Source organism: Streptomyces sp. NPDC001700 (assembly GCF_053596435.1).
This window is the reverse complement of sequence record NZ_JBSFGE010000018.1, coordinates 1-56983: the sequence shown is the minus strand read 5'-3', so window position 1 is coordinate 56983 and position 56983 is coordinate 1. Positions and strand designations below refer to the sequence as shown.

Sequence of the window (56983 nt, the reverse complement as noted above, 5' to 3'; positions counted from 1 at the left end):
CGCCCGCGGCGAGATCATCTACGACCAGACCTTCTCCCGGATGCGCGGCCACGACGGCACCCCCGGCGACGTGGCGGAGGCGAACGAAGCGGCGGCCGACGGCTGCACCTCCTTCGCCATCATGGGCGAGGCGAGCGGCGACGGCCATGTGTACTGCGGCCAGAACTGGGACTGGCGCGCGGGCACCGCGGACACCCTCCTGATGCTGCGGATCGTCCAGGACCCGCTGCCGACCGTGATCATGCAGGTCGAGGCCGGTCAGATCGGCCGCCAGGGCGCCAACTCCGCGGGTGTCGCCCTCAACGCCAACGGCCTCGGCGGCCGCTTCGACGACGCCATCGGCCTCCCCCAGACCGTGATCCGCCGCCGCGTCCTGGACAGCGAGTCGATCAGCGCGGCGGTCGACGTGCTGTGCCGCACCCGTGGCCACATCGCCAGCAACGCCCTGCTGACCTGCCGCGAAGGCTTCGCCGTCGACCTGGAGACCACACCGGGCGCACACGGCTGGCTGTATCCGGACGACGGGCTGCTCGTCCACGGCAACCACTACCAGGCCACCGTGCCCGTCCAGCTCGCCGCGGGCTACCGCCCCGGGTCCTCCGACTCGCTGATCCGGGTGCCCCGGGCCGAGGCCGGACTGCGCCAGCTGCGCGGGGCCACCGAGGCGAACGAGTCCCGTAAGCTCATCCGCCAGGCCATGTCCGACCATCTCGGACACCCCGAGGGGCTGTGCACCCACCCCGACCCCCGGCAGCCCGAGGTCAAACAGTGGACGACGCTGCTCTCCTCCTGCGTGGACCTGACCACCGGTGACTACTACGTGACTCCCGGCACGCCCTGCGACCGCGAGTACCAGCACCTGCCCTGGAACCTCTACGACGGCCCGCTCGCGCCGCGCTGACTCCCCTCATCTTCCGAACCACCGGAGGGCCTGCCATGAGAACCACGCACTACACCATCGCAGTCGGCGTCGCGGGGGCGCTGCTGTTCACCGCCGGGTGCTCCGGGGCGCCCTCCGGGGGCGGCGGGGCGACCACCGACGTCGCCAAGATCAAGCTCACCGACACCACCGCCAAGGCGTCCGGCGCGGCCGGCACCGTGAACTGGCTCGTGGAGAACGAGCCCGGCACCCTGGACATGGACAGCCAGGGCGGCAGCAGCACCCGCACCGTGCTGGCCAACGTCTGCGAGCGGCTGCTCCAGCTGCAGCCGGACCTCACCGTCGAGCCGCACCTCGCGAAGGAAGTCCAGTACGCGGGCGACAAGAAGATCGTCCTCACCCTCCGCGACGATGTCACCTTCCACGACGGCGCCAAGATGACCGCCGACGACGTGGTGTGGAGCCTCAAGCGGCACGCCCGGCCGGAGATGTCCGAGTCGGACGAGTACGAGGACGTCGACAAGATCACCAAGACCGGTCCGTCCCAGGTCACCATCACGTTCAAGAAGCCCAGCGCGCTGTTCATGAAGGCCCTGGCCGGTGACGCCGGGATCATCATGGAACGCAAGGTCGTGGAGCAGCAGGGCGACGACTTCGGCACCCCCGGCCACCCGGACGCGTGTACCGGGCCGTACAAGGTGAAGAAGTGGGACTCCGGTTCCTCGCTGGCCATCGAGCGCTCCGCGAACTACTGGAACAAGACGGTCCGTCCGCTGACCCAGCAGGTCGTCTTCCGCTGGGCCTCCGGCAGCGCGCTGGTCAACGCCCTGTCGACGGGTGCCGCGGACGGCGCCTATCTGACGGCCACCGGCCCGGCCGCCGTCCTCGCCAAGAAGAAGGGCGTGCGCGCCTACTACGGGCAGTCCACCACCGCCTGGTCGCTGGTCCCCACCGACAGCGGCGCGCTGAAGGACGCCAAGCTGCGCGAGGCGCTGTCGCTGGCCATGGACCGCGAGGGCATCGCGAAGTCCGGCTTCAGCGGTCTCGCCGAGCCCTGGGCGACCCCGGTGGGCCCGGGTGCGTGGGGCTACCAGAAGGCCGCGTTCGAGAAGGCGCAGAAGGAGCTGGAGAAGTCCACCGCGTACGCCGCGTCGCCGTCCTCGGACGACCTGGCGCGGGCGAAGAAGCTGGTCGAGCAGGCCGGGGCGCCCGGGAAGCCGGTCGTGGTGTCCAACGACGGCACCGACATCCAGACGGTCATCACCAACGCGGTGCGCGGCGCGGCCCAGAAGATCGGGCTGAAGGTGACGGTCAAGACCATTCCGCCGAGCCAGTACGGGGAGTTCTTCTCCGACCCGAAGGCGCGTAAGGGCTTCGACCTGATCCCGGTCGACTGGTACATCTCCAAGGCCGACCCGGCGGGCTTCTACGACAACGGCATGACCGGCAACGCCAACAACTGGCTCGGCTACTCGGACCGAGGCTACGACGCGCTCGTGGCCAAGGCCCAGCAGACCATCGACGACCACAAGCGGGCGGACCTGGTCATCGACGCGCAGAAGAAGTTCGCGGACAGCGCGGTGTGGATTCCGCTGGTGCAGGTGCCGTCGGTGGTGGTGCTCGGCGACACGTACACCGGTCCCCCCGCGTCGATGGTGTCGCTGTACTACCCGTGGGCCGCCGACCTCGGCAAGAAGAAGGGCTGATCCATGCTCCGCGGACTGCCGCGCCGGCTCGCCGGCCTGTTCGCCACGCTGTTCGCCGCGTCGTTCGTCATCTTCGCCGCCGCCTACGCCGCACCGGGGGACCCCGCCGTCCTCCTGTCCGGCAGCAGGCAGGAACTCACCCCGGAGAAGCTCGCGGCGGTCCGCGCGCAGTACCACCTGGATGAGCCGCTCGTCGTCCAGTACGGCAGGTGGCTGTGGGACAGCGCCCAGGGTGACCTGGGCCGCTCGTTCCAGTACCGCGACCATGTCGCGGACCTGATCGGCGCCCGGCTGCCCACCACCCTGGAACTCGTCGCCTACGCCACCGTGTTCTTCGTGATCCTCGGCGTCGGCTCCGGTGTCCTGGCGGCGCTGCGGCGCGGCTGGGTGGACTCGGCGGTCGTCGGGGGCACCACGCTCGCCGCGTCCGTCCCCTCGTTCGTCGCGGCCATCGCGCTGGTGTCGCTGTTCGGGGTGCGGCTGGGCTGGTTCCCGGTGACCGGGCAGGGCGAGGGATTCACCGGACGGCTGCACCACCTCACGCTCCCCGCGTTCGCCCTCGCCCTCGGGGCGCTGGCGGTGATCAGCCGGGTCACCCGGCAGGCGATGGCCGAGGCGTACGCGTCCGACCACGTCGAAGCCGCCCGTGCCTCCGGGATGCCGGAGCGGCAGATCGTCATCCGGCATGTGCTGCGCAACGCGCTCGGCCCGATCGTCACCATGTGCGGGCTCGTCATGGCGGGCATGCTCGCCGGAACGGTCGTGGTCGAGACCGCCTTCGGCCTCAGCGGGATCGGGTCGCTGCTGGTGAGCGCGATCAGTACGCATGACTTCCCGGTCACCCAGGCGGTGCTGCTGCTGATGGTCATCGGCTACGTCGTGGTGACGACGCTGGTCGACCTGATCCATCCGCTGATCGACCCCCGGGTCTCACGGGACACCAAGCGGCGCACCAAGCGAAGCACGACCAAGACGGCGAAGCAGGTGAAGACCGCATGACGACGTTGACGGCCGGGGCGCTGGTCCCGGTGAAGATACGGGCCCGCCGCCCGGTCCAGGTGGTCATCGCGGGCGGCTTCCTCGCCCTGGTCGTGGTGGCGGCGGTGTGCGCGCCCCTGCTCGCACCGCACGCGCCCGACGCGGTCGACCTGTCCGCCTCGCTCGCGGGCACGAACTCCGCGCACCCGCTGGGCACCGACGCCTCCGGACAGGACCTGCTCTCCCGGGTCCTGTACGGCGCCCGGTCGAGCCTGCTGGCGCCGCTGGCGCTGCTCGCGCTGGCCGCGCTGCTCGGCGTCACCATGGGCACGGTGGCGGCCTGGCGCGGCGGCTGGGTGGACACCCTGCTCTCGCGGGTGACCGACGTGATGTACGCCTTCCCGGGACTGCTGTTCGTCGTCCTGGTGATCGCGGTGTTCGGCGACGGGCTCACCACGTCGATCCTCGCCCTGGGGCTCGCGTACGCGCCCACCATCGCCCGCTACACCCGCAGCATCGCCCTCGCCGAACGCTCCCAGCCGTATATCGACGCCTACCGGGTCCAGGGCATGAGCGGGCTGCGGATCTGTGTGCGGCATCTCGTCCCCAACCTGTCCGGGGCGCTCATCGGCTATCTCGTCGTGCTGTTCGGCGAGGGGCTGATGAGCCTGGCCACGCTCAGCTATCTGGGCTTCGGCGCCGGATCGCCCTCCATCGACTGGGGGCTCATGGTGCAGGAAGGGCAGGACGCCGTGGTGCAGGGAGCGCTGCTGCCCGCGCTCGTACCGGGCACGGCCATCGCCGCCGTCGTGGTGGCCTTCAACATCGTCGGGGTCTGGGTCTCGGACCGCCTCGGCAACGGGAGGTAACCGGCCATGCTGCTGGACATCGAAGATCTCACCCTCGGGCTGCCTGATGGTGCCGCCGCCCGGCCGCTGCTCACCGGTGTGTCGCTGAGGATCGACCGGGGTGAAGTGGTCGGCCTGGTCGGCGAGTCGGGCTCCGGCAAGTCCACCACCGCGCGGGCCGTGCTGCGCATGCTCCCCGAGCACGCGCACACCTCCGGCTCCGTGCGGGTGGACGGCGAGGACGTCCTCACCATGAACCCGGCCCGGCTGCGTGAGCACCGCTCCCGCACCGTGTCCATGATCTTCCAGGACCCGCGTTCCGCGATGAACCCGGTGCGCCGGATCGGCGACTTTCTCACCGAACCGCTGACCCGGGTCCTGGGCCTGCCGAAGCGCGCGGCCGTGGCGAAGGCGACGGAGCTGCTGGCCGCCGTGGGCCTGCCCGATCCCGAGCGCCGGTTGCGGCAGCGCCCGCACGAGCTGTCCGGCGGCATGCTGCAGCGGGTCGTGATCGCCGCCGCGCTGTGCACCGAACCCGACCTGCTCCTCGCCGACGAGGCGACGAGCGCGCTGGACGCCACCACCCAGGCGGAGGTGCTGGCCCTGCTGCGCGGCATCCAGGCCGAGCGGCGGGCGTCCGGCAGCGGCCTCGGGACGCTGTTCATCACCCACGACCTGCCGCTCGCGGCCGCCTACTGCGACCGGGTGTACGTGATGTACGCGGGTCATGTGGTGGAACACCAGCCCGCCCGGGGGCTGTTCGCGGAACCGCGCCACCCCTACACCCGTGGCCTGCTGGAATGCTCGCCGACGCTCGGCAGGGACCACGCGCCGCGCCCCATCCCCGGCCGTCCGTCGTCCCTGTCGGACGCCCTCACCGGCTGTCCCTTCTCCGCGCGCTGCCCGAAGGCCGAGCCGGAGTGCGACACCTGGGCCCCGGTGGCGATCCCGTTCGGCGGCGGTGACTCGGCCGAGCAGGAGTTCGCGGCCTGCCGCCGACTGGAACTCGTATCGAGGAGCAGCACATGACCGACCTCGCACTCGTCGTCCAGGGCCTGTGCAAGACGTACACGCTCCCCGACGGCGGCCGGACCACGGCCGTGGACACGGTCTCGTTCACCGTCCCGGCGGGCGGCTCGCTGGGCATCGTCGGGGAGTCCGGCTCCGGCAAGACCACGGTCGCCCGCATGCTGGTGGACCTCGTACGCCCCGACGCGGGGACGATCACCGTGAACGGGCGTGAGCGCACCCCCGGCGGACGCGGTGGCGGAATGCTCCGTGGACCGGGCGCGCGCAAGGCGGAACGGCTGCGGCGGGCCCGCGAGATCCAGATCGTCTTCCAGGACCCGTATGTCTCCCTCGACCGGCGCCTGACGGCACGTCAGTGCCTGCACGCCGCGCTGCGGCTGCACGGCCGCCACCAGGGGCAGGCCGCCGAGTCGCGGGTCGGCGAACTCCTCGACCAGGTGGGCCTGGGCGAGCGGGAGGCCGACGCCCGGCCGCGTGCGCTGTCCGGCGGGCAGTGCCAGCGCCTCGCCATCGCCCGGGCGCTCGCCCTGGAACCCGAGGTGCTGGTGCTGGACGAGGCGGTGGCGGCACTGGACGTGTCCATCCAGGCGCAGATCCTGCTGCTCCTCGCCGAGATCCGCCGGGAGACGGGGGTGGCCCTGGTCTTCGTCAGCCATGACCTGGCCGTCGTCGGGCACGTCACCGACGACACCCTGGTGATGCGGCGCGGCCGGGCCGTCGAGACGGGCCCGACGGCCCGGGTGCTGGACGCCCCCACGGATCCGTACACCCGGCTGCTGCTGTCCTCGGTGCCGCGCGAGGGCTGGGACCCGGCGGAGACGGTACGGATGCGCGGACAGCTGACCGAGCTGTGAGCGGGGCCCCGTACCGCGTCGGTGCGGGGCCCGCGTATTGCGCCACCGGAAAAACGTGAGCATAGTTTCTGTGTCCCGTGTGCCCAGCACCCTCGTGGCCGGTGAGCGGAGTCCCAGATGAGGTTCGGTCTCGCGATCATGAACGACTTCCCGCCGGGCGTGGTCCCCGCCCAGCGGATCGACGCCCTGCGCGAGCAGGTCGCGGCGGCCCGGGAGGCCGGGTTCTCCTCGGTGTGGATGCTTCAGCACTACCTCGGCAACATGCCCACCCTCCAGCCGGTCCCGACGCTGGCGGCGCTGACGGCCGAGGCGGGTGGCATGGACATCGGCACGAACATGCTGATCCTGCCGCTGCACCACCCGGTGGAGGTGGCCGAGCTGTACGCCACCCTCGACCATCTGTCCGGCGGCCATGTCATCGCGGGCTTCGGCATGGGGTACCGGGAGAACGAGTTCCGGTCGTTCGGGATACCGATGGACGAACGCAAGTCCCGCTACGAGGAGGCCATCGAGGTCATCCGCGCCCTGTGGTCCGGCGAGACGGTCCGGCACACGGGCACCCACTTCACCGTGCAGGGCGAGCGGATCAGCCTGCCTCCGGTGCGGCCGGGCGGGCCGGAGGTGTGGATCGGCGCCGGGGCGCACCGGGCGGGGGCGCGGCGGGCCGCGCGGCTCGGCGACGGGTGGATCATCCCGCCGCACGTCTCGCCGGACCGGCTGAAGACCGTGATCGAGTGGCGCCGCGAGGAGGCGGCGCGGCTCGGCCGCGCGGAGCGGCCGTTCTCACACGTCGTGCGCAGGGAGTTGGTCCTCGACCACGACGGCGACCGCGCGCGGGAGACCGGGCTGCGGGCGCGGGGTGCGCTGACCCGCGCGTACGGGGCCTTCGACGCGCCGGACACCACGGCCTCGTACCGGCACTTGACGAGCGACGCGGCGGCCGCGCAGGTGGCGGACGAGTCGTATCTCTTCTGCACCCCGGATGTGGCGGCCGCCAAGCTCGGCGAGCTGGCGGCGCTCGGGGTGGACTACGTGATCCTCCGGATGCAGTGGTACGACCTGGCGCAGGAACAGGTGCTGGCCACGATGCGGCTGTTCCGGGACGAGGTGCTGCCACGGTTCCGGGCGTGACAGCGGATCAAGCGAAGCGGAAGCCGGGGTAGCCGCGTTCGGCGATGGACTCGCAGTGGCGGCGGTAGGTGCCGACACCGCCGACGTACGGCATGAAGATCCGCGGCTTGCCCGGGATGTTGGCGCCCGTGTACCAGGACGCGCCACGCGGGAAGAGCGTGCGGTCGGCCACCTCGTTGACGTGCGCGACCCAGGTGTCCTCGGCGTCCTCGTCCGCCTCGGCGCACACCACGCCGCCGCGCTCCGCGTGGTGGAGGAGGTCCGCGATCCAGTCCACGTGCTGCTCGATGGACACCACCATGTTGCTGATCACCGAGGGGCTTCCGGGGCCGGTGATCAGGAAGAGGTTGGGAAAGCCCGCCGTGGCGAGCCCCAGGTAGGTGCGGGGGCCCGCCGCCCACTTCTCGCGCAGGCTCCGCCCGCCCCGGCCCCGGATGTCGACCGCGAGGACGGCTCCGGTGATGGCGTCGAACCCGGTCGCGAAGACGATGCTGTCCAGCTCATAGGTGGCGTCGGCGGTCCGTACGCCCGTGGGGACAATCTTCTCAATGGGGGACGAACCGACATCGACCAGGGTGACGTTGTCGCGGTTGTAGGTGGCGTAGTAGCCGGTGTCGACGGTGACCCGCTTCGAACCGACCGGGAAGCCGCGCGGGATCAGCCGTTCGGCCACCGCCGGGTCGTGGACGATCTCCCGGATCTTCGACCGGATGAAGTCGGCGGCGGTGTCGTTGGCCCGCTCGTCGGCGAGGAGGTCGTTGAAGGCGCCGATGAAGCCACCCCCGCCCTCCCGCCAGCGCGCCTCGTACTCGGCCCGGCGCGCCTCCGGTGAGACCTCCAGCGCCGACTGGTCGTTGTTGCGGCGGCCCGTGCCGTTGGGCGAGTAGCGGACCATGGCGCGGTGCTCGCGGTAGCGGGCCTTCATCGCCCGCTCCTCGGCGGGGTCGAGCGGCCTGTTGCGTGCCGGGAGGCTGAAGTTGGCCGTGCGCTGGAAGACCGTGGTGTGGGCGGCCTGCGCGGCGATCAGCGGGATGGCCTGGGTGCCGGAGGAGCCCGTACCGATGACGCCGACCCGCCTGCCGCCGAAGTCCACGCCCTCGTGCGGCCAGTTCCCGGTGTGGTACGTCGCACCCTGGAAGGAGTCGAGGCCGGGGAGGTCGGGGACGCGGGCCGTGGAGAGACAGCCGGTGGCCATGACGAGGAACCGGGTACGGAGCGGCTCGCCACGGTCGGTGGTGAGGTCCCATCCGGGGTCCCGCTCGTCGAAGACGGCGCGGGTCAGCCGGGTCCCCAGCCGGATGTCGCGCCGCAGGTCGAAGCGGTCGGCGACATGCTCCAGGTAGCGGAGGATCTCGGGCTGGGCGGGGTAGCGCTCGGTCCAGACCCACTCCTGTTCCAGCTCGGGGGAGAACGAGTAGGAGTAGTCCATGCTCTCCACGTCGCACCGCGCGCCCGGGTAGCGGTTCCAGAACCACGTACCGCCCACGCCGCTCGCCGCGTCGAGGCAGCGGACCGACAGGCCGAGACCGCGCAGCCGGTGCAGCGCGTACAGCCCGGCGAAGCCGGCGCCCACCACGACCGCGTCGAGGTGGGCAGGGGACGGGGACGCCGGGGAGTCGGCCATCGGAAATTCCTCCCGACCGTGAGCGGGTGAGGTGACGCGACGAAAACGAGTGAAGCACAAAACATGCGACTGGTTTAAGGGGCCGGACCCGAAGCGGCGGGCCCTCAGAGCAGCGAGCGCCCGACCTCGGACCAGGGACCCATGTGGACATAGGTCATCTCGCGCCGGGCGAAGACCCAGCGGTCCCCGCGCCGCAGGTAGCGGTCGGCGTAGCGGAGGGCGCCGACGTGGGTGGTGTCGGTCAGGCCCAGCTCGACGTGGCCCAGCACCGTGCCCGACGCGCGCTCCTCGTCCAGTTCGTCGAGGACGCAGGAGTGCGGCGCGTGGACGGACCGGGCGACCGGGGCGAGCCGTTCGCGCAGGGCCGCGACCACCTCGGTCCGGCCGCGCACCTCCGCGCCGCGTATGGGCATGGTGGCGTCAGCGTCGAAGAGCGCGGCGAGCGCCTCCCAGTCGCGGTCGTCGATCGCGAGACAGTAGCGGGCGGCCAACTCCTGGATGGCGAGCCGGGCCTCCACGTCCCGCAGTCGTCGCTCAAGGTCCATGGCTACGTCCTTCCCCGGGTGTGCCGCGTCTTGACCCTACCTCAAAACCAGGCGCATGATATGCACACTACTTCCGCTGGGGGGTGTACGAGTGCCGGGCAAGCGCTATCTCGTGACGGGGGCCGCCCAGGGCATGGGCCGCGCCATCGCCCTCGAAGCCGCGGCCCGTGGCGCCGAACACGTGGCGCTGGCCGACATCGCCCCGGAGGCCGCCGAGTCGGCCGCCACCGAGGTGCGCGCACTGGGCGCGAAGGCGGTCGCGATCACCGTCGACCTGCGCCGCCCGCCACAGGTCGAGGAGATGGTGGCCACCGCGGCGGACGCCATGGGCGGGATCGACGTCCTGGTGAACAACGCGGGCGTCCTGGACTCGGCCTTCGCGCCCGGCGCGACGTTCGAGACGCTGCCCGAGGACGCCTGGGACGCGGTGCTGGGGATCAACCTCAAGGCGATGTGGCTGGCCACGAAGTACGCCGCGCCACATCTGCGCGCCTCGGACCGGGGCCCCTCCGTGGTGAACGCCTCGTCGGTGGCGGGGCTGACGGGATACCCGGCGGCCGCGTACGCCGCCAGCAAGGGCGGGGTGATCCAGCTGACCCGCGCCTGCGCCATCGACCTGGCGCCCGAGGTGCGGTGCAACTGCTACTGCCCCGGCTCCGTGGACACCCCCATGAGCCGCGCCCGGCTGGGCGTCGCCGAGGACCGCGCCGCGCAGGAGCGCCGGATGTCGGGCACCCATCTGATCCCGCGCATGGGGCGGCCGGAGGAAGTGGCCAAGCTGGTCTGCTTCCTGGCCTCCGACGACGCGTCGTTCATCACCGGCGCCGTCTACACCGTGGACGGCGGTACGACGGCGTGGCGCGGCATGCGCGACTGACCTGCCGCCGAGCACACCCCGGAACTATGCGCATGGTTATTGACTTGGGCTGAACCCTCAGGTCATGTTGGGGCGACAAACGGGCCGCACGAGCGAACGAGGAGCCGTGGCGATGTCTGAGCAGATCCAGCAGTGCCCCGTGAGTCACACCGACTACCGGAGTACGACCGCTCCCGCCGGACACTACGACCTTCTCGACCACGAGCGTGAGGCGAGCCGCTACCACTTCAGCGACACCACGGAGCGCGGCTTCTGGATGCTGACCCGGTACGACGACGTGCTCAAGGGCTTCCAGAACCCCGACACGTTCACCAACGAGGTCACCAGCGCGCTCAACCCCGAACGCGGCATCGACCTGCTTCCCCAGCAGCTCGGCGGGGAGGAGCACGCCCGGCTCCGCCGCGTGGTCAATCCGTATTTCTCCCCGGCCGCGGTCCGCCGGATGGAGCCCTTCGCCACCGCCCGCTGCGTCGAGCTGATCGAGGAGCTGCGCCCCCACAGGAGGTGCGACTTCGTGGCCGAGTTCGCCATCCGCTACCCCACCGATGTCTTCCTCGACCTGCTCGGCCTGCCCACCTCGGACGGCGCGTTCTTCGTGCCCTGGGTCGAGGACGTCTTCGGCGGCATCTTCACCGGCGACGCGGAGCGCGCCCGTTCCGCGTCGGCCAACATCACCGACTACTTCGACGCCCGGGTGCGGGAGCGCCGCCGTAACCCGCTCGACCCGGCCGTGGACCTGGTGTCCCGCCTGGTCCAGGCCCGTCGCGGGGCCGACGAGGAGCCGCTCACCCACGACGAGATCCTCACCGTGTGCCTGACGCTCACGATGGCGGGGCTCGACACCACCCGCAGCGCGCTCGGCTACATGTTCTGGCACCTCGCGCGGCACGACGACGACCGCGCGACCCTCATCGGGGACCCGGGCACCGTGCCCGCCGCCGTCGAGGAGTTCATACGGCTGTATCCACTCGTCATCCAGGCCGGGCGCGAGGTGTCCCGCCCCGTCGAACTCGACGGGCTGCGGCTGGACGCGGGCGAGGTGGTGTGGCTCGGCATCGGGTCGGCCAACCGCGACCCGCGCAAGTTCCCCGAGCCCGACACGTTCCGGCTCGGCCGCAAGGGCGTCAACCAGCACCTCGGATTCGGCGCGGGTCCGCACCGCTGCCTCGGTATGCACCTGGCCCGGGTCGAGCTGGCCATCGTGCTGCGCGAATGGCACAAACGCATCCCCCACTACCGCATCGCGTCCGACGCGCCGCTGGTGGAGCGGGGCAGCCAGCTGACGCTGATGAGCCTGCCGCTGGAGTGGGACGCATGACCGCCCGGCTCCGCCTCGACGCGGCCCGCTGCACCGGCCACGGGCGCTGCTACACCGTGGCACCCGATCTGCTGAGCGACGACGAAGAGGGGTTCGTCGAGCAGCGCGGCACCGAACTCCCCGTACCCGCCCCGCTGCTGGGCCAGGCGGCCGACGCCGAGAGCGCCTGCCCCGAGATGGCGATCACCCTGCTCGGCGGGGCACCGGCGCCCGCCACGACCGGCGGCGAGCCGTGACCGGCCGCCTCGAAGGCCGCGTCGCCGTCGTCACCGGAGGCCTGTCCGGGATCGGCGCCGCGACCGTGCGTCGATTCCTGTCCGAGGGCGCCGCCGTCGTCGCGGGCGATCTGCTCGGCCCCGGCCCGGACGGCCCCGACACCCCGTCCGGCCACGGCGACCGCCTCACCGTGCTCACCGCGGACGTCGCCGCCGAGGACGACGTCGCGGCGCTGGTCGACGAGGCGGTACGGCGCTACGGGCAGCTCGACATCATGTTCAACAACGCCGCGGTCCTCGGGGCCATCGGGCCGATCGGCACGGCCGACATGGGGGAGGTCGACCGTACCTTCGCGGTGAATCTGCGCGGGGTATTCCTCGGCATGAAGCACGCCGCCCGGGTCATGCGTCCCCGGCGGTCCGGGTGCGTCATCTCGACGTCCAGCCCCGCCGGGCTCTCCGGCGGCCAGGGGCCGCACGCCTACAGCGCGGCCAAGGCGGCGGTCATCGGCCTCACCCGGTCCGTGGCCGCCGAGCTGCGCGCCGACCTGATCCGCGTCAACGCCGTCGTCCCCGGCGCGACCGTCACCGCGATGATGGCCGACGTCACCACCGGGGACGCGGCCGACCTGGCGGGCGCGGAGCGGAAGATGGCGGAGACCGCGTGGATGGGACGGCCGATCCACGCCGACGACATCGCCGAGGCCGTCACCTTCCTGGCCACGGACGCCGCGCGCTTCATCACCGGGGAGACCCTGTGCGTCGACGGGGGCATGACCAGCGCGCCCGGGTCCTCACCCTTTCTCGCCGAGCGCTTCGCGGACACCTCGGCGATCTTCGAAGCCGGACGCAGGAGCCCGCGCCGATGATGCTGGAACACGTACGGGTCCTCGATCTCACCGACGCGCGTGGGCTGCTGTGCGGCCGCCTCCTCGCCGACCTCGGGGCCGACACCGTCCAGGTCGAGCCCACCCGGGGCTCCCCCGCCCGCCGCCACCCCCCACTCACCGGCGGCACACCGCGCGGCTCGCTCTACTGGCACACGTACGCCGCGAACAAGCGCGGCATCGCACTCGACCTGGACGCGCCGAAGGGCATCGCCGCCCTGGAAGCCCTGATCGGCGCCGCCGACATCCTGGTGACCTCGCTCTCCCCCGCCTGGCTCGCCGAACGCGGCCTCGGCCACCGGCGGCTGCTGCGCGCCCACCCGCACCTGATCTACACGTCCATCACGCCGTTCGGGCTCACCGGCCCCAAGGCCCACTACGCCGACAGCGACCTGGTGCTCTGGGCGGCCGGAGGGCCGCTCGACCCGCACCGGGAGGGCGACCGGCCGCCGGTGCGCATCAGCGTTCCGCAGGCGTATCTGCACGCGTCGGCCGACGCCGCGTCCGGCGCGCTGCTCGCCTGCCTCGCCCGCCGCGCCACCGGGCGCGGCCAGCTCGTCGACGTCTCCGTCCAGGCGTGTCTGCCGCTCGCCACCCTCGGCCGGGCGCTCGCCGACGCCGTCGGCGACGACAACCCCGAGTGGCAGCGCGCTCCGGTCGCCCGCGCCGCCGCCCGTACGGACCAGAGCGGAAGCGGCGCCGCCACGTCGAGCGCGATGAAGAAGTGGGCGTGCCGGGACGGCGTGGTCGAGTTCCACCTCGCGATGGGCCCCGCCTCGGGGAGCTTCACCAACACCTTCTTCCGGCTGCTGCACGGCGAGGGCGCCTGCGAGCCGCGCTTCGCCGCATGGGACTGGCGGCTGCTGCCGGAGCGGGTGGAGAGCGGCGAGGTCACCCAGGACGACCTTCAGGCGGCGCGCCGCGACATCCGCGCCTGGTTCGCCGGGAAGACCAAGGCGGAGATCATGGACGCCGCCGTCGAGCACCGGCTGCTGTGCATCGGCATCGCCGACATGGCCGATGTGGCCGCGAGCCCCCAACTGGCCCACCGGGGCTACTTCACGGCGGTCGGCGACGGGCCGCGCAAGGTCACGCTGCCGGGACGGTTCGCCCAGGTCAGCGACTCTCCGTACCCATGCGTACGGCGTCCCGCGCCGCGCTTGGGCGAGCACAGCGACGAGGTGCGCGCCGAGTGGACCGCGACCCCGCGACGGGCCGAGGTGCGCGCGGAGGTGGCCGACCGGGCACCGGCCCCCGCGCTGGACGGCCTGCGGGTGCTGGACCTGTCGTGGGTCGTCGCCGGTCCCCTCGTCGGACGGACGCTCGCCGACCACGGCGCCGAGGTGGTACGCGTCGAGTCCAGCCGGCGGATCGAGACCTCGCGGCTGATGCCACCGTTCCACGGGGGCGTGCCGGGGGTGGAGAACTCGGCCCTCTTCGGCAACGCCAACGCGGGCAAGTACGGCCTCGCCCTGGATCTCGGCAGAGGGGCCGGGCGCGCGGTCGCCGCCGACCTCGCCGCCTGGGCCGATGTGGTGGTGGAGTCCTTCTCACCCGGCAGGATGGCCCGCTGGGGACTGGGCCAGGAGACCTTGCGGGAGCACAACCCCCGCCTGATCGTGGTGAGTTCGTCCCTGATGGGGCAGACAGGTCCCCACGCGGCGCTCGCCGGGTACGGCAGCACCGGCGCTTCGCTCAGCGGCTTCCAGAACCTCGTCGGCTGGCCGGACGACCTGCCGATCGGCACCTTCGGCCCGTACACCGACTACGTCGGGCCCCGGCTGGCCCTCGTCGCCCTGCTCGCCGCGCTCGAACAGCGCGAGCGGACCGGACGCGGGTGCTACATCGACGTCTCCCAGGTCGAGTCGGGCATCTTCTTCCTGTCGCCCTACTGTGCGCACTACGCCGCCGACGGCACCGTGGTCCAGCGGCGCGGCAACGCCGACGAAGCGCTCGTACCGCACGGTGTCTACCCCTGCCGCCCGGAGCGCGGCACACTCCGCTACGTCGCCCTGACCGCCCGCGACAACACGGAGTGGCGGCGGCTCGCGCACGTCACCGGGCGCCCCGACCTCGCCGCCGACCCCACCCTCGCGACCGCGGCCGGGCGCCGTGCCCGGGAGGCCGAACTCGACGCCCACCTGTCCGCGTGGACCGCCGCCCGCACCGCGCGGGAGGCCGAGACCCAGCTGCAGGCGGCGGGCGTCCCGGCCCATCTCTCCGCGTCCAGCGCCGACCTGTGCGCCGACCCGGCGCTGCTCCACCGAGGCCATCTCGTCCGGCTGCCGCACCCGGTGCACGGCGAGACCGTCGTCGAAGGCCCCCGCGCGGCGCTCTCCCTGACCCCGGGCTCGGTCCGCCGCGCCGCGCCGACCCTCGGCCAGCACACGGCCTACGTCCTGCGCGAACTCCTCGGCTACTCCGAGGAGCGGCTGCGCACCCTCGAAGAAGAGAAGGTGCTGGTGTGAACGGTGCTGGTGAGAACGGGGACTGGCAGGCGGCCTGGAAGCCGGTCGTGGACGCGGTCGGGCGGGACTTCTCCGACGGCGCCACCGTCTTCGGCGCGGATCCCGTCGAGCGCGGCGCGATCCGGCGCTTCCTGGAGCCGCTGGAGCTGGACTGCGCCCTGCACACCGACCCGGCGGTGGCCCGCGCGCACGGCTTCGCCGATGTGACCATGCCGTACACGGGCGTCATCACCTGGACGATCCCGCCGATGTGGGAACCGGGGCAGACGCTGTTCGACTCCGCCGAGCGGGACGCGCAGCCCGTGCACAGCCCGATCAACAACCAGGACATGCCGCTCGGCCCGCCCACCACGGGCTTCTTCGCCACCGGCATCGAACTCGACTTCCTGCGCCCGGTGGTGGCCGGTGAGCGCGTGGGGCGCGGCGGCAGACGGCTGGTGGGCTGCGTGCCGAAGGAGACCTCGGTGGGCCGTGGCGCGTTCCTGACCTGGGAGAGCGACATCGTCACCGAGGCGGACGGCGAGGTCGTCGCCAGGATCCGCACCAGCACCTACGCCTACGAGCCGACCCCGAGAGGATCCGGACGATGAAGGGAGCCGGACGATGACCGCGAGCCCCACTGCGGGACAGCGCCGCTTCGAGGACGTACGCGAGGGAGAGGAGCTGCCGAGCGTCGCGTATCCGCTGCCCGTCTACCGCCTCGTCCTGGCCGCCGGTGCCAACCGCGACTTCAACTCCATCCACCACAACACCGACTACGCGCGGGCCACCGGCGCGCCCGAGATGTACGCCAACACCTCCCTGCTGCTCGGGATGTGGGAGCGGATCGTCCGCGACTGGATCGGTCCGGCCGGGACCATCCGCGGCATCAGGGGCTTCCGGATGCGGGCGTTCAACGTCGTCGGCGACACCACCTGGGTGCACGCCCGGGTGGTGTCGGTGACCACCGAGGACGGGCCGGGGACCGTCGACATCGAGGTCCGCTGCGAGAACGCCTCGGGCGTCACCGTCGGCCCGGGAACGGTCCGGGCGACGCTGCCGCTGCGCGCCGACGGCACGGGCTGAGGAGGCCGGATGTCCCACGAGCTGTCCGGCAGGACCGCCATCGCCGGTCTCGGCATCACCGAGATGGGCAAGGTGTACGGGCGTACGGCGACGGATTTCGCGGTGCGCGCCGTCGCCCTGGCCGCCGAGGACGCCGGGCTCGGGCTCGCCGAACTCGACGGGCTGCTCATCAACCCGGGCGTCGGCGGCGACATCGGGCTGCCGCTCCAGGCGGCGCTGGGCATCGGGGAGCTGCGGCTGCTCTCCACGGTGCAGGGGTTCGGCTCCTCCGCGTGCGCCATGGTGCAGTACGCCTCCCTCGCGATCAGTGCGGGGCAGGCGGAGGCGGTCGCCTGCGTGTACGCGGACGCGCCGCTTCGGCAGGGCGCGGGCAGCGGTGCGGCGTACACCGGCGCCGCCCGGCAGGCGTCCGCCCTGGACGGGCTGGTGCGTGCCGCCGGTCTGGACAGCGCCGCCGCGAAGTACGCGCTCGCCGCCCGCCGTCACATGGAGCGCTACGGGACGACGAGCGAGCAGCTGGGCGCGGTGGCCGTCGCCGCCCGGCAGTGGGCGGCGCTCAACGAGCGGGCGCAGATGAGGGACCGGAAGCTGACGCTGGAGGACCACCAGGCGTCCCGTGTGGTGGCCGATCCGCTGCGGCTGTTCGACTGCTGTCTGGTGAGCAACGGCGGGATCGCCGTCATCGTCACGAGCGCCGAGCGGGCCCGGAGCCTGGCCCGGCCGCCGGTGTACGTCCTCGGCTGGGGCCAGGGCCACCCCGGACACCCGATGGCGCGCGGCAGCGGCTTCGGTCTGGTCACGGGGGCCGCCACGTCCGGTCCGGCCGCGCTCGCCATGGCCGGTCTTTCGCTGTCCGACATCGGCGTCCGCGAGATCTACGACTGTTTCACCTTCACGACGCTGGTGTCCCTGGAGGACTACGGATTCTGCGCCAAGGGCGAGGGCGGCGCGTTCGTGGCCTCGGGGGCCCTCGCGCCGGGCGGCAGCCATCCCACGAACACCGGGGGCGGCCAGCTCTCCTCGTACTACATGTGGGGCATGACGCCGCTGTCGGAAGGCGTCATCCAGGCGCGGGGCGACGGCGGCCCACGGCAGGTCGCGGGCGCCGACGCGATCCTGGTCAGCGGCAACGGCGGGGTACTCGACCACCACGCGACGCTGATCCTCAGCCCGCATCCGCACCCCTGATCACCCGCGAGGAATCCGGAAGGACTGGGCCAGTGAGCGTTTCCCCTCTCACCCGTGACGAACACTCCGCGGAGTTCTTCGACGCCGCGGCCCGGGGTGTCCTGCTGCTGCGCTGGTCGAAGGAGTGCGGCGGCTACCTCCCGCCAGCCGCGACGGTCTGCCCATGTGCTCCTCTCGCGCCGCTGGAGTGGCGGGAGTCGTCGGGCCTCGGCGAGGTCGTCACCTGGACGGTCATCCCCGCGCGCGGCCCGGACGCGGCGGCGGTGCCGCCCACGGTGGTGGCGTACGTCGAGCTGGCGGAGGGGCCGTGGATCACCGTGCGGGTACGGAACATCGACCCGGCGGCGCTCCGGGCGGGCCACCCGGTGCGCATCGGCTTCGAGACCCCCGAGGGCGGCGAAGCGGTCCCGATCGCCGTTCAGCCCGGCTGAACCGCGATCGACTTGGTCTCCTGGTAGGCCCGCAGTCCCTCGGGGCCCATCTCGCGCCCGATGCCGGACTCCTTGAACCCGCCGAACGGGCTCCCGTACGCCTGCGGATGGCCGTTCACGCTGACCATGCCAGTGCGCAGCCGCCGCGCCACCGCGAGCCCCGCCTCCGGGTCGGCGGTCCACACCGAGCCGGAGAGGCCGTACGGGGAGTCGTCGGCGATCGCCACGGCCTCGTCGGTGTCCCGGTACGGGATGACCGCGACGACCGGGCCGAAGATCTCCTCGCGGGCGATCCGCATGCCGTTGTGCACCCCGTCGAAGAGCGTCGGCTCGACGTACCAGCCCGCGTCGAGGCCCTTGGGGCGCCCTCCCCCGGCCACGACCCGGGCGCCCTCGGTGCGGCCGGTGGCCAGATAACCCTCCACGCGGTCCCGTTGGCGCTCGCTGATCAGCGGGCCGACGACGGTCCCGGCCGCGAACGGGTCGCCCACGGGGACCTCGCGGAAGGCGGCGGCCAGCGCCTCGACGAGGGCGTCGTGCCGGGTGGCGGGGGCCAGGATCCGGGTCTGGGCGATGCACGCCTGGCCGTTGACCATCAGCGCCATGGGCAGGATCTTCTTGGCGAACGCTTCCAGGTCGGCGTCGGGGAGCACGATCGCCGCCGACTTGCCGCCCAGCTCCAGCGTGACGCGGGCGACGCGCTCGGCGCAGACGGCCATGATCCGCTTCCCGGCGGCGCTCGATCCGGTGAACGCCACCTTGTCGACGCCCTCGTGGGCCACGAGGTGGGCCCCGGCGTCCCGGTCGCCGGGGACGAGGTTGAAGACACCCGGCGGCAGGCCCGCCTCGGCCAGCGCCTCGGCCAGCTCGAAGAGGGTGAGCGGGGCCTCCGGGGCGGGTTTGGCGATCACCGAGCAGCCCGCCGCCAGCGCCGGGGCAATCTTGAGCATGGGCGAGCTGAGCGGCCCGTTCCACGGGGTGATCGCGGCGACGACACCGACCGGCTCCTGGGTGACGAGGCTGATGTTGCCCGCGTCGTCGGTGCGCTGCTCGTCCGGGTCGGTGGAGCGCACCAGACCGGCGTAGTAGCGCAGGTGCCGGATGGGGTTGGGCACATGGGCCGCGGCGCTGAACCAGCGGGGGCAGCCCAGTTCGCTGGTGAGCAGGTCGACCAGGTAACCGGACCGCTCCTGGAGGAGATCGGCCGCCCGCTCCAGCACCTCGGCACGGTCCCCTCGCGGCGTCTGCCGCCAGACACCGGAGTCGAACGAGGCGCGCGCGGCGGCGACGGCCCGCTCCACGTCCTCCGGGGCGGCGAGGACGGTACGGCCGACGAGATCCTGGTTGGCGGGGTTGCGGATGTCGAGCGGGGTGCCTCCCCGGGACGCGGTCCAGGCCCCGCCCAGATACATCCGCTGCCGGTCCACGGGGGCGGTGGCGACCATGGGCGTCTCCTTCAACCGGGCGTCTCCATAAACCATGACTATGGATTGCACTGTAGTCGAGATCGCACACCTTGGGAGGAGTCCCCGCGCACACCCTTCTGAACAGGCGGTGCACGGATCTGGCCATCCGGGCGGCGACGGGCTTACCGTGAGCCATGTCCCCGAATCTATGCGCAGGAATCGCATAGAAAGCCTTGACGGGTCAGAACACCTGGGGCAATCGTGTGGACAGCCCAGCGGGCCCAAGGAGGCGTTATGCGGGTACAACTCACGGCGGTCGGGCTGGTGACGGTGATGGCCGCGGGCGGCCTCACCGCGTGCGGCTCTTCCTCCTCCGGCGACTCATCGGGGGGCGGAAACCGCACCCTCACCCTCGGCACGACCACCGTCGTCTCGCAGTGGGACCCCTTCAAGAACGACTGGGGCCCGTTCCTCCAGCCTCAGCAGGCCGCGTACGACAGCCTGGTCCACCGCAACCCGGACGGGTCGTTCGCGCCGGGGCTCGCGACGAAGTGGAGTTACGCCGACCCCTCGACCTTCGACATGACGATCCGCCACGGCGTGACCTTCTCCGACGGCACCAAACTGGACGCCGCCGCGGTGAAGGCCAACCTCGACCACGGCAAGACCGTCCAAGGTCCCAGGACCGACGAGATCGCCGCCATCAGCAAGGTGACGGTCACCGCGCCGGACCAGGTGCGGATCAAGCTGTCCCGGCCGGACCCCTCGCTGCCGCTCGTCTTCTCCGCCGTGCTCGGCCAGATGGCGAGCCCGAAGGCGCTCAAAGATCCGGCGCTGCTGAAGAAGAAGCCGGTCGGCGCCGGGCCGTACACCCTGGACACGGCCGCCACCACACCCGGCGACAAGTACACCTTCGTCAAGAACCCGAAGTACTGGGACGCGAAGTCGGTGAAGTTCGACAAGCTGGTGTTCCCGATCATCCAGGACTCCACCGCGTCCCTGAACGCCCTGCGCTCGGGGCAGATCGACGGCGCCATCGGCACCCTCGACGACGTCCCGGCCGCCAAGGCCGCGGGCCTCTCCGTCTCCTCCTCGCTGAGCTACTTCACCGCGCTCAACGTCAACGACCGCAGCGGCCGCCAGGTCAAGGCGCTCGGCGACGTACGGGTCCGCAGGGCGCTGAACTACGCCGTCGACCGCAAGGCGCTCCAGGCGACCGCGGGCGAGGGCCAGCCCACCACCCAGATCTTCCCCCCGGGCCAGCCCGGGTACGTCAAGGCGCTGGACAAGGCCTATCCGTACAGCCCGGCGAAGGCGAAGAAGCTGCTCGCCGAGGCGGGCTACCCGAACGGCATCGACCTCACGGTCACCAACACCGCCGTGCTCTTCTTCGACCGCTACGGGCAGGCGCTCGCCCAGCAGTTGAAGAAGTCGGGCATCCGCATCAAGATCCACAACGTGTCGCTGCCGGAGTACCAGGCGCTGCGCCTCTCCGACAAGAACCCGCTGTACGCCTGGTTCTACAACTGGATCGGCACGCCCATCGACGCCAACCGGCTGCTGCGCCAGAACGGCCAGTACAACCCGTACCGGGTCGACAACCCGAAGCTGGACAAGCTGATCGACAAGGCCGCGGCCGAGACCGGGGCGCGGCAGCGGGCGACATACGAGGAGATCTCCAAAGAGGTCGTCGACCAGGCGCTCTTCGTCGTCACCAACATCGGCAAGACCTACTACTTCTACAACCCGAAGAAGGTCAAGGAGATGAGCTACGTGCCGCTGGAGTCGCTGCCGTTCGTCAGGGGCCTGGAGCCCGCCTCCTGAGCCTTGAGGAGCAAGTGCTGTGCTCAGGACAGTCCTCCGACGGCTCCTGGTCGTCGTCCCGATGCTATGGGGCATCGCCACGGTGGCGTTCTGCCTGGTCAACCTGATCCCCGGATCCCCGGCGCGCACCATCCTGGGCGACGGCGCCACCGCCGAGCAGGTCGCCGCGCTGGACCGGAAGATGGGCTACGACCGGCCGCTCGCCGCCCAGTACTGGTCGTGGCTCTCGCATGTGCTGCGCGGCGACTTCGGCACCTCGCTGCTCACCAGCAGGCCGACCACCGCCGATGTCGGCGCCCGGCTGCCCATCACCCTCTCGGTCGTCGTCGGCGCCGTGCTGCTGACGGTCGTCGCCGGGGTGGCCGTCGGCGTGCTCAGCGCGATCGGCGGGCGGCGCCTGGACCGCGCGGGGCAGAGCGTGCTCAGCTTCTTCATGGCCGTCCCCAGCTTCTGGCTGGGCGTGCTGCTGGTCTTCCTGCTGTCCATCCGGCTCGGCTGGCTGCCCGCCACCGGCTATGTGCCCTTCGCCCAGTCCCCCGGCCGCTGGCTCGCCTCGATCACCCTGCCGTGTCTGTCGGTGGCGGCGGTCGGCATCGCCACCGTCGCCCGGCAGACCCGGGGCGCGATGCTCGACGTACTCAGCAAGGACTACATCCGGACGCTGCGCGCCACCGGCGTCTCCAACCGTTCGCTGATCTTCCGGCACGCGCTGCGCAACGCCTCCATTCCCATCGTGACCAGCGTCGGCTTCCAGTTCATCGGTCTGCTCGGCAGCACCGTCATCGTGGAGCAGGTCTTCGCGCTGAACGGCCTCGGGGCGCTGACCCTTTCGGCGGTGAACGGAAAGGACTTCCCCGTGGTGCTCACCGTCGTCCTGTTCACGACCAGCATCGTGCTGGCCGCGAACCTCCTCGTGGACGTCGCCAACGCCTGGCTCAACCCGAAGGCGAGGCGGGCATGAGCGTCGGCGTGAACACCGAGGCCGTGGCGGCCGGGCCGGGCCGCCACCGGCGTGCGGGCGAGAAGGGCGCGGGCCGCGCGCGCGGCGTGCTGCGCCGCCCCGGGACCTGGCTGAGCCTGGGGTGGATCACCGTGGTCGTCCTCGGCAGCCTCTTCGCCTCCGCGCTCGCCCCGCACGACCCGCTCGACCAGGATCTGAGCCGCGTCTACCAGGGCCCGTCCGGCACGTACTGGCTCGGCACCGACTCGCTCGGCCGCGACGTGCTCAGCAGGCTGATGCACGGCGGGGCCCTCAGCCTGCTGGGCTCCGGCGAAGCCGTCCTGGTCGCACTCCTCATCGGCATCCCGTTCGGGCTGCTGGCCGGCTACCGGGGTGGCTGGGCCGACGCCGTCATCAGCCGGATCGCCGAGGCGCTGATGGCCCTGCCCGTGATCATCATCCTGCTCGCGGTGGTCGCGGTGTACGGGCGCGGGTTCGCGGTGTCCATGGGGGCCCTGGGGGTCATCTTCTCCGCCGCCATCATCCGGCTGGTGCGGGCGACGACGACGGCCGTGCGCGGTGAGCTGTACGTCGACGCCGCCCGCGTCTCGGGGCTGCGGGCGCCCCGCATCGTCGTACGGCACGTGCTGCCCAACGTCATCGCGCCCGTGCTCATCCAGAGTTCGCTGACCCTGGGCACCGCCCTGCTGATCCAGTCCGGCCTGGGCTTCCTCGGCCTCGGCCCGCAGCCGCCCGCGCCCAACTGGGGAGCGGGCATCGCCGAGGCCGCCACCGCCATCAACCAGGACGCCTGGCTGATGGTCCCGACCGGGGGCGTGCTGGTCCTCACCGTCCTGGCCTTCAACTTCCTCGGCGACGCGCTGCGCGACGCGGCCCCCGCGGGCCGGGGAGCGGCGGCCACCGGACGCTTCTTCGGCCGCCGCCCCCTCCCCGGCGGATCCGGTACGACGGAGCCCGACGACGACGGCGTGCTGCTCCGGGTCCGGGATCTCGTGGTGTCCTTCCCCGAAGCGGACGGGGGCGACCAACCCGTGGTCGACGGTGTCGGCTTCGACGTCCGGCCGGGCGAAACCGTCGGCCTGGTGGGCGAGTCGGGCTGCGGTAAGACCGTCACCGCGCTGTCCGTCCTCGGCCTCGTCCCGGGCGCGGGACACCTCGGGGAGGGACAGATCCTGTTCGACGGGGCGGACCTCGCCCGGATGCCGGAGAAGCGGCTCGCGGCGTACCGAGGACAGCGGATCGGCTACATCGCGCAGGAGCCGATGACCGCGCTCGACCCGTGCTTCACCATCGGGTCCCAGCTCGTCGAACCGCTGCGGCGGCACCGCGGGCTGGACAAGGCCAGGGCCCGGGCACGCGCCGTCGAACTGCTGAGCCTGGTCGGCATCCCGCGCCCGGAGCAGATCTGCCGTTCGTATCCGCACCAGCTCTCCGGCGGCATGGCGCAGCGCGCGGCGATCGCGCTCGCCCTGACCGGCGAGCCCGATCTGCTGATCGCGGACGAGCCGACCACCGCCCTCGACGTCACCGTGCAGGCCGAGATCCTCGATCTGCTGCGCTCGCTCCAGGCGGAGCTGGGCATGGCGATGATCCTGGTGACCCACGACCTCGGGGTGGTCGCCGACATCTGCGACCGGGCGGTGGTGATGTACGCCGGGCAGGTGGTCGAGGAGGGCACCGTCGACCAGATCTTCACGGCCGCCCTGCACCCCTACACCCGTGCCCTGCTGCGCTCCACGCCGGAGCGCGAGGAGACGGCGGGCCCGCTGCCCGCCATCGAGGGGACGGTGCCGCAGCCGCGCGACTGGCCGGCCGGGTGCCGGTTCGCCGCGCGCTGCGCGTTCGCGACCGAGGCCTGTTCGGCGGCGCCCGTGCCGATGCTGGTGCGCGACCCCGCGTCCGGCGGCCCGCGCGCGGCCCGTTGTATCCGTGCCGACTCCTGGAAGGCGGTGGACCATGAGCGCGCTGCTGGAGCTGTCTGACCTCGCGGTCACCTACCCGGCGCCCGGCCGCCGTTCCGCGCCGCTGCGCGCGGTGGACGGGGTGAGCCTGCGCGTCGAACCGGGCGAAACGGTCGGCCTGGTCGGTGAGTCCGGCTCGGGCAAGTCGACCATCGGCCGGGCCGTCCTCGGCCTCACCCGCGCCGCCGAGGGGCGGATCTCGTTCGACGGCGCGGACATCACGCACGCGTCCGCGCGCGCCCGCCGCGCGCTCGCGTCCGAGCTGCAGGTCGTCTTCCAGGACCCGTACAGTTCCCTCAACCCGAGCCATCCGGTGGGCAAGACGCTCGCCGAGCCGCTGCTGCGGCGGACGGGGACGAGCCGGGAGCAGGCGGGTGCGGAGATCCGGCGGCTGCTGTCGGCCGTCGGGCTGCCCGACGACGCGGCGGACCGGCATCCGGCGCGGTTCTCGGGCGGTCAGCGGCAGCGCGTCGCCATCGCCCGGGCGCTGGCGGTCTCGCCCCGTCTGGTCGTCTGCGACGAGCCGGTCAGCGCGCTGGACGTGTCCACCCAGGCCCAGGTGATCAATCTGCTGGCCGCGCTCCAGGCGGAGCTGGGGGTGGCGTATCTGTTCATCGCCCATGACATCGCGGTCGTACGGCACATCTCGCACCGCGTCGTCGTCCTCTACCGGGGCCGGGTCATGGAGTCGGGGCCGACCGCCGAGGTGTGTCTGCGGCCGAGCCATCCGTACACCCGCGCGCTGGTGGCGGCGGCCCCGGTGCCGGATCCGGCGCTGCAGCGCAAGCGCCGCCAAGTGCGGCGGGCCTCGGTGTCGACCTCGACGGCGGCAGCCGGGGCCGTGGACGGGGTGGGGTGCCCCTTCGCGCCCCGCTGCCCGCATACGGCTCAGGTGTGCTGGTCGGCGCGGCCCGCCCGCACCACGGTGGGCCAGGTGGAGTTGAGCTGCCACCGGTACGATCCGGGCTCGGGCCACCCCGACGCGGGCACGTCGCTTCCCGGCCTCTCCCTGACGGAAAACGGACATGGGCGCCAACCCTGATAAGGGTTCCGGTATACTCCGTCCCATGGAGGGACCTTGGCTATCAGGTGAGGAAATGGCGCCGACGAAGACACTGAAACGCGGAGCCAAGGTCGCCGAGGCGCTGGCGCAGGAAATCGTCCACGACATCGTGAAGCGCAAGCTGCCCCCGGGCACGCTGCTGCCGTCCGAGGCGCAGATGATCGAGGACTACGGCGTGGGGCGCGGTTCGCTCCGCGAGGCGCTGCGGATCCTCGAAGTCCACGGGCTCATCACGATGAAGCCGGGGCGCAACGGCGGCCCGATGGTCATCGAGGTGCGCACCCGTGACTACGGCCGGATGTCGACGCTCTTCTACCACCTCGGCGGCGTCACCTTCAGCGAACTGCTGGAGGCGCGGCTGGTGATGGAGGCGACGATGGCCCGGCTCGCCGCCGAGCGCAACGCGCCGGAGCTGGGTGAGCAACTGGCCGAGTCGTGCGAGAAGTCCGTGGTGGACGACGACGATCTGTACTTCGCCGCGACCCACGACTTCCACCGCAAGGTGTCGTCCATGTCGGGGAATCCGATTCTCAACCTGGTGAGCATGTCGCTGGAGGACATCTTCCACGACCAGGTCAGCGGCTTCCTCTTCCCGCCCGACCGGCGCGAGGACGTGCAGGCGACGCACAAGGCCATCGCGCGGGCCATCGCCAAGGGGCAGGCCGCGACGGCGGAGCGGCTGATGCGGCAGCACATGCAGGAGTACGCGGACTATGTGCGCAGGCGCCACCCCTCCCTCGTCGACCAGGTCGTCAACTGGCGCTGAGCGGATCGCGCGTCGCGGGTCAGCGGCCGCGCCAGACGGGTTCGCGTTTCTCGGTGAACGCCGACGCTCCCTCGCGGGCGTCCGCCGAGGAACGGACCGGCTCGTAGATCGCGTTCTGCCGGGCGAAGGCCTCCTCCGCGGGCCACTGCCCGCCCTCGCCCAGGACCCGCTTGGTGGCCCGTACGGCCAGGGGGCCGTTCTCCGCGATCCGGCTCGCCAGTGACAGCGCCCCGGCGAGGGCACCGCCGGGCGGCGTGAGCCGGTTGACCAGGCCCGCCGCGTGCGCCCGCGCGGCGTCGATACGGTCCCCGGTCAGCGCCCACTCGGCCGCCGTGCCCAGCGGCACCCGGCGCGGCAGCCGCAGCAGGCCGCCGCCCCCGGCCATCAGTCCGCGGCGCACCTCGGGGAGTCCGAACCAGGCGTTCTCGGCGGCCACGATCAGATCGCAGGCGAGCGCGATCTCGAAGCCTCCGGCCAGTGCGAAGCCTTCGACGGCCGCGATGAGCGGTTTCGCCGGGGGCGCCTCCACCAGACCGGCGAAGCCGCGGCCCGGCACCGAGGGGCGTTCGCCCGCGAGGAACGCCTTGAGGTCCATTCCGGCGCTGAACGTGCCTCCGGCGCCGGTCAGCACGCCCACGCGCAACGTGTCGTCGGTATCGAGCCGTTCCATCGCGGCGCCGATCGCCCGCGCGGTGGCGGTGTTGACGGCGTTGCGCACCTCGGGGCGGTCGATGGTGACGACGAGGACGGCGCCCTGCGTTTCGACGGTGACCTCGGGGCTCATCGCGCCTGCATCCGGATCGCGCCGTCGAGGCGGATCGTCTCGCCGTTGAGCATGGGGTTGTCGATGATGTGCAGCGCCAGCCGGGCGTACTCGTCGGGGACGCCGAAGCGGCGTGGGTGCGGCGCCATGGTGGAGAGCGAGTCGCGCACCCGCTGGGGCAGCCGGGCCAGGATGGGGGTGTCGAAGAGGCCGGGGGCGATGGTGCACACCCGGATCAGCTTGCCTGCCAGGTCACGGGCGGCCACGAGGGTGAGTCCGACGATGCCCGCCTTGGCGGAGGCGTACGGGAGTTGGCCGATCTGTCCTTCCCAGGCGGCGACGGAGGCGGTGAGCACGCAGACCCCGCGCTCGCCGTCGACCGGTTCGTTCCGGGCCATCCGGGCGGCGGCGAGGCGCAGCACGTTGAAGGTGCCGATCAGGTTGACGCGTACGACGGACTCGTAGAGGTCGAGGGAGCCGGGTTCGCCGTCGCGCTCCACGACGCGCATCGCCCCGCCCCGGCCCGCGCAGTGCACGAGCGTGCGCAGCGGGCCGAGGGCTTCGGCGGCCGCGACGGCTTCGGCGACGGCGTCGGGGTCGGTGACGTCGGCGGGCACGAAGTGGGCGCGGGCGCCGAGGTCGGCGGCCACGGCCTTGCCGTCGGAGGCGGGCAGGTCGAGCAGGACGGTCGGCACCCCGGCGGCGACCAGCCGCCGGGCGGTGGCCAGTCCCAGACCGGAGGCCCCGCCGGTCACCACGGCGGACCCTGATGTGACGTCCATGGCTGGTCGCCTCCTTGGCTTGGTGAGTGAGGTGGTGTGGGGTTCAGGGCGCGCCGAGGTTCTCCAGGATGAGGGCGTTGGCCATGCCGCCCGCCTCGCACATGGTCTGGAGTCCATAGCGGCCACCGGTGTCCTCAAGGTGGCCGAGCAGCGTGGTGGCCAGCCGGGCGCCGGAGGCGCCGAGCGGGTGGCCCAGGGCGATGGCACCGCCCCGGGGGTTGAGCCGGTCGCCGGGGAACCCGAACTCGGCCTGCCAGGCGAGCGGCACGCTCGCGAAGGCCTCGTTGACCTCGGCGGCGGCGATGTCGTCCAGGGACAGGCCTGAGCGGTGCAGCACGCGCCGGGTGGCGGGGAGGGGGCCGGTGAGCATCAGCAGCGGATCGTCGCCGCATACGGCGGAGGCCACGATCCGGCCCCGTGGGGTGAGCCCGAGGGCGGCCGCGCGCTCTTCGCTCATCACCAGGAGCGCCGCGGCGCCGTCGGTGAGCTGGGAGGCGTTGCCCGCGGTGATCTTGAAGTCGAGGTCCGGGAAGCGGCGGTGGTAGCCGGATGCGGCGAAGGCCGCCGGGAGTTCGGCCAGCCCCTCGGGGGTCGCACCGGGGCGGATCGTCTCGTCGGCGGAGACGACGCCGTCCGGGGTGGCGACGGGCACGGTCTCGCGGGCGAACGCGCCGTCGGCCACGGCCTTGGCGGCCCGCTCGTGGCTGCGCGCGGCGTAGGCGTCGAGTGCCGCGCGGCTCAGCCGCCACTTATCCGCGACGAGTTCCGCCGCGATGCCCTGCGGCAGCAGCCCGGGGGCGTACCGGCGGGCCACTCCCGCGCCGAAGGGGTCGGCGCCCATGCGGGCCGACCCCATCGGCACGCGGCTCATCGACTCCACTCCGGCCGCGATCACGGTCTCGTACGCCCCGGCGACCACTCCCTGCACGGCGAAGTCCAGCGCCTGCTGGCCGGAGCCGCACTTGCGCTCGATGGTCACCGAGGGCACGTGCTCGGGAAGTCCGGCGGCCAGCCAGGCCTGCCGCCCGGGGGTCGCGGACTGCTCACCGGCCTGTCCGGCGCAGCCGACGAGGACGTCGTCGACGGTGCCGGGGTCGATGCCGGTGCGGTCCAGGAGCGCGAGGAGGACCGCCGCCAGCAGGTCGACCGGGTGGACGCCGGAGAGCGCGCCACCGGGTTTTCCCCGGCCCATGGGAGAGCGCACGGCGTCGACGATGACGGCTGCGGGCATTGGGTTCCCCCAGATCCTCGGCGTTCCCTTGACATAGAAACTATGCATACCTTTACCATGGATTCGTGTCCGGAACCATGGTGAACGAACCCGCGGACGGCCTCTCCGAGCAGCAGCTCGAAGTGCGCCGCATGGCACGGGCACTGGCCCGGGAGCACTACGCGCCGCTGGCCGCGCGATGGGACGCGGAGCGCGTACCGCTTCCGCACGAGGAGCGCCGCAGGCTCGGCGAGCTGGGACTGCTCGGCATCACGCTGCCCGAGGAGTTCGGCGGTTCCGGTGCCCCGGTGCTCGACGCGCTCGTGGTGATCGAGGAGCTGGCGAAGGAGTGCCGCCCGGCGGCGTTCCAGGTGTTCGAGTGCAACACCGGCCCGGCCACCGTCGTCAATCTGCTCGGCAGCGACGATCTGCGCGCCCGCTGCCTTCCCCCGATCATCCGTGGCGAGGCGACGATGGCGGTGGCGATCTCCGAGCCCGACGCGGGCTCCGCCGCCACCGACATGACCACCCGCGCGGTCCGGGACGGCGCCTTCTACCGGGTCAGCGGATCGAAACGATGGATATCGGGCGGCGGTCACGCCGATCAGTACCTGCTCTACGCACGGCTCGCCGATGTGCCCGGCGCACGCGGAATCGGCGCGCTGGTGGTCGACGCCGACACCGCGGGCATCTCGTACGGCGCGCAGGAGAAGCTGATGGGCTTCCGCGGCATCCCGTCCTGCGACATCCACTTCGACGACGTACGGGTCCCCGCCGCCAACCTGCTGGTGGACGCCGGCCGCTTCCGCGAGCTGTTCACCGGCTTCTCCCTGGAGCGGCTCGGCAACGCGACCATGAGCCTGGCCCTCGCCCAGGCCGCCGTCGACCGCACCGTGGACTATGTGCGGGCCCGTACGGCCTTCGGCAAGCCCCTGATCGAGTTCCAGGCCACTCAGCTGACCCTCGCCGACATGGTGCTGCAGGTCGAGGCGGCGCGGCTGCTGGTCTACCGGGCGGCGCGGGGCGCCGGGCGGGGGCTGCCCTCACCGCTGGAGGTCTCGCTGGCCAAGTGTGCGGCCAACGAGACCGCCAAGCGCGTCACCGATCTGGCCATCCAGCTGCACGGTGGCAACGGCTACACCGAGGAGTACGGCATCGAGCGGCTGCACCGCGACGCCCACGGCTGGGCGCTGGCGGGCGGCACACCCACCATGCAGCGCACGCGCATCGTCTCCGAGCTGCTCGGCCGGAGCTTCGACCAGCGTCGCTGACCCCTGGACCCGTGGGGACACGAACGCGAAGGAGACCGCCCATGCCGTTCGAACTGCCCCCGCGCCACCTGGATCTGCGTGAGCGCGCCACCGAACTCGCCGAGCGGCTGCGCCCCGGCGCCGACCGCGCCGACGCCGCCACCGGCATCGACCCTGCGACGCGGGACGCGCTGCGCGAGAGCGGTCTGGTCCGGCTCACCGTCCCCGCCGCGCACGGCGGGGAGGACGAGCGGGTGGACCCCCTCGCCGTCACGGTGGTGCGCGAGGCGCTGATGGCCGTCTCCGGGCATCTGGACTCGCTGTTCGCCATGCAGGGCATCGGCGGCTTCGCACTGTCCGCGGCCGCTCCTCGGATACGGGACGCCTGGCTGCCCCGGGTCGCCGCGCTGGAGGCGATCGCCGCGCTGGCGCTCACCGAGCCCGAGATCGGCTCCGATCTGCGGTCGGTCGCCACCCGCGTGACCGAGGGCGACGGCGGGCTCGTCGTCAGCGGCCGCAAGTCCTGGATCACCAACGCCGGTGCGGCCGACTTCTACACCGTGCTGTGCCGGGAGGGCGACGGCCACAGCCTGGTGCTCGTCCCCGCCGACGCCCCCGGCGTACGGGTGGAGAGCGGCCCGGACATCATCGCCCCGCACATCCTCGGCACGGTGTTCCTGGACGACGTGAGGGTCCCCCCGGACCATCGGATCGGCGAACCGGGCGGCGCGTTCCCGCTGGTGCTGCGGACCCTGTCCACCTTCCGCGTCTCGGTGGCGGGTTCGGCCGTCGGCCTCGCCCAGGCCGCGCTGGACGAGGCCGTACGGCACACCACCTCGCGCGAACAGTTCGGCGAACCGCTCGCCCGGCTCGGCCCCCTCCCCCATCTGCTGGGCACCTCGTGGATGGAGATCGAGTCCGCGCGCGCCCTGACCTACACGGCGGCGTCCAGGGCGGCCGAGGACCCGGCGGCGGCGCTCCCCTGGTCGTCGATGGCGAAGGTCGCGGCGACCGAGACCGCGGGCCGGGTGGTGGACCGCTGTGTGCAGATGATGGGCCGCTTCGGCCTCGTCACGGGGTCCACCATCGAACGGCTCTACCGCAACGCCCGGCCGATGCGCATCTACGAGGGCGGCAACGAGGTGCTGACCGGCCAGCTCGCCAAGACGCTCACGCGAGGCCGGGGCTGAACCCTGGCCCCAAAACCATGACTATGGTTATATCAGTTCTGTTCGAGTCATCGCCGCCGCACGGACAAGGGGTGAGATGAGGACCTACACGGACCTGGTGCCGGTCTTTCCGGACCAGCGCGACTGGACCCTGGCGACCGTGCTGCGCCACCAGGCGGACGTCCGCCCCGAGGCGGTGTTCCTCGACGTACCGGAGGAGCACCGCACCTTCAGCTACGCGCGGAGCCTGGAGCAGGCCGAATCCGTCGCCGACGCGCTGGCCCTGGCCGGTGCCGACCCCGGCGACCGGGTGCTCGTGATGGCGGCCAACTCCTCGCAGTTCGTGCGCACCTGGCTCGGGGTGTCGCTCGGCGGCTACGTCGAGGTGCCCGTCAACACCGCGTACGAGGGCGTGTTCCTCAGCCACCAGCTGGTGACCGCGGGCCCGCGCTGGGCGGTGGTGGACGACGTACTCGCCGCCCGGTTCCTCGCCATCGCCGATGACGCCCGCGCCATCGAATGCTTCTGGGTCATCGACACCGGTTCCCGCGACAGCGCCCTGCGCGCGCTGCGCGACGCCGGGTGGCGGGCGGAGCCCTGGGAGGAGCTGGCGCGCGGCGCGCGGCCGGGGGCGCGCCCACCAGCACCCGCCCCCGCCCCCTCATCACTCGCGTCCATCTTCTTCACCTCGGGCACCACGGGCCCCTCCAAGGGCGTGGCGATGCCCCACGCCCAGATGCATTTCTTCGGCGAGGAGGTGGTCAGCCTCCAGCGGCTGACCGCCGACGACGTGTACTTCACCTGCACTCCGCTCTTCCACGGCAACGCCCAGTTCATGGCCGCGTATCCGGCGCTCATCGCCGGGGCGCGGCTGGTGGTGCGGCCGCGCTTCAGCGCCAGCCGGTGGGTCGGCCAGCTGCGCGCCTCCGGCGTCACGGTCACCAACCTCATCGGCGTGATGATGGACTTCATCTGGAAGCAGGAGCCCCGGCCCGACGATGCCGACAACCGGCTGCGCTCGGTCTTCGCGGCGCCCACCGCCGGATCCATCCTGGCGGGATTTCGCGAGCGCTACGGCATCGGCTCGTTCGTCGAGGTCTTCGGGCTCACCGAGACCAGCGCGCCGATCCTCAGCCCCTACGGCGAGGAGCGCCCGGCGGGTGCCGCCGGGCTGCGGGCCGCCGACTGGTTCGACATCCGGCTGGTCGACCCGGACACCGACGTGGAAGTGGCGACCGGCGAGATCGGCGAGCTGGTCGTCCGCCCGAAACACCCCTGGACGTGCAGCATGGGCTACTACGGCATGCCCGAGCGCACCACCGAAGCCTGGCGGAACCTCTGGTTCCACACCGGCGACGCACTGCGCCAGGACGCGGACGGCTGGTACTACTTCGTGGACCGCTACAAGGACGCGCTGCGCCGCCGGGGCGAGAACATCAGCTCGTACGAGATCGAGCAGGCCCTGCTCTCCTGCGATGCCGTCCTGGAGTGCGCCGTGATCGGCGTCCCCGCCGGGGTCGAGGCGGGCGAGGACGAGGTGCTGGCCTGTGTCGTCGCCGCGCGGGACACCGACCCCGCCGAGCTGTGGGAGTGGTGCGAGGGACGCGTCCCCGCGTTCGCCGTGCCCCGCTTCGTCCGCTTCGTCGACCGGCTCCCGAAGACCCCCTCGGAGCGGGTGCGCAAAACCCAGCTGCGCGCCGACGGCGTCACCCCCGGCACCCACGACCGCCTCGCCCCGCGCGATGCGGAAACCCCGCGCGGCACCGCCGCCCCGGTAAGGGAGCGCACCGCGTGAGCGGGGAGCGGGGCAGCTGCCCCGGGCCGCTCGCCGGGGTCACCGTGCTCGAACTCGGCACCATGTACGCGGCCCCCACCGCGGGACGGATGCTGCGCGACTTCGGCGCCCGCGTCATCAAGGTCGAGGACCCGGCGACCGGGGACTTCGCCCGGCAGTGGCTGCCGCGCCACAACGGCCTCGCACTCGGCTTCGCCCGGCTCAACGCGGGCAAGGAGTCCATCGGCATCGACCTGCGCCGACCCGAGGGCCGCGACCTGGTGCGCAGGCTCGCCGCGCGGGTGGACGTGGTGCTGGAGTCCTTCCGGCCCGGCAGGCTGGAGGAGTGGGGGCTCGGCTACGACGTGCTGACCGCCGACAACCCCGGCCTGGTGCTCACCCGCGTCTCCGGCTTCGGCCAGACCGGGCCGTACCGGGGCCGCCCGGGATTCGGCACGGTGGCGGAGACCGCGAGCGGCTACGCGTTCACCAACGGCTGGCCCGACACTCCGCCCACCTCCCCGCCGTTCGGTTTCGCCGACTCCATCGCCGGGCTCTCGGCCGCCTTCGGCACGGTCACGGCGCTGCTGGCCCGGTCCCGCACCGGCCGGGGCGACGCCGTGGACGTGGCCCTCTACGAACCGCTGATGTTCATCCTCGGCGACAGCATCCTGCGCTACACCAGCAGCGGTGAGATACAGCAGCGGGTCGGGAACGGCTCCGGCTCCGCGTCACCGCGCGGCATCTACCAGGCGGCGGACGGCAACTGGCTGTCCATCGCCGCGTCCTCGCAGTCCATCGCGCTGCGCCTGTTCACCGCCATGGGCCGCCCCGAGTTCGGCGACGATCCCCGGTTCGCCACCAACCCGGCGCGGATGGAGCACAACGAGGAACTGCAGCGCCTGGTCGGCGCATGGGTGGGCCAGCGGCCGCGCGCCGAAGTACTCGCCGACCTGGAGGCGCACGAGGTGGTCGCCGCGCCCGTCAACGACGCCAGGGACATCGTCGAGGACCCGCACTTCCGGATGCGCACCCTGGTCGAACTGGCCGGTACCGCGCTGGGTCCGGTGCTGGTGCCGGGCCCGGTCGTCCACCTGGACAGCTACCCGGGCCCGCTGTACGAGGGGGTGCCCGGCATCGGCGAGCACACCGTGCCCGCGCTCACCGAACTGCTCGGCCTCACCCCCGGGGAACTGGCCGAACTGGCCGGGTCCTCGGCCGTGGCCCCGGACCGGACCCGCGTGCCATGACGGGCGTCGATCTGTCGGGCCGGGTGGCGCTGGTGACCGGCGGCAGCCGTGGCCTCGGCCGGGAGATCGTGCTCGGCCTGGCCGCCGCCGGGGCCGACGTCGTGATCGCCAGCCGCACCCTGGAGCGCTGCGCCGAGGTCGCCGCCGAGGTGCGCCGGACCACCGGGCGGCGTGCCCTGCCGTACGCCTGCCACGTCGGGCGGTGGGACGGGCTCGACGCCCTGGTCGACGCCGCGTACGCCGAGTTCGGGCGGCTCGACGTCCTCGTCAACAACGCGGGCATGTCGCCGCGTTACGACACGGTCGCGGACATCGGCGAGGTCCTCTTCGACAAGGTGATCGGGGTCAACCTGAAGGGACCGTTCCGGCTGGCGGCGCTCGCGGGTACCCGGATGGCCGCCGACCGGGGCGGAAGCATCATCAACATCAGCAGCACCGCCGCCGTACGCCCTCGCGCCGACGTCCTCCCCTACGCCGCCGCCAAGGCCGGGCTCAACGCCCTCACCGCGGGCCTCGCCCATGCCTTCGGCCCCACCGTACGGGTCAACGCCATCATGCCCGGGACCTTCCACACCGACGTGACCGCCGCCTGGGACATGGACGCCTTCGCCGCCCGCGCGGCGGGCTTCGCGCTGCGCCGGGGCGGGCGGCCCGCCGAAATCGTCGGCACGGCGCTGTACCTGGCCTCCGGCGAACTGTCCTCGTACACCACCGGCTCGGTCATCGCCGTAGACGGCGGTCAGCCGTGAAGGGAGCGGGTCCGAAGTGATCATCGATGTGCACTGCCACGCCTGGCCCGACGCCCTCGCGGAGCGCGCCCTCGGCGGCCGGGTGCCCCAGCTGGAACGGCACGGCGACGGCAAGATCTCCACCCTGCACCGGGTACTGGCCCGCTCCGGCGTCGACAAGGGCGTACTCCTCGGCATCGCCGACACCGCCCGGCACGTCGACGCGGTCAACCGCTTCGTCGCCGCCCAACGCGGCCCGGACCTGCTGCCCTTCGGCACCGTCCACCCGGACCTGCCGCTGGAGGACAACCTCGCGAGCCTGCGCCGCCACGGCATCGCGGGGGTCAAACTCCACTCCCTCTTCCAGGGATTCGCGTACGACGACCCGAGGCTGTGGGACCTGCTGGAGGCGTTCGGCTCGCGGATCGCCGTCATCGCGCACGTCGGCGCGGGCGGCGACCGGCAGAGCAATGAGCGGGCCACGCCCGCGATGATCCGCGCCATCGTGCGGCGCTTCCCCGCGCTGCGGCTGATCGCCTGTCACTTCGGCGGCTACCACCGGCTGGAGGAGGCGGAGGAGCAGCTGCTCGGCGAGGACGTCCTGCTGGAGACCTCATGGCCGCCGACCATGGCCCGGCTCGCACCCGAGCGGGTGCGCGCGATCATCGGCAGACACGGCGCGGACCGGGTGGTCTTCGGCTCCGACTGGCCGATGGCCGACCCCGGCGCGGAGATCGCGGCCATCCGGGCCCTCGGCCTCTCCGAGGAGGCCACGGCGGGCATTCTCGGCGGCAACGCCGCCCGCCTCCTGGGTCAGGACGCGACATGACCGCCCCGAACCCCGCCCCCTCCCCCGCGTCCGGCAAGGACGTGCTGGTCGAGCGGCGCGGCGACGCCACGTGGATCACCCTCAACCGCCCCGACCGCCGCAACGCCTACGACCCGGCCATGGCCGAGGCGGTGGCGGCCGCCGTCGACGCGGCCAACCGCTCCCGCGCGGTCGTCATCACCGGCGTGCCGGGCAGCTTCTGCGCCGGGGGCGCCCTCACCGGCCTCAGCCAGCCCGATGTGACCGCGATGCGCGGCCTCTACCGGGCCTCCCTGCGGCTCTTCGACGCCGTACGGAACTGCCCGCGCCCGGTCATCGCCGCCGTGGGCGGCGCGGCGGCCGGGGGCGGCAACGAACTCGTCGTCGCCTGCGACCTCGCCATCGCCGCCGAGTCGGCGACCTTCGGGCAGACCGGCCCCCGGGTCGGCAGCTCCCCCGTCACCGGCGCCACCAATGTGATGGGGGTGCAGATCGGCGAGAAGCGCGCCAAGGAGATGGCCATGCTCTGCCGCCGCTACTCCGCCGCGCAGGCGCTGGAGCTGGGGCTGGTCAACGCCGTGGTGCCCGACGCCGAGCTGGAGCCGACGGTCGAGTCGTGGATCGCCGAACTCGCCCGGCTCAGCCCGCGCTACCTGGAAATCACCAAGATCAGCTCCAATGTGTGGTGGAACGCGGCCCGCGACTCCTTCAGCAGCGGCCTCGGCATGCTCGTGCAGTCGATCGGCAGCCCCGACATGGCCGAAGGCGCGCAGGCGTTCCTCGACAAGCGCCGCCCCCGCTTCCCCGGACCCGACGCCTGACGGAGGCACGCCATGCACATCGTCGTGGTCGGCGCCTCCCTCGCGGGCGTCCGCACCGTACAGCTGCTGCGCCGCAGGGGCAGCGACGCCCGGATCACCCTCGTCGGGGCCGAACCCACGGTCGCGTGCGACCGGCCGCCGCTGTCCAAGAGCTATCTCGCCGACCCCGGCGCCGAGGCCCCGCCGCTGCTGTCGGCGGCGGAACTCGCCGCGCTCGGCGTCGAACCGCTCCTCGGCACGACGGCGACCAGCCTGGACCCCACGGGCCGCACCGTCGCGCTGCGCGGCGCGCCGCCCCTGCCGTACGACGCCCTGGTGATCGCCACCGGCTCCGTTCCCCGTACGCTCCCCGGGCTGGGACCGCGCCCCGGTGTGCGGGTGCTGCGTACGGCGGAGGACGCGGCGGCCATCCGGGCGGGATGCCGGGCGGGGGCCCGGCTGGTGGTCGTCGGCGGAGGATTCGTCGGCGCCGAAGTGGCATCCACCGCCCGGTCGCTGGGCTGCGCGGTCACCGTCATCGAACCGCAGCCGGCGCTGATGACGCGCGGTCTCGGGCCGGTGCTCGGCAAGGCCCTCACCGGACGCCACGTCCGGCACGGCACCGAGGTGCGGCTCGGGGCCACGGTGGCGGGCGTCGAGGACGACGGCCGGGGCGGGCTCCGGGGCGTCACGCTCGGGGACGGCGGGCTCGTCCCGGCCGATCTGGTGGTGCTAGGCGTCGGTTCCCGGCCCGCCACCCGGTGGCTCGAAGGGTCCGGGCTGGCCCTGCGGGACGGCGTCGTATGCGATCGGCACCTGGGCGCGCTGGGGGCGGCGGATGTGTACGCGGCCGGGGACATCGCCCGCTGGCACCATCCCCGCTACGGCGCGGACCTGCGCGTAGAGCACTGGACGAACGCCGTCGACCAGGCCTCCGTCGTAGCCGCCAACCTCACCGGGGCGCCCCTGGTCTGCGACGCGGTGCCGTATGTGTGGTCCGACCAGCTCGGCGGCCGGTTGCGGATCCACGGCCGGGTCGGCGCGGGGGACGAGGTCCGGATCGTCGCGGGGGATCCGGACGAGGGCGACTTCGCGGCGATCGCGGGAAGCGGGGGCACGCTGCGGGCGGTCGTCGGGTTCGGCATGGCGCGTGAACTCGCCCCGTTCCGGAAGCTGCTGGAGGCCGGGGGCGGCTGGCACCAGGCGCTGGCGCTCGCCGAAGAGCGGCGCGCCGCGCGCGCGGGCGGGTGAGGGGACGGCGATGACACTCGACCGAGCGACGTCGGAATTCCTCGCCCGCGCGGCCGCGAGCGGGGCACCGCCCCTGCACGACCTGACGCCGCGACAGGCCAGGGACCGCTTCGCCGCGATGAGCCGCCTGTTCGGCGCGGGGCCCGCCATGGCGAGCGTGGAGGAGACCACCGCCCCCGCCGCCGACGGCGGCGCCGCCGTACCGGTCAGACTGCTCGTCCCGGACGACGCGCCGCGTGGGGTGATCCTCTACCTGCACGGCGGCGGGTGGGTCGTCGGGACGCCGGACGAGTTCGACACCCTGGGCCGCAGGCTCGCCCGGCGGACCGGATGCGCCGTGGTCCTGCCCGGCTACCGGCTCGCCCCGGAACACCGCTACCCCGCCGCGGCGGCCGACGCCTGGACCGCGCTGCGCTGGGCGGACGAGTGGCGGGCCCGCGTCGCGGGCCCGGCGGCGCCGCTGATCGTCGCGGGGGACAGCGCGGGCGGCAACCTCGCGGCGGTGGTGGCCCAACGGGCCCGGGCCGAGGGCGGTCCGGCCGTCGCGGCGCAGGTACTCCTGTGCCCGGTCACCGACTGCGACCCGGACACCGCCTCGTACGCGGACCCGGCGAACCAGCTCCTCCTCACCCGCGCCACCATGCTCTGGTACTGGGACCACTACGCCCCCGACGCCTCCGTCAGGCGCCACTCCACCGCCTCCCCGCTGCGCGCCGCCGACCTCACCGGGCTGCCACCGGCCGTCGTCGTCACCGCCGGGCACGATGTGCTGCGCGACGAGGGTGAGGCGTACGCGGACCGGCTGCGCGCGGCGGGGGTGCCGGTGGAACACCGGCGGTTCGAGGGCCTGATCCACGGCTTCGTCACCCTGCTCGACCTGCTGCCGGTCGCCAGTGCCAATGCCCTCGGCTATGTGGCCGACCGGCTCGACCACCTCCTGGACCTGCCTCGGAGCCACCCGTGAACCCGTACCGGTCGATCCTGTTCGTGCCCGCCCACAAACCGGCCTGGGCCCAGAAGGCGCTGGCGGCGGGGCCGGACGCCATCGTCCTCGATCTGGAGGACTCGGTGCCCGACGAGCTGAAGGCGGCGGCCCGGGCCCAGGCCGCCGCCTCCGTCACCCGGCTGCGCGCGCTCGATCCGGCGGTGGGCCTGCTGGTGCGGGTCAACGGCCTCGCCACCCGGCTCACCGGCGCCGACCTCGAAGCGGTCGTCGTCCCAGGGCTGTCGGGCATCTTCGCGCCGAAGATCGAGCAGGCCACCGACGTGCTGCGCTACGACGCCCTGCTCGACCACTTCGAACTGCGGGGCGGTGTGACGGGACTCCAGTACATCGTCCCCGTCGAGACGGTCCGGGCCATCCACAACTGCCGCGACATGGCGGCCGCGTCGCCGCGCGTCGCCGCGATGATCGGCCCGACCGCCGAGCACGCCGACATCGCACGCGAGGTCGGCTTCGAATGGTCGCCGGGCGGCGAGGAGACGCTGTACCTGCGCAGCCGGGTGCTCCTCGCGTGCCGCGAGGCCGGGCTGCACGCCCTCACCGGCCTGTGGGAGCGCGTCGACGACCTCGACGGCCTCCGTAGCTTCGCCCGGCGCGGCCGGGCACTCGGCTTCCGGGGCATGGTCGCGATCCACCCGTCCCATGTGCCGGTCCTCAACGAGGTGTTCTCGGCCACGCCGGAGGAGACCGCCTTCTACACCGGACTCGTCCGCGCCTACGAGCGGGCGGCCGCCGACGGCAGCGGCGCGGTGCGCTACCGGGGTCTGCACATCGACAGGGCGCACTACGACAAGGCCGTCCAGTGGCTGGCGACCTGGCAGGGGCGGCTCACGGGGTGAGCGCGGCGTGGCCGGATGCGCCCCAGATCTTCCGGTACGCCTGCCGGTAGCCCCGGGGGTTCCAGCTCGTGGCGCCCGCGCTGTTGGCGACGGTGGCGATGTGGACCGGGGCGCTGTAGCGGCTGGGGCCCCGGCCGGAGAACGCCCGGTTGAACTCGTCGATGATCTGCCAGCCCTGCTGGGACAGCGGCTCCGGAACGGTGGCGGCCTGGTACTGCCGGTGGTTGACGCGCTGGAAGGCGGAGGGGTCGCCGTCGCCCGCGCCGATGTTGAAGGGCGGTCCTGAGCCCCGCTTCCCGGCCGCCCGGAGGGCCGGGGCCGCGTCCGCGAAGTACAGGTCGTTGATGGCGACGGAGTAGGTCCACTCGTCGCGGAAGCGCGAGACGAGGGAGGAGACCTCCTGGGGGGTGCGGCTGCCCGCGTCCGGGATCGGGATGTTCTGGTACGCCAGCAGCCTGACGTCCCGGCAGGTGGCCAGCTCCTTCCGGATCAGCTCGGACTTGTTCCTGGCGAACGGGATCGAGGCGTCGGTGAAGACGACGACGCCCGCCCGCCCGTTGGATCGCGCGATCACCCAGTCCGCGCTGATCCTGGCCGTGTCCTCGACCCTCGTGGTGACGTTGGTGAACAGCCTCGGCTTCCTGCTGGGGCCGGGCGACGCGACCGCGTGCCAGCCGACGAGCGGGATGCCCGCCGCCTGGGCCTGCGCGACCTGCCGCGCGGTCGAGTGGGGGTCGAAGCCGCCGATGACGATGCCCGACGGCCGCAGGGCGACGGCCTCGCTCAGCGCGGCCTGGATGCCCGCGGGGGTGCCGCCGCCGTCGATCACCCGCACGCGCCAGCCGATGGCCTTCGCCGCGTCCCGGACCCCCTGCGCGGTGCCCGCGACACCGGGGTTGGTCATGGTCTGCGCGACGTAGACGATGGTCTTGCCGGACACCGCCGAGGGGCCGCGGGTCGGGCCGTTCCAGGGGACGTTCGTCCGCTCGGCCCGCTCGACGGCGGCCTTGGCCCGGGCGAGGACGGCGGGGCAGCCGCGCGGCCCCGAGGTGGCGTCCCCTCCCCCGGCCGACGAACCGCGCTCGCACCCGGCGAGGACGGCCGCCGCCAGCAGTGCGGCGGTGGCGGCCTTACGACCGGCGGACACGCGAACTCCTCGCGGTGATGCCGGTCCGCAGCCGCCGTCGCGCGGAGTACCCGGCCAGGCCGACGACGATGAGCAGGGTGCCGCCGTTGAACAGCGGGGTCACCCAGAACTGGGCGCCGAGCTGGCCGATGCCGGAGAGCCCGATGGCGAGGACCGCCACCGCGACGAGGGTGCCCATGGCGTTCGCGCGGCCGGGCTTGATGGCGGTGGAGCCGAGCAGGGCACCGGCGAAGGCGGGCAGCAGATAGTCGAGGCCGACGCTCGGGTTGCCGAGCTGCTGCTGCGCCGCGAGGAGCACCCCGGCGCAGCCCACGACCAGGCCCGATACGGCGAAGGCGCAGATCGAGTACCGGCGGGTGGGGATGCCGACGAGGTCGGCGGCGCGGCGGTTGGAGCCGACGACGTACAGATACCGGCCGAGCGGCAGCCGCTCCAGCAGCACCCAGAGGGCGACCGCCAGGGCGAGTACGTAGAAGGCGGGGACCGGCAGGCCGAGGAAGGTGGAGTCGTAGAGGTCGGTGAAGGCGGCGGGCAGTCCGTCCGGGCCGGGGACGATCCTGCCTCCGCCAGTGATCCAGCCGGTGATGGCGTAGAGCATGCTGCCGGTGCCGAGGGTGGCGATGAACGAGTCGATCTGGCCGAACTCGGTGATGACGCCGTTGAGCACGCCGACCGCAGCGCCGCCGACGATCACGGTCAGGCAGGCCAGCGGCCAGGGCCACCCCGCGTGGACGATGAGCTGCATCACCAGCACATGCGCCAGGCCCAGGCCGTATCCGATGGAGAGGTCGAAGTTGCCGGTCACGATGGGGACCGTCGCGCCGAGCGCGAGGAGGGCCGGGATCGACTGGTTGGCCAGGATCGAGGAGATGTTGTCCAGGGTCGGAAAGGTGCGCGGCAGGGTCACGGAGAAGACCAGGAACAGCAGGGCGGTGAGGGCCAGCAGGCCGTACGTGCCGATGAGGTGCCCGCCCGGGCGGGCGCGGTTCGTCATGGTCCGGGGGGTGTTCCGGGCGGCGTTCCCGGTGATGTTCCGTGCGGCGTTCCCGGTGATGTTCCGGGCGGCGTTCCCGGGTCGGGCAGTGCCGACGCCGCCCGGGTGAGCCCCGCGACGGTGAGCGACGCGCCGCTCAGCTCGGCCGTCACCGCGCCCCGGACGAACACCAGGGCGCGTCGGCACACCCCCGCGACCTCCTCGAAGTCGCTGGAGATGAGCACGGCCGCGAGACCGTCCGCCAGCGCGTCGTCGAGCAGGCGGTGGAGCGCGGCCTTGGCGCCGATGTCCACGCTCGCGGTCGGCTCCTCCAGGATCAGTACGCGCAGGTCCCCCCGGAGCCACCGGCCGATCATGACCTTCTGCTGGTTGCCGCCGGACAGGGTGGCGATGGGGACCTCGCTGTCGCGGGGGCGCACCGAGAACCGTTCGAGCAGGGCGAGGGCCTCGGCCCGCTCCCGGCGCGGGCTGATCCAGCGCCGCGTCGGCCGGTCGCCCGCGCGCGGGTTGGCCAGCAGGTTCTCCCGTACGGTCAGTTCGGCGGCGCAGCCCTCCTCCACCCGGTTGCCGGTCACCAGGCCGACCCCGGAGGCGACGGCGGCGGCGACCGTACGGGGGTGGTACGGCCGCCCGTCCAGGAGCGCCCGCCCGGCGGTGAGCGGCCGGGCGCCCGCGAGGGCCCGGCTCAGCTCCCGGTGCCCGGCGCCGGTGAGCCCCACCAGGCCGAGGACTTCCCCGGCCCGCAGTTCGAGGGAGACGGGCCCGGCCCCGGCGGTCCGGACGCCGTCGAGGGTCAGCACGGACGGGCCGCCGGTGGGGGCCGTACCGGGCCGGTAGCCGGTCGGTTCGTCGCCCACGATGTCCCGCACGAGGCGGCTGGCGCCGTGTTCCGCCAGCGGGCCCTGGCTGACGAGGCGGCCGTCGCGCAGCACCGCGAAGGCGTCGGCGACCTCGTACACCTCGTCCAGGCGATGGCTGACGTAGAGGATGGCGTGGCCCTGGTCGCGCAGGGTGTGCAGGACGTCGAAGAGCCGGGCGCAGTCGGTGGCGGGGAGGCTGGCGGTCGGCTCGTCGAGGACGATGAGCCGCGCCCGTACGGCGAGGGCGCGGGCGATGGCGACCAGGGAGCGTTCGGCGGGGGCGAGGTCGGCGATCCGGGCGTGGGCCGGGAGGTGTCCGGCGACGGTCCGCAGCACCTCCGTACCGCGCTCCCGGGTCCGCCGCCAGGAGATCAGCCCGCCACGGCGCGGATACCCGGTGGTCAGGGCGATGTTCTCGGCGGCCGTCATCCACTCCACGAGGCCGAGGTCCTGATGGGTGAAGGCCATGTTCCGGGCGGCGGCCTCGGTCCCGAGCGGATGCCCGGCCACCGTCACCGTCCCGCCGTCGGCGGGGTGGTATCCCGCGAGCACCTTGATGAGGGTGGACTTCCCGGCGCCGTTGGGGCCGAGCAGGGCGAGCACACTGCCCCGGTGGATGTCGAGGTCGACGCGGTCCAGCGCGAGCGTCCCGCCGAATCGCTTGCTGAGACTCCGGATACGGACGAGCGGTTCGAGCGGTTCGCCTTCCCACCTCACATCCGAGACCTTAGCGGGACCGATCATGGCATTTACCGATCGCGGCCGCGCTTGAGGGCTCCGTTACTCCAACGGGCCAGTCTCACAGGGCGTCGAGGGGGCATTCGGCCCAGATGACCTTGCCGTCCGGGGTGTGGCGGGTGCCCCAGGCCAGGGCCAGCTGGGCGACGAGGAACAGCCCGCGGCCGTCCTCGTCGGTGATGGCCGCCCGGCGCAGATGCGGGGAGGTGCTGCTGGTGTCGGAGACCTCGCAGATCAGGGTGCGGCCGTGCAGCAGCCGGACCCGGATGGGCCCGCTGCCGTGCCGCAGCGCGTTGGTGACCAGCTCGCTGAGCAGCAGCTCCGTCACGAACGACAGCTCCTCCCGCCCCCAGTCGGCCAGCTGCCGGACGGCGTCGGCCCGGATCTCGCGGACGACGGCCGGGTCAGCGGGCAGTTCCCAGGTGGCGATGCGGTCGGGGGTGAGGGCGTGGGTGCGGGCGACGAGCACGGCGATGTCGTCGCACGGGTGGACGGGGGCCACGTCGTCCAGGACCGCCTGACAGGTGTCCTCGGGGGTGCGGTCCGAGTGGGCGAGGACCTCGCGCAGCCGGTTGAGGGCCACGTCGATGCCCCGGTACCGGTCCTCGATGAGCCCATCGGTGTAGAGCACCAGCCGACTGCCCTCGGGTACGTCGATGTCGGCCGTCTCGAACGGCAGACCGCCCAGGCCCAGCGGGGGCCCGGCGGGCAGTTCGGGAAACGACACGGCGCCGTCGGGGCGGACCAGCGCGGGCGGGGGGTGACCGGCTCGGGCCATGGCGCAGCGCTGCGAGGTCGGGTCGTAGATGACGTACAGGCAGGTCGCGCCGATGATGCCGACCCCGCCGGAGGAGCCCTCGCTGCTCTCCTCCCGGTCCAGGCGCAGCACCAGGTTGTCGAGGTGGGTCAGCACCTCGTCCGGGGGGAAGTCGAGTTCGGCGTAGCTGCGCGCGGCGGTGCGCAGCCGTCCCATGGTGGCGGCGGAGTGCATGCCGTGGCCGACGACGTCGCCGACGACGAGACCGACGCGGGAGCCGGGCAGCGGGATGATGTCGTACCAGTCCCCGCCCACCCGCGACTCGGCGGGCAGATAGCGGTGGGCGACCTCGACGGCGTCCTGACCGGGCACGCCGTGCGGGAGCAGACTGTGCTGCAGGGCCAGGACCATGGTGTGTTCGCGGGTGTAACGCCGGGCGTTGTCCATGGACAGGGCGGCGCGGGTGGCCAGTTCCTGGGCCAGTGAACGGTCGTCGTCCCCGAACGGCGCGGGGTCGAGCGCGCGGTAGAAGCTGACGATGCCCAGCACCGTGCCGCGCGCGACCAGGGGGACGGCGATGAGCGAGCGGACGTGGGACAGCACCCGCGCGGTGTGCTCGGGGTCCTGGATGAGCCAGCCCGCGGCGGTCTTCAGGTCCGGTTCCAGCACCGCCTGCCCGGTGTTCACACAGCGCACCTGGGGCGTGGCCGGGTGGAAGTCGACGCGCTTGCCGATCGGGTAGAAGGGGCAGTCGTCGTGGATGCCGTGGACCACCGCGCGGCGCAGGTCGTACCGGGGGTCGAGGGGTTCGTCGCCGCGCAGTACGGCGTCGGGCAGGTCGATGGTGACGAAGTCGGCCAGCCCCGGGACGGCCGTCTCGGCGAGTTCCTCGGCGGTGCGCCGCACGTCCAGGGTGGTGCCGATGCGCGCGCTGGCCTCGGACAGCAGCTCCATGCGGCGCCGCGCCGCCAGGGCGTACTTCCCCACCTCCGGCTCGCCGACCAGCACCAGCCCGGCCAGTCCGTCGGTGGCGGCGTCCGGGGTCTCGCTTTCCGAGGTCTTGGCCGCTGGCGTCTTGTCGGCTGGGGTCTTGTCTGCCGGGGTCTTGTCTGCCGGGGTCTCGCGCGCCGGGGTTCCCTGTTCGGGCACGCCGCCGGAGAGGCGCGGGACGAGGTGCGACGGCAGGGCGAGGGGCGGCCGCGGCGCGCGGTCGGCGAAGGAGCGGTCGGGGAACAGGGCCTCGACGGCCATGCCCTCCACCCCGGCCGCGCTCGTCATCGGACGGCTCACGAGGGTGACCCGGCGCCCGTCGGACAGGCACACCTCGACGGCGGCCCGCTGCCCGTGCGAGAGCAGCTCGGCCGCCCTCTCCTTGATCATCATCTGGTCGCCCCGGTGCAGCCCCTGTACGAAGGCGTCCACCCCCATGGCGTGCTCGCCGCCCTCTCCGCCCTCGCCGGTCCGCGACGCGCCGCCCGCGTCCAGGTACGCGCGCAGCAGCCCGCGCTCCCGCGTCGAACTCTGCGCCAGCAGCCCCCGTTCGATGGCCTGGGTCGCCCTGCGCAGCACGGCGTCAAGCATCGGATGCCCGGAGCCTCGGGGAAAGGCGAGGCACAGGATGCCGTCGATGCGCCCGCTGAGCGGATCGCGGACGGGGATCGCGCTGCAGCCGTTCGACAGGCCGCGCTCGGCGAAGTGCTCGGCGCCGTAGACCTGGATCAGCCGCCGCTCCGCCAGGGCGAGGCCGATGCCGTTGGTCCCGGCGAACTGCTCGGCGAAGACGAACCCCGGCACCTGCTGGATCGGCGGGAGGGTCCTGGCCCACGCATCGTCACCGAAGCGGCGCTGGAGCACGGTCCCGCTTCCGTCGGCGAGCGCGATGTTCATCGGGCTGCCCAGGAACCGGGACCGCAGCCGGTCGAGCACCGGCCCGGCGGCGCGGACCAGCCGGTCCTCGGGATCGAACTGCCGGTACGGAAGGTCGAAGCCGCCCAGCGGCAGGCCCAGGGAGCGGCAGCGCAGCCACGAGTTCAGGATCAGGGTCCGTACGTCCTCCTGCACCGCCTCCCCCTGGAGGAACTGCTCACGCGAACGCGCGGGCCCGATACCGCCTGTCACGAGCCCCGCCAGGATCGCTGCCTCACCGGCCCGATTCACGCCTCTCCTAGCCATGCGCCGCCATTGGCCCTAAAGGCCACTCTTCGACCATAACGGGTATATACGCCACCGCGACGAGCGGAAGAGAGCATGTGTTCGACGCATCACATACGGTGACCGGCCGCGAGCGGCCGTCACAGCACCGCGACCGGGGTGACGGGTGAGCCCGTCCCCCTTGGAACGTTCAACGGCGCCACGACCAGCAGGAACGTGTGACGCCCCGCCTCGGCGGTGGCGGCGGAGAGCGCTTCGAGATCGAGGTTGTCCAGCAGCGGCACCCCCATCGCGGTCAGGGCGAGCACATGGACCGGAGAGTGCACCCCGTCGACCGGCGAGGGCCGTACGTCGTTGTCGCCGTCCCCGCCGAGCAGCGCGATACCGCGCTCGGCCAGCCAGGGGACGGCGTCCACATGGAGCCCCGCGCTCGCCGCGCCGGTGTCCCAGGCGCCGCGTTCCTCCCGGCGGCGAAGGCTCCCGGAGCGCAGCAGCACCGCGTCCCCCTCGCCGATCGTGACCCGCAGCGCCTCTTCGGCGGCGGCGAGGTCCTCGGCGTGCACTGCCTGTCCCGGCTCCAGCCAGGCGGTCCCCAGGACGGCGGGGAGGTCGAGCAGGACGCCCGTCGTGACGAGCGGCCCGAGCGCGCCGACCGCGCCGTAGTGGGCGCCCGAGGCGTCGATCACCTCATGCGCGGCGCGGCCGCCGTAGAGCCGCCCCCGGTAGGCGGCGTGGCTCAGCGCGTCGAGATGGCTGAGGCCCTTGCCGTGGTAGTCGGCGGCGAGGAAGTCCTTGTGCACGGCGGGCTCCGGTGGCTCCACGTCGCCGAGGTCCGTCATGTGGTGCAGCGGCGGACGGGGGTTGTCCGGTGCGGGCTCCGTGTCCCAGGGGCGGGCCAGCGGGATGGCCGCCCCGGACCGTACGCGGGCGGCGGCTCGCCGCATATGCTCCGGGGTCACCCGGTTCCAGGAACCCCGGTCGGCCGGGGTCCAGCGCCCCCACGCCTGGACCGCCTCGAAGAGCGCGTCGAACTCCTCGCGGGAAACGGCGGGTCCGTTGCTGCTCGTCATCCGTGCTCACCCCGATGGGGTTCGGAACGGCTTCCGTCAAAAGTCTAGAAGTTCCAGACCCGTGCGGCGGCCCGGGGCGACCGGCGTGCGCGCAGGCGGACCCGGCCGCCCCGGGCGGGGACGATGGTCACCGCCACGAGCCGCGCCGGTTCCAGCGGCCCGGCGGGCTCGGGGACGGCGGCCGCGAGGATCTCCCGCAGGACGGTCTCGATCTCCAGCTGGGCCAGCGACACCCCGATGCAGCGCCGCAGACCGCCGCCGAACGGCGTCAGCGCGTACGGCGCCGGGTCCGCGCCGAGGTGGCGCTCCGGCCGGAAGGCGTCCGGTCGCGGCCAGAGCCCGGGGTCGAGGTGGGTGAGCGGGAACAGCGCCGCGACGAACGCGTGCCGGGGCACCGGGTGGCCGCCGAGCTGTGTGTCGTGGGCCGCCGTGCGCATGGCGTTGTAGACGGCGGGGCGCAGTCGGCCGGACTCCTTGACGGTGGCCTTGAGCAGTCGGTCCGAGCCCGCGTCGAGGTCGGCGATCAGGTCGTCGCGGGCGGCGGGGTGGTGGGCGAGCAGATGCAGCGTCCAGGCGATCGTGGTGGCCGTGGTCTCGTAACCGGCCAGGACGAGGCCGGTCAGCTCGTCCAGGAGCTGGGCGTCGTCCAGCCCGGCCCCGTGGTCGTCGCGGGCGTCCAGCAGCATGGACAGCACGTCGTCGCGGTCGGCGCGGTCGGGCGCGGCCCGGCGCGCGGCGATCTCCTCGCGGGTCAGCTGCCGGACGGCGGCGCGGAGCCGGTGGAAGCGGCCGCCCGGCGAGAGCGGCCCGAGATCGCGCCGCAGCGGCCCCGGCAGGAACAGGACGGCGAGGTTGCCCATGTCGACGAACGCGTTCAGCGCGTGGCGGAAGGCGGCGATCCGGGCCGGGTCCGTCAGGCCGAAGACGACGCGCAGGATGACGTCGAGCGTGAGCCGCTGTGCCCATGGCCGCACGGGCACGCCGTCGCCGCCCAGCAGCTCGGGCAGCCCGGTGTGCACCAACTCCCGCACGCGCTGCGCCCAGCCGGTGATCCGCTCCCCGTGGAAGGGGGGCAGCAGCAGCTTGCGGTGGGTGAGGTGCAGGGGTGGCGGTGTGCAGATCAGCGATCCGGCTCCGATCGCGGGCGCCAGCAGGGCGGCGGCGTCTCCGCCGGTGAACCGCTGGTGGTCGGTCAGCACCGCCCGGTTGGCCGCGGCGTCGGCCGCGCAGACCAGGGCACCCCGGTACGGGAAGACGCGGAGCGAGAAGACCGGCCCGAACTTCCGGCGCAGGGTGCGGGTGTAGCCCTGCGGATCGCGGAGCATCCGCGCCGTCTGTACGGGCCGTGGCGCGCGGGCGGCCGGTGGGAAGAGGCGGGGGTCCCACGGCGGCTCGCGGGTGAACGCGTCGCTCATGGCTGCCAGGGCCCGTCGGGGTCGTCGTAGGCGGCGGCGTATCCCTCGGTGGCGATGGGCGCCTGGAGGATGTGGTCCGGGACGGCGAACGCCTCCACGAGAGCGGGCGCGTGGGGCGCCAGCCCGGCGGCGACGCGGTCGACGGCGTCGTCGGCGAGGTCGCGGACCGCGTCGGCGGTGAGGTGCCCGTCCGCCAGCAGCAGCCCCGCGTGCGGGGCGAGGCGCTGCAGGGCGAAGAGCTGGAAGAGCCGCTCCAGCAGGCTCCGCGTGGCGTCGTCGGCGACGCGGTCGGCGGCGGCCAGGAACGCCTCGGCCGCGCGCCGGGCGGCGTAGGCGTCGACGAGGTCGAGGGCCGGGTTCACCGCCTGGTTCCAGCGGTCCAGCGGGCCGTCGCTGGACCGGGTGAGCCGGTTGCGGGCGTGCTGGAGGCAGCGCAGCTCGTGCCGTACGAGCAGGTCCAGCAGCAGCGCGCGGTCGGTGAGCGGGCTGGTCAAGCTGGACGGGGCGGCGGGGGCCGGGGGCGGGCTGTAGCCGCGCCCGGTCAGCATGTCGGCGGCGGCCTTCGTCCAGATGACCAGGTTGTCGCCTTCGGCCGTGATGGTGGACTCGATCGGCGTGATGAGGTCGACGATGCGGTTGGCCGACAACAGCCCCTGGGCACCGCAGCGCTCCCGGCACTCGATCGCGATCTCCCTGGCCTGCCAGGTGATCCAGCCCTTGGCCGCCGCGACGAGCACCTCCGCCTCGGCCGACTCGGGGTCGCCCGGGCCCGTACAGCCGCGGGTGGCTTCGCGCAGCAGGAACGTCGCCGCGTAGGCGCGGGCCGCCGCCCCGAGCAGCCGGGTCTGGTGGCAGCGGTAGGCGAAGAGCGGGACACCGGTGCGGCTGGCCGGGGCGAAGGTGTGCCGCCGATGGGCGTACCGCATGGCGACGGTGAGGCCCGCCCGGGCCCCGCCCAGCGCCGCCGCGGCCAGGCAGAGCTTGCCGGTGGTGACGCGCTGGATGGACCGCAGGAACCGGCGGCGCCGACTGCCGAGCGCGCTGCGGAAGGCGCCTTCGGCGGTCAGGTCCGCGTGGTCCCCGGCCAGCAGCGCCGTACGCTCCAGGACGACCTGGTCGAACGAGGTGATGGCGTGGTCGACGGCTGAACCGGGCGTCTCCGAGAGGGGGCGTATCCGGATGCCGGGCAGCGGGCCGTGCTCATCGCGCAGCGGCACGAGGAACAGGAACACGCCGCAGTCCTGGTCGCGGACGATCAGCCGGGCCGCGACCAGACCGCTCTTGCGGCCCCCGGCGGGGCCGGTGTTGGGCATGAACTTCTGGGCACCGGCCGATGGGGTGTGCAGCACGAAGGTGTCGGCCTCCGGCTGGTGGACCGCCGTGGTCTCCAGCTCGGCGGCGTTGTTCCCGTAGCCCAGCTCGGTGATCAGAACGGTGCCGTACCGGTGGAGCCGGGTGAACGGTGACAGGTCCACGGTGCGGCGGGGGTCGAGGCGGAGGAGGCTGCCGAGAAACAGGTTGTAGTGGATGGTCGCCAGCGTGGTCAGCGATCCGTCGACCGCTCCCAGCCACTCGTGCAGCGACACCAGCCGGTCCGTCGCCGTGACCAAGTCCTCGACGGATTCGATTCCTTCATTGACGATCCGCAAACGCTCATAAGCCAGTTCCGAACGCTCCGACACCGACAATCCGTCGCGGTAACGGAAAATGTCCCGCCGGAAATGCTCCGTCCAGGGTCTGTGCAGATCGTCGAATCGCCCGTCGAAAAGCACCTCGGTCAGCTGCGAGACCTGTGCCCGGCCCGCCAGAACGGCAGTGCCCATCTCCGCCCTCTCCCCCCGTCCGCCCCGTGACCCCCGCCCATCGCGGATTCAGCTCACAGTGCGCCGAAGAGCAGATGGCTCGCGCTGTTGGCCGGGTCCTCGTCGCGGTAGAACTGCGCGACAGCGGTCATCAGCTGGTCCTTCGTCAGCTGCCCGCTCTGCTCGGCCAGCCGGTCGAAGGCCGCCCCGGCCTCCGCCTCGGGGACACCGACCGCCGCGATGACCGCGACGAAGTCGTCCTTGCCGACCAGGCCGTCGTCATCCCGGTCGGCGAGGTGGAAACCGGCCCGGTAGAGCGGGCCGATCAGCATGTCGAAGTGGTCGCTCACCTGGCCGAGGGCCTGGCTGAACTCGCCCTTGTCGATGCGGCCGTCGCCATCGGCGTCCGCGGTCTCGCGCAGCGCCCGCCAGTACGTCATCAGCGCGTCGGCGTACTCCTTGCCCTTGGGCGCCGTGCGCTTTTCGTCGACGGCGGCCAGAACGCGGCTGCCCATCAGTTCGAAGTCGTCTTCGGCGATCACGCCGTCGCCATTGGCGTCCAACAAGGCGAACAGCTTTTCGTACTTCTGGTCCAGTAGCGCGCCCATAAGGTCCCCACCCTCCAGTGCCGACACTTCGCCGTGCCTCGAATATTTTCCGAAGCGCATGAAAGATTACCGAGAGCGGCCAGGAGGATGAGACCGTTGTGGATTCTCTTTCGAGTGAAAAGCGCGTCTCGTGCGTGACGTAACGACGTGGCGTCAGGCGTCTCGGCGGCGTACGGCCCACCAGCCCGCGAGGAGCGCGGCGGCCACCCACAGCGCCATCACCGCGAGACCCGCCCAGGGGCCGAGGTCTCCCATCGGGTCCTGGTACAGCACCTGTTGTCCGGCGCGGTCCGGCAGATAGTCGGCGACTCCCCCGGCGATGTCCCCGACCACGAAGCCCACGATCAGGATGAACGGGATGAGCAGGCTCAGCACCGCGGTGGCGCTGCGCAGCAGGAAGGTCAGCCCCGCGGCGAACAGGGCGATCAGGGCGAGATACACGCCCGCGCCGACGCAGGCCCGCAGTGCTCCCGGTTCACCGAGACCGATGGCGTCCTCGCCCAGGAACACCTGGCCCGCGAAGAAGCTGGCGAAGGCGGTGACGAGCCCCACGGCGAGCCCGGCGCCCGCCACGGCCGCCGTCTTGGCCGCGTAGAAGAGGCCCCGGCGCGGTACGGCCCACAGGGAGATCCGCAGGGCGGCGTTCGCGTATTCGGAGGAGACGGCGGTGGCGCCGAAGGCGATGGCGGCGATCTGCGCGAAGTTGATCGCGTAGAACGCGTCGAAGACACGGTCCTCGGAGTCGTCCAGCTCTGCCCGGCCGACGGTGGCGAAGGCCAGCACGGTGATGGCCAGCGTGGCGGCGAAGACCGCGATGAGTGAGCCGAAGCTCGCCCGGATGGATCTGATCTTGATCCACTCGGAGTGCAGCACAGCTGTGACGGACATGGTCGGGTCTCCTGTCAGGTGGTCGGGGAAGCGGGAACGGCGGCGGTGAACTCCGCCTCGTCGGCGGTGAGGGCGAGATAGGCCTGTTCCAGCGAGGCGCGCTCATCGGCGAGTTGGAATACCGGGATGCCTTCGCGGGCGGCGACGGCCCCGATCTCCTCGGCCTTGGCGCCGTCGACCACCCAGCCGCCGTCCTCGCCTTCCAGCACGGTGTGTCCGCGCGCCACCAGCGTGGCTCTCAGCCGGATCGGGTCGCTGGTGCGCACCCGTACCCGCGCCTGGCTGTGCTGTTCGATGAAGTCGCGCATGGACACATCGGCCAGGAGCCGCCCCCGGGCGAGGACGACGAGGTGATCGGCATACGTCGCGGTCTCGTTCATCAGATGGCTGGAGACCAGGACCGTGCGGCCCTCCTCGGCGAGTCGGCGCAGCAACTGGCGGATCCAGACGATCCCTTCCGGGTCGAGGCCGTTGGCGGGCTCGTCCAGCAGGAGTACGGGCGGGTCGCCGAGGAGCGCGGTGGCGATGCCGAGGCGCTGGCGCATGCCCAGCGAGAAGGTCTTGATACGGCGGCCCGCCACGGTGCCGAGACCGGTCTCCTCCAGCACCTCGTCCACGCGGCGGACCGGGAGGCGGTTGCTGACGGCGAGGCAGCGCAGATGGTCGCGGGCGGTCCGGGAGCCGTGGGCCGCCTGTGCGTCGAGCAGGGCCCCGGCGGTGCGCAGGGGTTCGCGCAGGGTCGCGTACGGGCGGCCGCCGATGGTGGCGGTGCCGGAGGTGGGGTGGTCGAGGCCGAGGATGAGGCGCATGGTGCTGGACTTGCCCGCGCCGTTGGGGCCGAGGAACCCGGTGACCCGGCCCGGTTCGACGCTCAGCGTGAGCCGGTCGACGGCCCGGGTGCTGCCGTACTCCTTCGTCAGGTCATGTACGTCGATGCTGGTCATGGCTTCAGCCTGGCCGTACGGCCCGGGGGCGGGCATCCCCCGCCGGAGGAGACCGGCTCCCCCGCGCGGGGGAGCCGCCGCGCCGCCCGCTCTGCCACGATGACGGCATGCCAGGCCTCCTGCTGCCGCTGACGTGTGCGGTCACGTACACCCGCTGGCTTCACCTGCTGGTGGGGTCGATCGTGCCGTTCCTCTGCGCCATGATCTATCCGGGGCTGGTCCGTCCGTCGCCGTCCGACTGGGCGCTGATCGCGGTCCTGCCGGTCCCCCTGGTCCTGGCGGCGGCCATGGTGCCCGAAACGCGCCGCGCGGAGGGGCTGCAGGCGCGGATGATGCTGTTTCCCGGGCCGCACGCACGGGTGCGCGGCGACGGGGACCCGGGAGTGTCCGCCGCTCCGTCCGCCTCGTGGAGCGACCGGGCCAGAACCGGTGTGTGGCTGGTGCTGCGGCTGGAGGCAGGGCTCGCCGTGGCGCTGGTGACGGGGCAGTTGATGGCCCTGACCCTGTCGCTCGTGGGGGCGGCGGCCGGGGATCCCGAGGTGGGCGACTCGGCGTTGCTGCGGTCGGGTACGGGCTGGGTGTACGCCCTGCTGGTGCCGGTGCCCCTGCTGGTGCTGGTCGCGCTGGCCGCTGGGGCGGGCGCCCTCATGGCCACCGTCGCCCCACGGCTGCTCGGCCCATCGGCCAGAGAGCGCCTGGCCGAGCTGGAGGAACGTACCGAGCGGCTGCTCGAACGCAACCGCATCGCCCGGGAGTTGCACGATTCCCTCGGCCACGCCCTCACCCTGGCCGTGGTCCAGGCGGGCGCCGCCCGGGCGGCCCGCGACCCGGAGTTCACCGACCGGGCGCTGGAGACCATCGAGGAGTCGGGCCGGGCCGCGCTGGAGGATCTGGAACGCGTCCTGATGGTCCTGCGCGAAACGGCACCCCCGCCCGGCGCCCGGCCCGCCCTCGGCGACGCGGACCGTCTGCTGGAGTCGGCCCGGTCCTCGGGGGCGCGGATCGACGCCGAGGTGACCGGTCCGCTGGAGCGGGTGCCGGGTCCGGTGTCCCGCGAGGGCTACCGGATCCTGCAGGAGGCGCTGACCAACGTCCTGCGGCACGCGGGCCCCGTCCCCGTCCGCGTCCGCATCGCCGTGGACGAGGCGCGGCTGCGGCTGGAGGTGCGCAATCCGCTGAGCGCGGCGGCAGCGGCGGCCGTCACGGGCCGTGGCAGTGGGCTGCGCGGCATCCGCGAGCGCGCGGCGCTGCTCGGCGGCGAGGCGCGCACGGAGCGGGACGGCGGCCAGTGGCTGGTCCGCGTCGATCTGCCGGTGCGGTGATCAAGACGCCCTCTATGCTGACCGGATGCTCACCGTTCTCCTGGTCGACGACGAACCTCTGGTGAGGGCGGGCCTGCGCGCCGTACTGGAGGCGCAGCCGGACATCGAGGTGGTGGGCGAGGCGGCCGACGGCGCCGCCGTGATCCCCCTGGTGCGGCGACTGCGCCCCGATGTCATCGCCATGGACGTACGCATGCCGCTGATGGACGGCATCGAGGCCACCCGCACCGTCCTGCGCACGGTCCCGGACCCGCCGAAGATCATCGTGGTGACGACCTTCGAGAACGACGAGTACGTGTACGGGGCGCTGCGCGCGGGCGCCGACGGGTTCCTGCTCAAGCGCGCCCGCCCGGCGGAGATCGTGCACGCCATACGGCTGGTGGCCGAGGGCGACTCCCTGCTGTTCCCGGCGGCGGTGCGCCAACTGGCCGCCGCGTACGGCGAAACCCACGGCAGCGCCGAGGGCCGCGCCGCCCTGGAGCGCGCCGCGCTGACCGAGCGGGAGGGGGACGTGCTGCGCCTCGTGGCACGCGGGCTGTCGAACGCGGAGATCGCGGCGCGCCTGGTGGTGGGCACCGAGACGGTCAAGTCGCATATGAGTTCCGTCCTGGCGAAACTCGGCGCGCGGGACCGCACCCAGGCGGTCATCGCCGCGTACGAATCGGGCTTCGTCTCCCCGGGCCGATGACCCGGCGGCCGGGGCCGACTAGCCGCCGGCCTCGGGCGAGGTGAGACCGGCCAGCGACAGCCGCATGCCGCGGTGGAAGTGGGCGTCCCAGTCGTCCTCGTCGAGGAGCGGGAAGTGGCCTGCGAGGGTGGGGTACGCGTCGATACGGGCGCGGAGGTGGGCGTCCACGGCCGAGCGGGTGGCCGCCTCGTCGGTGCGCTCGCGCCACACCGCCTCGGAGGAGGCGGAGCCGATCACATAGTGGGTGATCGTGGCCGCGGCGGACGAGAGGTGCACCCCCTCGAAGCCGCCGGTGGCAAGCGCGGTGTAGGCGAACTCCGAGCAGCGCAGGGCGTGGGGGCCCATGAGAGGCCGGGAGCTGGCCAGGGCGGCGGCCCAGGGGTGCCGCAGCAGGACGGAACGCAGCCCGGTCATGAACGCCTCGACGTCCGCCAGCCAGGAGGCACCGTGCCCCTCGGGGACGTCGAGTTCGGCGAAGACCGCGTCGAGAGCCAGGTCGAGGACGTCGTCCTTGGTAGCCACATGCCAGTAGAGGCTGGTCGCATGGGCACCGAGCCGCTCCGCGAGCCGACGCATGCTCAGTTTCTGCGCGCCGTCGCGGTCCAGTAGCTCCACAGCGGTGGCGATGATCCGCTCGTGCGACAGCTGAGGCCGTGTGCGGGAGGTCTTTCCCGCGCGGAACCAGAACGATCCCGGTGCGTTCTCCAGCGGCTTCTTCCGCGCCGGTGGGCGATCCTGGTGGCGCTGTGCGCCGCCCTTCTCGTGATCGTCGTCGACAACACGGTTCTGCATGTCGCGGTGCCGGCCGTCGGCGACGCCTTCGAGGCCTCAACAGGGCAGTTACAGGCGGTGATCGACGCCTATGTCGTCGTCTTCGCCGGGCTCCTCATCACCGCGGGGGTGCTCTCCGACCGCTACGGCAGGCGGCGCACCGTCGTCGTGGGGCTGCTGGTCTTCGGCCTGGCGTCGGCGCTCGCGGCGGCGGCCCCCACGATGGGGTGGCTCATCGCGATGCGGGCCCTCATGGGCGTCGGCGCGGCGCTGGTGATGCCCGCGACGCTCGCGGTCCTCGTCGCGGTGTTCCCCGCGGAGGAGCGCCCGCGGGCCTTCGCGGTGTGGAGCGCGGTCGCGTCCGTGGGCATGGCCGCCGGGCCCCTGCTCGGTGGGGCGCTGGTCGACGCGTGGAGCTGGGCGGGGGTCTTCCTGATCAACATTCCCGTCGTGGCGGTGGCCCTGGTGGGGGTCGTACGGCTGGTGCCCGAGACGCGGGCCGGGGACGGGCGGCGACTGGACCTGCCCGGCACCGATGGTCGATCTACGGCTGTACCGGGACCGGAGGTTTTCCGGGGCGAGCTTCGCGGTGGCGGTGATGACGGTCGCGACGGGCAGCACCCTCTTCATCCTGAGCCAGCATCTTCAACTGGTGCTGGGCTACATCGTGTTCGAGACCGGGCTGGCGGCCGTGCCGCTCGTGGCGGGGGTGGCAAGCAGTTGTTGTGAGTGTGTCTGAGTGCGTTCTGGCGTGTGTGAGTGAGTGTCCGGGCTGTGGACTGCGCGATTCCAGAGGAGGGAACGGAAGTTCTCAGATCGAAAGGGTGACCTTTTCGCGGGTGTGGTCGTTGGGTGGGTGATGGGTGTGTTGCCGCCGGGCTCGCGGAACGGGAGGGTGCGGGGTGGGTGTGCTGCGTGAGCTGTCGGCGCCGTTCGTCGTCCCCGGTCCGTCCGGTGTCGCGATCCGTACGCGGATCAAGGGCCTGACCGCGAGGGACGAAGAGGCTCTGCGGCTGGTCGGCGCGCATCTTGGGACCTTGGCTGCGCGCGACCTGAAGCGGCGCTGTGCCGAGGGGCTGGAGCACTCCGCGGACTCGTGGGCGGCGCGTAAGCGCGCTGTGACCGGGGATTCCTCGTCGCGGTGGGCGGGCAGTATCACCAAGGCCACGCACGACC

At 72.8% G+C, this 56983-nt stretch carries 50 protein-coding genes and 2 pseudogenes (1 of these 52 cut by a window edge); 35 read left to right on the top strand and 17 right to left on the bottom strand.

The features are described from left to right. The 7 genes and pseudogenes from ACWC5C_RS29205 to ACWC5C_RS29175 all read left to right on the top strand — a co-directional run. Positions 1–901, top strand: the 3' portion of a protein-coding gene (locus tag ACWC5C_RS29205; protein ID WP_450880158.1) for a C45 family autoproteolytic acyltransferase/hydolase. 275 nt of this gene lie to the left of the window's left edge; 901 of the gene's 1176 nt are visible here — the last part of the coding sequence; its start codon lies beyond the left edge, outside the window; the stop codon is at positions 899–901. 35 nt (positions 902–936) lie between these two features. Then, positions 937–2337, top strand: a pseudogene (locus ACWC5C_RS29200) (ABC transporter substrate-binding protein); the annotation flags it as partial. 252 nt (positions 2338–2589) lie between these two features. Continuing rightward, a complete protein-coding gene (locus ACWC5C_RS29195; protein WP_450880156.1) occupies positions 2590–3585 on the top strand; it encodes an ABC transporter permease in 996 nt (331 codons plus the stop codon). Further along, the gene (locus ACWC5C_RS29190; protein ID WP_450880154.1) at positions 3582–4433 is read left to right on the top strand and encodes an ABC transporter permease; all 852 of its coding nucleotides are present in this window, start codon (positions 3582–3584) and stop codon (positions 4431–4433) included. The genes ACWC5C_RS29195 and ACWC5C_RS29190 overlap by 4 nt, the downstream gene beginning before the upstream one ends. Before the next feature lie 6 nt (positions 4434–4439). Then, positions 4440–5441 (top strand): ABC transporter ATP-binding protein, encoded by a 1002-nt coding sequence (locus ACWC5C_RS29185; protein ID WP_450880152.1) that lies wholly within the window; start codon positions 4440–4442, stop codon positions 5439–5441. After that, positions 5438–6295, top strand: a complete 858-nt coding sequence (locus ACWC5C_RS29180; protein WP_450880150.1) for an ABC transporter ATP-binding protein — start codon at positions 5438–5440, stop codon at positions 6293–6295. The genes ACWC5C_RS29185 and ACWC5C_RS29180 overlap by 4 nt, the downstream gene beginning before the upstream one ends. A 117-nt stretch (positions 6296–6412) precedes the next feature. Next, positions 6413–7426 carry an LLM class flavin-dependent oxidoreductase gene (locus ACWC5C_RS29175; protein ID WP_450880148.1) on the top strand — a complete coding sequence of 338 codons (1014 nt, stop codon included), beginning with the start codon at positions 6413–6415 and terminating at the stop codon, positions 7424–7426. A gap of 7 nt (positions 7427–7433) precedes the next feature. On the opposite strand, the gene ACWC5C_RS29170 is transcribed toward ACWC5C_RS29175, so the two are convergent. Next, complete coding sequence (locus tag ACWC5C_RS29170; RefSeq protein WP_450880146.1) at positions 7434–9050, bottom strand: flavin-containing monooxygenase; 1617 nt, start codon at positions 9048–9050, stop codon at positions 7434–7436. 104 nt (positions 9051–9154) lie between these two features. Continuing rightward, positions 9155–9595, bottom strand: a complete 441-nt coding sequence (locus ACWC5C_RS29165; RefSeq protein ID WP_450880144.1) for a nuclear transport factor 2 family protein — start codon at positions 9593–9595, stop codon at positions 9155–9157. Positions 9596–9686: 91 nt separating this feature from the next. Between ACWC5C_RS29165 and ACWC5C_RS29160 the strand changes: the two genes are divergently transcribed. The 9 genes from ACWC5C_RS29160 (at position 9687) to ACWC5C_RS29120 (ending at position 18044) form a co-directional block, all read left to right on the top strand. Next, on the top strand, positions 9687–10472 hold the full coding sequence (locus ACWC5C_RS29160; RefSeq protein ID WP_450880142.1) for an SDR family NAD(P)-dependent oxidoreductase: 786 nt from the start codon (positions 9687–9689) through the stop codon (positions 10470–10472). Positions 10473–10584: 112 nt separating this feature from the next. Then, positions 10585–11790, top strand: coding sequence for a cytochrome P450 (locus ACWC5C_RS29155; RefSeq protein ID WP_450880139.1), 1206 nt, complete (start codon positions 10585–10587; stop codon positions 11788–11790). Then, on the top strand, positions 11787–12026 hold the full coding sequence (locus ACWC5C_RS29150) for a ferredoxin (RefSeq protein ID WP_385437359.1): 240 nt from the start codon (positions 11787–11789) through the stop codon (positions 12024–12026). The genes ACWC5C_RS29155 and ACWC5C_RS29150 overlap by 4 nt, the downstream gene beginning before the upstream one ends. Further along, complete coding sequence (locus ACWC5C_RS29145; RefSeq protein WP_450880137.1) at positions 12023–12874, top strand: SDR family oxidoreductase; 852 nt, start codon at positions 12023–12025, stop codon at positions 12872–12874. The genes ACWC5C_RS29150 and ACWC5C_RS29145 overlap by 4 nt, the downstream gene beginning before the upstream one ends. Next, positions 12871–15360 carry a CaiB/BaiF CoA transferase family protein gene (locus ACWC5C_RS29140; protein WP_450880135.1) on the top strand — a complete coding sequence of 830 codons (2490 nt, stop codon included), beginning with the start codon at positions 12871–12873 and terminating at the stop codon, positions 15358–15360. Before ACWC5C_RS29145 ends, ACWC5C_RS29140 begins: the two co-directional genes overlap by 4 nt. Continuing rightward, positions 15357–15950 carry an FAS1-like dehydratase domain-containing protein gene (locus ACWC5C_RS29135; RefSeq protein WP_450880133.1) on the top strand — a complete coding sequence of 198 codons (594 nt, stop codon included), beginning with the start codon at positions 15357–15359 and terminating at the stop codon, positions 15948–15950. Before ACWC5C_RS29140 ends, ACWC5C_RS29135 begins: the two co-directional genes overlap by 4 nt. Before the next feature lie 13 nt (positions 15951–15963). Beyond that, positions 15964–16425 carry an acyl dehydratase gene (locus ACWC5C_RS29130; protein ID WP_450880131.1) on the top strand — a complete coding sequence of 154 codons (462 nt, stop codon included), beginning with the start codon at positions 15964–15966 and terminating at the stop codon, positions 16423–16425. Between the two features lie 9 nt (positions 16426–16434). Beyond that, positions 16435–17613 carry a thiolase C-terminal domain-containing protein gene (locus ACWC5C_RS29125; RefSeq protein WP_450880129.1) on the top strand — a complete coding sequence of 393 codons (1179 nt, stop codon included), beginning with the start codon at positions 16435–16437 and terminating at the stop codon, positions 17611–17613. A gap of 32 nt (positions 17614–17645) precedes the next feature. Continuing rightward, on the top strand, positions 17646–18044 hold the full coding sequence (locus ACWC5C_RS29120; RefSeq protein WP_450880127.1) for a Zn-ribbon domain-containing OB-fold protein: 399 nt from the start codon (positions 17646–17648) through the stop codon (positions 18042–18044). Here ACWC5C_RS29120 and ACWC5C_RS29115 read toward each other — a convergent pair. Beyond that, positions 18032–19489 carry an aldehyde dehydrogenase gene (locus tag ACWC5C_RS29115; RefSeq protein WP_450880125.1) on the bottom strand — a complete coding sequence of 486 codons (1458 nt, stop codon included), beginning with the start codon at positions 19487–19489 and terminating at the stop codon, positions 18032–18034. The two genes, ACWC5C_RS29120 and ACWC5C_RS29115, sit on opposite strands and share 13 nt — an antisense overlap. A gap of 255 nt (positions 19490–19744) precedes the next feature. Between ACWC5C_RS29115 and ACWC5C_RS29110 the strand changes: the two genes are divergently transcribed. The 5 genes from ACWC5C_RS29110 to ACWC5C_RS29090 are packed head-to-tail and all read left to right on the top strand — an operon-like array spanning position 19745 to position 26025. Further along, positions 19745–21274 (top strand): ABC transporter substrate-binding protein, encoded by a 1530-nt coding sequence (locus tag ACWC5C_RS29110; RefSeq protein ID WP_450880123.1) that lies wholly within the window; start codon positions 19745–19747, stop codon positions 21272–21274. A gap of 19 nt (positions 21275–21293) precedes the next feature. Beyond that, positions 21294–22235 (top strand): ABC transporter permease, encoded by a 942-nt coding sequence (locus ACWC5C_RS29105; protein WP_450880121.1) that lies wholly within the window; start codon positions 21294–21296, stop codon positions 22233–22235. After that, the gene (locus ACWC5C_RS29100) at positions 22232–24217 is read left to right on the top strand and encodes a dipeptide/oligopeptide/nickel ABC transporter permease/ATP-binding protein (RefSeq protein WP_450880119.1); all 1986 of its coding nucleotides are present in this window, start codon (positions 22232–22234) and stop codon (positions 24215–24217) included. The genes ACWC5C_RS29105 and ACWC5C_RS29100 overlap by 4 nt, the downstream gene beginning before the upstream one ends. Next, on the top strand, positions 24192–25238 hold the full coding sequence (locus ACWC5C_RS29095; protein WP_450880117.1) for an oligopeptide/dipeptide ABC transporter ATP-binding protein: 1047 nt from the start codon (positions 24192–24194) through the stop codon (positions 25236–25238). The genes ACWC5C_RS29100 and ACWC5C_RS29095 overlap by 26 nt, the downstream gene beginning before the upstream one ends. Positions 25239–25293: 55 nt before the next feature. Further along, positions 25294–26025: a FadR/GntR family transcriptional regulator gene (locus ACWC5C_RS29090; RefSeq protein ID WP_450880115.1), complete on the top strand. Its 732-nt coding sequence runs from the start codon at positions 25294–25296 to the stop codon at positions 26023–26025. A 19-nt stretch (positions 26026–26044) separates the two neighbouring features. Here the strand turns inward: ACWC5C_RS29090 and ACWC5C_RS29085 are convergent, their stop codons facing one another. From ACWC5C_RS29085 to ACWC5C_RS29075, 3 genes are read right to left on the bottom strand one after another with little or no spacing between them, the layout of a single operon-like run. Then, positions 26045–26809 (bottom strand): crotonase/enoyl-CoA hydratase family protein, encoded by a 765-nt coding sequence (locus tag ACWC5C_RS29085; RefSeq protein WP_450880114.1) that lies wholly within the window; start codon positions 26807–26809, stop codon positions 26045–26047. Beyond that, positions 26806–27570 carry an SDR family NAD(P)-dependent oxidoreductase gene (locus tag ACWC5C_RS29080; protein WP_450880112.1) on the bottom strand — a complete coding sequence of 255 codons (765 nt, stop codon included), beginning with the start codon at positions 27568–27570 and terminating at the stop codon, positions 26806–26808. Before ACWC5C_RS29080 ends, ACWC5C_RS29085 begins: the two co-directional genes overlap by 4 nt. Positions 27571–27613: 43 nt before the next feature. Beyond that, positions 27614–28801, bottom strand: a complete 1188-nt coding sequence (locus ACWC5C_RS29075) for a thiolase family protein (protein ID WP_450880110.1) — start codon at positions 28799–28801, stop codon at positions 27614–27616. A gap of 65 nt (positions 28802–28866) precedes the next feature. Between ACWC5C_RS29075 and ACWC5C_RS29070 the strand changes: the two genes are divergently transcribed. The 10 genes from ACWC5C_RS29070 to ACWC5C_RS29025 all read left to right on the top strand — a co-directional run bounded on the left by ACWC5C_RS29070 (position 28867) and on the right by ACWC5C_RS29025 (position 39652). Further along, a complete protein-coding gene (locus ACWC5C_RS29070) occupies positions 28867–30051 on the top strand; it encodes an acyl-CoA dehydrogenase family protein (protein ID WP_450880108.1) in 1185 nt (394 codons plus the stop codon). Positions 30052–30092: 41 nt separating this feature from the next. Then, positions 30093–31220, top strand: a complete 1128-nt coding sequence (locus tag ACWC5C_RS29065; protein WP_450880106.1) for an acyl-CoA dehydrogenase family protein — start codon at positions 30093–30095, stop codon at positions 31218–31220. Between the two features lie 76 nt (positions 31221–31296). After that, the gene (locus ACWC5C_RS29060) at positions 31297–32994 is read left to right on the top strand and encodes an AMP-binding protein (protein WP_450880104.1); all 1698 of its coding nucleotides are present in this window, start codon (positions 31297–31299) and stop codon (positions 32992–32994) included. Next, a complete protein-coding gene (locus tag ACWC5C_RS29055; RefSeq protein ID WP_450880102.1) occupies positions 32991–34223 on the top strand; it encodes a CaiB/BaiF CoA transferase family protein in 1233 nt (410 codons plus the stop codon). Before ACWC5C_RS29060 ends, ACWC5C_RS29055 begins: the two co-directional genes overlap by 4 nt. Then, on the top strand, positions 34220–34972 hold the full coding sequence (locus ACWC5C_RS29050; RefSeq protein WP_450880100.1) for an SDR family NAD(P)-dependent oxidoreductase: 753 nt from the start codon (positions 34220–34222) through the stop codon (positions 34970–34972). The genes ACWC5C_RS29055 and ACWC5C_RS29050 overlap by 4 nt, the downstream gene beginning before the upstream one ends. A 16-nt stretch (positions 34973–34988) precedes the next feature. Then, positions 34989–35780, top strand: a complete 792-nt coding sequence (locus ACWC5C_RS29045; RefSeq protein ID WP_450880098.1) for an amidohydrolase family protein — start codon at positions 34989–34991, stop codon at positions 35778–35780. After that, complete coding sequence (locus ACWC5C_RS29040) at positions 35777–36580, top strand: enoyl-CoA hydratase/isomerase family protein (protein WP_450880096.1); 804 nt, start codon at positions 35777–35779, stop codon at positions 36578–36580. The genes ACWC5C_RS29045 and ACWC5C_RS29040 overlap by 4 nt, the downstream gene beginning before the upstream one ends. Positions 36581–36592: 12 nt before the next feature. After that, on the top strand, positions 36593–37810 hold the full coding sequence (locus ACWC5C_RS29035; RefSeq protein WP_450880094.1) for an NAD(P)/FAD-dependent oxidoreductase: 1218 nt from the start codon (positions 36593–36595) through the stop codon (positions 37808–37810). Positions 37811–37820: 10 nt separating this feature from the next. After that, positions 37821–38774 carry an alpha/beta hydrolase gene (locus ACWC5C_RS29030; RefSeq protein WP_450880092.1) on the top strand — a complete coding sequence of 318 codons (954 nt, stop codon included), beginning with the start codon at positions 37821–37823 and terminating at the stop codon, positions 38772–38774. Continuing rightward, positions 38771–39652 (top strand): HpcH/HpaI aldolase/citrate lyase family protein, encoded by an 882-nt coding sequence (locus ACWC5C_RS29025; RefSeq protein WP_450880090.1) that lies wholly within the window; start codon positions 38771–38773, stop codon positions 39650–39652. Before ACWC5C_RS29030 ends, ACWC5C_RS29025 begins: the two co-directional genes overlap by 4 nt. On the opposite strand, the gene ACWC5C_RS29020 is transcribed toward ACWC5C_RS29025, so the two are convergent. From ACWC5C_RS29020 to ACWC5C_RS28975, 10 genes are all read right to left on the bottom strand, one after another. Then, on the bottom strand, positions 39642–40799 hold the full coding sequence (locus ACWC5C_RS29020; RefSeq protein ID WP_450880088.1) for a substrate-binding domain-containing protein: 1158 nt from the start codon (positions 40797–40799) through the stop codon (positions 39642–39644). The genes ACWC5C_RS29025 and ACWC5C_RS29020 overlap by 11 nt on opposite strands. Beyond that, the gene (locus tag ACWC5C_RS29015) at positions 40783–41793 is read right to left on the bottom strand and encodes an ABC transporter permease (protein WP_450880086.1); all 1011 of its coding nucleotides are present in this window, start codon (positions 41791–41793) and stop codon (positions 40783–40785) included. Before ACWC5C_RS29015 ends, ACWC5C_RS29020 begins: the two co-directional genes overlap by 17 nt. Further along, entirely contained in the window at positions 41790–43370 is a 1581-nt protein-coding gene (locus ACWC5C_RS29010) for a sugar ABC transporter ATP-binding protein (protein WP_450880084.1), read from the bottom strand. Before ACWC5C_RS29010 ends, ACWC5C_RS29015 begins: the two co-directional genes overlap by 4 nt. An 82-nt stretch (positions 43371–43452) precedes the next feature. After that, positions 43453–46320: a SpoIIE family protein phosphatase gene (locus tag ACWC5C_RS29005; protein ID WP_450880082.1), complete on the bottom strand. Its 2868-nt coding sequence runs from the start codon at positions 46318–46320 to the stop codon at positions 43453–43455. A gap of 119 nt (positions 46321–46439) precedes the next feature. Continuing rightward, positions 46440–47369 carry a cyclase family protein gene (locus ACWC5C_RS29000; RefSeq protein WP_450880080.1) on the bottom strand — a complete coding sequence of 310 codons (930 nt, stop codon included), beginning with the start codon at positions 47367–47369 and terminating at the stop codon, positions 46440–46442. Positions 47370–47413: 44 nt separating this feature from the next. Continuing rightward, a complete protein-coding gene (locus ACWC5C_RS28995; protein ID WP_450880078.1) occupies positions 47414–48784 on the bottom strand; it encodes a cytochrome P450 in 1371 nt (456 codons plus the stop codon). After that, on the bottom strand, positions 48781–50607 hold the full coding sequence (locus ACWC5C_RS28990; RefSeq protein ID WP_450880076.1) for an acyl-CoA dehydrogenase family protein: 1827 nt from the start codon (positions 50605–50607) through the stop codon (positions 48781–48783). The genes ACWC5C_RS28995 and ACWC5C_RS28990 overlap by 4 nt, the downstream gene beginning before the upstream one ends. 53 nt (positions 50608–50660) lie before the next feature. Next, on the bottom strand, positions 50661–51194 hold the full coding sequence (locus ACWC5C_RS28985) for an EF-hand domain-containing protein (RefSeq protein WP_450880074.1): 534 nt from the start codon (positions 51192–51194) through the stop codon (positions 50661–50663). A gap of 153 nt (positions 51195–51347) precedes the next feature. Continuing rightward, positions 51348–52082 carry an ABC transporter permease gene (locus ACWC5C_RS28980; RefSeq protein WP_450880072.1) on the bottom strand — a complete coding sequence of 245 codons (735 nt, stop codon included), beginning with the start codon at positions 52080–52082 and terminating at the stop codon, positions 51348–51350. Between the two features lie 14 nt (positions 52083–52096). Next, positions 52097–53026 (bottom strand): ABC transporter ATP-binding protein, encoded by a 930-nt coding sequence (locus ACWC5C_RS28975; protein WP_450880070.1) that lies wholly within the window; start codon positions 53024–53026, stop codon positions 52097–52099. 107 nt (positions 53027–53133) lie between these two features. On the opposite strand from ACWC5C_RS28975, the gene ACWC5C_RS28970 reads away from it, so the two are divergent. Together ACWC5C_RS28970 and ACWC5C_RS28965 are read left to right on the top strand one after the other, a co-directional pair. After that, positions 53134–54348: a sensor histidine kinase gene (locus ACWC5C_RS28970; RefSeq protein WP_450880068.1), complete on the top strand. Its 1215-nt coding sequence runs from the start codon at positions 53134–53136 to the stop codon at positions 54346–54348. Between the two features lie 25 nt (positions 54349–54373). Further along, positions 54374–55036: a response regulator transcription factor gene (locus tag ACWC5C_RS28965; RefSeq protein WP_450880066.1), complete on the top strand. Its 663-nt coding sequence runs from the start codon at positions 54374–54376 to the stop codon at positions 55034–55036. An 18-nt stretch (positions 55037–55054) separates the two neighbouring features. Here ACWC5C_RS28965 and ACWC5C_RS28960 read toward each other — a convergent pair whose 3' ends face one another. Beyond that, a complete protein-coding gene (locus ACWC5C_RS28960; protein ID WP_450880064.1) occupies positions 55055–55828 on the bottom strand; it encodes a TetR/AcrR family transcriptional regulator in 774 nt (257 codons plus the stop codon). On the opposite strand from ACWC5C_RS28960, the gene ACWC5C_RS28955 reads away from it, so the two are divergent. After that, the gene (locus ACWC5C_RS28955; RefSeq protein WP_450880062.1) at positions 55799–56536 is read left to right on the top strand and encodes an MFS transporter; all 738 of its coding nucleotides are present in this window, start codon (positions 55799–55801) and stop codon (positions 56534–56536) included. The two genes, ACWC5C_RS28960 and ACWC5C_RS28955, sit on opposite strands and share 30 nt — an antisense overlap. Before the next feature lie 173 nt (positions 56537–56709). Continuing rightward, positions 56710–56983, top strand: a pseudogene (locus tag ACWC5C_RS28950) (IS200/IS605 family accessory protein TnpB-related protein); the annotation flags it as partial.

Bases quoted from the DNA above. Each gene is read 5' to 3' on its own strand.
- ACWC5C_RS29195 (WP_450880156.1), top strand. From the start codon at position 2,590: ATGCTCCGCGGACTGCCGCGCCGGCTCGCCGGCCTGTTCGCCACGCTG.
- ACWC5C_RS29190 (WP_450880154.1), top strand. From the start codon at position 3,582: ATGACGACGTTGACGGCCGGGGCGCTGGTCCCGGTGAAGATACGGGCC.
- ACWC5C_RS29185 (WP_450880152.1), top strand. From the start codon at position 4,440: ATGCTGCTGGACATCGAAGATCTCACCCTCGGGCTGCCTGATGGTGCC.
- ACWC5C_RS29180 (WP_450880150.1), top strand. From the start codon at position 5,438: ATGACCGACCTCGCACTCGTCGTCCAGGGCCTGTGCAAGACGTACACG.
- ACWC5C_RS29175 (WP_450880148.1), top strand. From the start codon at position 6,413: ATGAGGTTCGGTCTCGCGATCATGAACGACTTCCCGCCGGGCGTGGTC.
- ACWC5C_RS29170 (WP_450880146.1), bottom strand. From the start codon at position 9,050: ATGGCCGACTCCCCGGCGTCCCCGTCCCCTGCCCACCTCGACGCGGTC.
- ACWC5C_RS29165 (WP_450880144.1), bottom strand. From the start codon at position 9,595: ATGGACCTTGAGCGACGACTGCGGGACGTGGAGGCCCGGCTCGCCATC.
- ACWC5C_RS29155 (WP_450880139.1), top strand. From the start codon at position 10,585: ATGTCTGAGCAGATCCAGCAGTGCCCCGTGAGTCACACCGACTACCGG.
- ACWC5C_RS29150 (WP_385437359.1), top strand. From the start codon at position 11,787: ATGACCGCCCGGCTCCGCCTCGACGCGGCCCGCTGCACCGGCCACGGG.
- ACWC5C_RS29140 (WP_450880135.1), top strand. From the start codon at position 12,871: ATGATGCTGGAACACGTACGGGTCCTCGATCTCACCGACGCGCGTGGG.
- ACWC5C_RS29130 (WP_450880131.1), top strand. From the start codon at position 15,964: ATGACCGCGAGCCCCACTGCGGGACAGCGCCGCTTCGAGGACGTACGC.
- ACWC5C_RS29125 (WP_450880129.1), top strand. From the start codon at position 16,435: ATGTCCCACGAGCTGTCCGGCAGGACCGCCATCGCCGGTCTCGGCATC.
- ACWC5C_RS29115 (WP_450880125.1), bottom strand. From the start codon at position 19,489: ATGGTCGCCACCGCCCCCGTGGACCGGCAGCGGATGTATCTGGGCGGG.
- ACWC5C_RS29110 (WP_450880123.1), top strand. From the start codon at position 19,745: ATGCGGGTACAACTCACGGCGGTCGGGCTGGTGACGGTGATGGCCGCG.
- ACWC5C_RS29100 (WP_450880119.1), top strand. From the start codon at position 22,232: ATGAGCGTCGGCGTGAACACCGAGGCCGTGGCGGCCGGGCCGGGCCGC.
- ACWC5C_RS29095 (WP_450880117.1), top strand. From the start codon at position 24,192: ATGAGCGCGCTGCTGGAGCTGTCTGACCTCGCGGTCACCTACCCGGCG.
- ACWC5C_RS29090 (WP_450880115.1), top strand. From the start codon at position 25,294: ATGGCGCCGACGAAGACACTGAAACGCGGAGCCAAGGTCGCCGAGGCG.
- ACWC5C_RS29085 (WP_450880114.1), bottom strand. From the start codon at position 26,809: ATGAGCCCCGAGGTCACCGTCGAAACGCAGGGCGCCGTCCTCGTCGTC.
- ACWC5C_RS29080 (WP_450880112.1), bottom strand. From the start codon at position 27,570: ATGGACGTCACATCAGGGTCCGCCGTGGTGACCGGCGGGGCCTCCGGT.
- ACWC5C_RS29075 (WP_450880110.1), bottom strand. From the start codon at position 28,801: ATGCCCGCAGCCGTCATCGTCGACGCCGTGCGCTCTCCCATGGGCCGG.
- ACWC5C_RS29065 (WP_450880106.1), top strand. From the start codon at position 30,093: ATGCCGTTCGAACTGCCCCCGCGCCACCTGGATCTGCGTGAGCGCGCC.
- ACWC5C_RS29060 (WP_450880104.1), top strand. From the start codon at position 31,297: ATGAGGACCTACACGGACCTGGTGCCGGTCTTTCCGGACCAGCGCGAC.
- ACWC5C_RS29050 (WP_450880100.1), top strand. From the start codon at position 34,220: ATGACGGGCGTCGATCTGTCGGGCCGGGTGGCGCTGGTGACCGGCGGC.
- ACWC5C_RS29040 (WP_450880096.1), top strand. From the start codon at position 35,777: ATGACCGCCCCGAACCCCGCCCCCTCCCCCGCGTCCGGCAAGGACGTG.
- ACWC5C_RS29035 (WP_450880094.1), top strand. From the start codon at position 36,593: ATGCACATCGTCGTGGTCGGCGCCTCCCTCGCGGGCGTCCGCACCGTA.
- ACWC5C_RS29030 (WP_450880092.1), top strand. From the start codon at position 37,821: ATGACACTCGACCGAGCGACGTCGGAATTCCTCGCCCGCGCGGCCGCG.
- ACWC5C_RS29015 (WP_450880086.1), bottom strand. From the start codon at position 41,793: ATGACGAACCGCGCCCGCCCGGGCGGGCACCTCATCGGCACGTACGGC.
- ACWC5C_RS29005 (WP_450880082.1), bottom strand. From the start codon at position 46,320: ATGGCTAGGAGAGGCGTGAATCGGGCCGGTGAGGCAGCGATCCTGGCG.
- ACWC5C_RS29000 (WP_450880080.1), bottom strand. From the start codon at position 47,369: ATGACGAGCAGCAACGGACCCGCCGTTTCCCGCGAGGAGTTCGACGCG.
- ACWC5C_RS28995 (WP_450880078.1), bottom strand. From the start codon at position 48,784: ATGAGCGACGCGTTCACCCGCGAGCCGCCGTGGGACCCCCGCCTCTTC.
- ACWC5C_RS28990 (WP_450880076.1), bottom strand. From the start codon at position 50,607: ATGGGCACTGCCGTTCTGGCGGGCCGGGCACAGGTCTCGCAGCTGACC.
- ACWC5C_RS28985 (WP_450880074.1), bottom strand. From the start codon at position 51,194: ATGGGCGCGCTACTGGACCAGAAGTACGAAAAGCTGTTCGCCTTGTTG.
- ACWC5C_RS28980 (WP_450880072.1), bottom strand. From the start codon at position 52,082: ATGTCCGTCACAGCTGTGCTGCACTCCGAGTGGATCAAGATCAGATCC.
- ACWC5C_RS28975 (WP_450880070.1), bottom strand. From the start codon at position 53,026: ATGACCAGCATCGACGTACATGACCTGACGAAGGAGTACGGCAGCACC.
- ACWC5C_RS28970 (WP_450880068.1), top strand. From the start codon at position 53,134: ATGCCAGGCCTCCTGCTGCCGCTGACGTGTGCGGTCACGTACACCCGC.
- ACWC5C_RS28965 (WP_450880066.1), top strand. From the start codon at position 54,374: ATGCTCACCGTTCTCCTGGTCGACGACGAACCTCTGGTGAGGGCGGGC.
- ACWC5C_RS28960 (WP_450880064.1), bottom strand. From the start codon at position 55,828: ATGCAGAACCGTGTTGTCGACGACGATCACGAGAAGGGCGGCGCACAG.